The sequence below is a fragment of the Shewanella sp. SP1S1-7 genome (assembly GCF_031932105.1).
Classification (GTDB): Bacteria; Pseudomonadota; Gammaproteobacteria; order Enterobacterales; family Shewanellaceae; genus Shewanella; species Shewanella baltica.
Genome location: NZ_JAUOEU010000008.1, coordinates 57,672 through 115,342, shown reverse-complemented (window position 1 = coordinate 115,342; position 57,671 = coordinate 57,672). Strand labels below are relative to the sequence as shown.

Here is a 57,671-nt window from a genome sequence, read left to right as displayed (position 1 = left end):
ATAATGCCATCACGTTCAAAGGTGCATCAATACCAAGGGCCACTTGCTGGCACAGTGCTAAATCGATTAACCCGGGAATAAAAATCCCATCTGCACCAGCCGCAATATAAGCTTGAGCTCGGTTGATTAAGCTGTCGGCATCCTTGTTTCCGCCGCGAAGCAATACATCCATCCGGGCATTAATAAATAGCGGGTAGTCCAATGCTTTGCAGGCGTCACGCAATTGTTGAATGCGTTGTGCGCCGCTCACAAGATCGAGCATACTGCCGTCCTGTGTATCTTCCAGATTCACGCCGACGACCCCTGCAGCCAGTAGATCTTGCGCCAAGTCGTTCATGCTTTCGCCAGCGCTTAGCAAGCCGTTTTCAACGTCGATAGACACAGGCAGTTCGGTACTGGCAACAATTGCGGCCGCATGTTGCAGCACGCACTTGCGGGGGATGGTATGGCCATCGGCATATCCCATTGACCATGCAACGCCTGCGCTGGTTGTCGCAATTGCGGTCGCTCCAGCTTTTTCGGCAAGACGCACACTCATCACATCCCATACATTATTGAGTAGTAAACCGCCTTGACTGTGCAACTGGCGGAATGTCGTGATTTTGTTTATTAATTTAGTGCTTAGCATGATTTTCCTATATTTTTTAAGTGCCAGAGCTGTGGGTTGTTTGGGTATATCCATAATCTACTGCTTGGCCATTCAACACGATTCGGGTTTGCAACCATAAATTTATTGTCGGAACATTTGCATGCGCCAATTCACTTCCCAGGTTTTACCTTGATCTGCAGACATAGCTTGCTCCCAGCGCGGGGTTTCGGTAGAGGTGTCAAACCATTTGTAGCGAACCCGAATAGGTTTGCCATCCAGTTCATCATCACATTCGAAGATGCCAATACCATTTTCAAACTTACCTACGACCGGCGGCATTAAACTACCGGTGCCATCAAGACCAGCGTTGATATTGTCGAGCCAATAAATACTCCACAATTGCGTTTGCGGATTAAACAAACGCAGCGACATGCCGACAAAACCCGGGCGCCAGGAGGGTGCGAGGAAATCATCGTAGTTGCCGATGCCACCAGGCAGCAATCGCATCTCTTGGTTCGCTTCGAAATGCTCCCAGTCGTTGGAATGTTGCAAACGATGACGCAGCCGTTGGTTCTCTATCCGCCAGCGGCCAACGAAAAAATCAAAATCATGTTTAGGGTCATTCACACTGTGTTTTCCTTGACTGAGTGATGCTGTAGAAAGGGCAAGTGCCGAACGAGATCATAAGGCGCCAGGCGTTATCAGGACATAGACAAAACCAAGTAATTAGCCTGGGTGAACCACGGATTTCACAGATTTAAACCGGTTTTTCTTTGGATTTCGCACAAATGGCGAAAGCTGGCTAAATTGCCCCGTGAGCAAGGACTTGAAGGTCGAAAAAACACTGCGCATTGGTTGAGCATAGGCGTTACTGACGCTGCAAATTGCCGTTGGCAAGCGCCAGTTTTGAGGAGCGCATTAGGAGGATTTCGGCAATTGATCACCATGACAGCGTGGACGGTTTTCAAACTGAGACGACAGCACCATCGAGGTACTGGTTTTACCTATTTTACCCAACGACATTAACAAGCCTTGTAAATGTTCCGGCGAGGTGACACCTATGTGCATCAGCGCACAGTGGTTACCGGTGGTCGCATGCAGTGCTAACACCTCGGAATGCGCAGCAGCCCAAGCATCCAAGGCAGCATGTGAATCCACCACAATATTGATAAAAGCTTCAAAGCTATAACCCAAGGCGCGTAAATTAACTCGGGTTTGGTAGCCCGTAATCACACCAGCCTCTTCCAAACGTCGCACCCGCTCTGTTACCGCGGGCGCAGTGAGATGGACTTGCCGGCCAATTTCGGTGTAGCTGATGCGCGCATTACTTTGCAACAGGGCGATAATTTTGCGGTCGTAGTTATCAAGTTCAAAAGCCATAGTAAACCTAGTGAAATATCTTTAATTCAGTGGTTGTATCGCGGCAAATGCTTGGGATTTACACTGTGTCGACACGAGTTTTCCACTTACCATAGTGGCTTGTTATTGCCACTTTCGCAGATGCTCATCGATGCAAAATATCATTGAAATTCGGAGTTACCAATTAAAACCAGGTACTGGGTCACAGTTCCATCAATTGTTACATGAAAAATCCTTACCACTATTGGCCGCCGCAGGGATTGATGTGGTTCTCGCCTCAGCCTCTTTGCAAACCCCAGACGCCTACATGTTAGTGAGGGCTTATCACAGCTTAGCGGATTGTCAGCAAAGCCAGCAGGCGTTTTATGCCTGTGCCGCCTGGCAAAATGGGCCGCGGGTCGCTATTTTGGCTTGCATAGAAAGCTGCAACACCATGGTTTTAACTGCCGATGCTACTTTAATCGAGATTTTACGCCATCAGGCCGGACCGACCCCGTGATCAAAAACGGCTGGTTATGCATCCAGCCAATCATCATGAACCTGTTTGCAGTCGCGTCGGTTTTGTTACTTTTTCCATTGCAGATCGATTTGCCTAAAGAAGTTTATCGAGAAAACCATGGTTAAATTTTGCGGCAAAACAACAGAATCGCGGTAAAAGGCTGCGTGTCACTGGATTGACAGTGCTTAAATCGTTTCATCGGCATATACAAACATCTGGATTCCCGCTCAAAAACACTGCGGGAATGACGGAAATAAGACAGGACATGCGTATCTTTTTAAGCAAATCGCAGACAACACCAAAGCGACAGGGGTTCACCTCCCCTCGGAGTTGCCGCAGGGCGAATAGACAAATTGCGTGAGTCTCGCCATGGATGGCGAGCTAGCTTTCGCAGGTGCAGGGATGCGTCTTGGAGAATCCAAGGAGGATAGGACGAGCAGTCCTCCTTGGTCGGGTGTGGGGTGAAGCCCCACGACGTTGATTTAGCTTTTGCCTGAAAACAATAAGATCTGAATGATGTCAGAGTTCAGTGTCATCTGAGTACAGATTCGATCAACGCCAATTTCTGAGCACGACTCAGCTTTTTAACTGCAATTTCACGGCGCAGTGCATCGCCGTGACTGCCAACCTGCTCTTGATACATCAGCGTTAATGGACCTTTACCGCGCAGATACTTAGCGGATTTGATGCCACCCGACTGATGCTCGCTAAAGCGTCGCGCTACGTCGGTGGTGACGCCTGTGTATAAATGCCCGTTGGCGCAGCGGACTAGATACAAGTACCAAAGGGCAGATTCGGTCACTTACGAATGACCTACTTTGCCATACCTAACAGACTCAAGAAGAAGGCATATTCTTGGGCTGTGTCTTGGTACTGGCGATAACGACCACTCTTACCGCCGTGGCCGGCTTCCATATCCACGTTAAGTAACAAGACTTTATCGTCGCTCTTGTACCATTGGTTTTTAACATCACGCAGTTTAGCGACCCACTTGGCGGGTTCAAAATACTGCACTTGCGAGTCATGCAAACCCGTCGTCACTAACATGTGTGGGTATTCTTGCTCGGTGACATTGTCGTAGGGCGAGTAACTCAGCATGTAATCGAAATAGGTTTTCTCGTTCGGATTGCCCCACTCGTCGTACTCATTGGTCGTCAATGGAATCGACTCGTCCAGCATAGTCGTCACCACATCAACAAAAGGTACATGGGCGGCGATGGCAAAGTACTTATCCGGCGCTTGGTTAGCAATTGCGCCCATTAGCAAACCGCCCGCACTGCCGCCAGAGGCGACAACCTTGTTTTTATCGCCATAACCTTGTGCCGTTAATGCCGTTGTTACGTCGATAAAATCATTGAAGGTGTTTTGCTTATTCAATAGCTTACCGTCGTCATACCAAGGGCGGCCGAGCATTTCTGAACCGCGCACGTGGGCGATGGCATACACAAAACCGCGATCGAGCAGACTGATAACGGATGAAGAAAAATCGGGTTCAACTGTGTAACCGTAAGATCCATAACCGTATTGATACAGAGGGTTAGTACCATCTTTCTTGAATTTATCTTTACGATACACCAAAGAAACGGGCACTTTCACACCATCACGGGCGGTAATAAACACACGTTCGGCACGATATTGGCTGGCATCGAAGCCGCCTAAGACTTGATCTTGTTTTAATAAATCCCGTCTATCTGGATTCACTAGCGAATATTCGTATACGGCTTCTGGCGTTGTCAGACTAGAGTAGAAAATGCGTAACTTATTGCTGTCTTGCTGAGAATTAACATCTAAACCCATCACATAGGCAGGTTCATCAAAGCTCAGTTCGAAAGGCTTTTGACCATTGAACGGCATCACTTTAATTCGCGTCAGGCCATTTTCGCGGGTCTGAATAATCAGATAATCCTTGAGCACTAACTCGTCTTCGATACGGGCATTGGGGTTATGCGCTACCACTTCTTGCCACTTAGATTTGTCCGCCGCATCTTTGATGGCAACTTTCATCAAACGGAAGTTAGTCGCCTGCCAGTTGGTGAGAATGTAATAAGTATCACCCAACTTAGACACACTGTATTCGTGGCCTTCTTCCCGCGCTAACACTGGCTTGAATAAACCCAGAGGATCCTTGGCATCAAGCACTGACACTTCGCTCGTCGTGGTGCTCTCTTGGAACAACACAATTTGCGACTCATCTAAGGTTTTGCCGAGTGAAATATAAAAAGAATCGTCTTGTTCTTCATACACTAAAACATCGCTTGATTGCTTAGTGCCCAGCTCATGGCGATACACTTGGTAGCCAAGTAAGGTTTGCAAATCTTTGGCGATATAGAACACATGTTTGTTGTCGTTTGCCCACACTACGCGACCTTCGGTGTTTTCAAGCACGTCGACGATCATGTCACCCGAGGCCAAATCTTTAAAATAGATGTGATATACACGGCGGCTGAGGACGTCTTCACCAAAGGCCAACATGGTTTCATCTGAGCTGACACTCGCGCCGCCTAAGCCATAAAACTCATGGCCCTTTGCTCGCTCGTTCACATCCAGCATCACTTGCTCAACGCCATCGGCGCCCTTACGGCTGATTAGCGGATATTCGCCGCCTTCTTTATAACGACTGTAATAGCTGTGCTGGTGCCATTGGTACGGCACGCTCGACTCATCGGCGACTAAGCGCTCAGTTAACTCTTTAAAGAGGCCATCTTGCAGCGGCTTTAAGGGTTTGAAATAAGCCGCAGTGTAGCGATTCTCAGCTTCGAGATGGGCCAACACTTTAGGATCTTTGCGTTCATCGTCACGCAGCCAATAGTAATCATCGGTGCGCGTTACGCCATGCAAGGTCATCACATGGGGAATTTTTTCAGCAACTGGGGCGGGTACTTGCCCTTTTGAGGTCGAACAACCGGATAACAACATGGCAATACCTAAAGTTAGCAGCAGAGATCGCATTTATACGTCCTTGTGACGTCCATTAACGACCGTCGAAAAATGCGACGGCAAATAAATTAGTATGATAGTGGTCAGGTGTGCACTAGCGCAAACATTGAACGCGAGAAGTTGCCATTCGCGGTAAATAAGAGCAACATAACCGCGTTTTTGAGCGCAAACGGTTCAAAAGCAAATTCTCAGGGCGGGGTGAAACTCCCCACCGGCGGTAAATGGGTAACGCTAAGTGATTATTTAACTGAGCACCCCCAAAGCCCGCGAGCGCCCGAAATCACTTTCGGGGTCAGCAGATCTGGTGCCTTAGATTTTGCCTAGTGCAAAACTGACTATTCCAGAGCCGACGGTAATGGACTGTTTGCTTTAATGGCGACAGTGCTGAGTCCGGATGGAAGAGAATGTAAGACAACATTGTGGTATTTAAGTGCAACGCGCTTATGTATTGCAGTGTTAGCCTCATGTTTTGCAATAACTTCACCCCAAGTGAAGTGATATTGCTACAGCAAAATCGAGCCATTAGGTTTGATTAGGTTGTATTTCTGCACGCCCTGATTCTGGATATTCCAATGTCGTATTTTTTAAGGATATTAACCATGAATCAGTCTTTACTTGCTCCTTTTGGTACTGCTATCGAACGCGTTGAAGCGGGTCTTAATGCCCTGCGTCAAGGCCAAGGTGTGTTAGTTGTCGATGACGAAGATAGAGAAAACGAAGGCGATTTAATTTTCGCTGCCGAGACACTGACGAACGCCCAAATGGCCATGCTCATCCGTGAATGTAGCGGTATTGTTTGCCTGTGTTTACCCGATGAAAAAATCAAAGCCCTCGAACTGCCTGCTATGGTCGAGCACAACTCGAGCCAATACGGCACGGCATTTACTGTGAGCATTGAAGCGACTGTCGGTGTAACGACTGGGGTTTCTGCCGCTGACCGCGTGACCACCATTAAAGCCGCGATTGCCGACAACGCTAAGCCAAGCGATCTCGCTCGCCCTGGCCATGTGTATCCACTTCGCGCCCAACCGGGCGGCGTGTTAACTCGCCGCGGCCATACCGAAGGCACGATCGATTTAGTGCAACTCGCTGGCTTAAAACCCGCAGGTGTATTGTGTGAAGTCACTAACCCAGACGGTACTATGGCGCGTTTACCCGAAATTATCGCCTTCGGCGCACTGCACAATATGCCTGTGCTGACGATTGAAGACATAGTGGTCTACCGTAAATCGCTACTGGCGAAGGTCGGTTAAGTCAGACTTCAATGGCCTAAACTTAGGTCATTAGCTAAAAAATAAAGGACGTTTCGCTGCGGCAAACGTCCTTTTTATTGGGCGTTATTTGCAGCCCAACTTCGCCTATCCCACTTTTTATATCTTCCCTGAATCACTGCCCATGGAACATGAAATAAAGTCATTCTTTCGAATGGCAAAAACTGTCTCACATCACAGACAAATGAAATGTTTGTTTGATAGGCACAAAATATGCTAATAAAAATAGCTGTTTAGCTCGATATATAACAATTTGCTTAATTTCGTGACCTAGATTAGATATCCATAAACTAAAGGTCGCGGTGACTGGCCGCCTATGTTAAATATTCTCACCCTGTGCCTAGTTCCATTTTCAACTCAAGTTCAACGTGATGACGTTGAATTTCTTTTTTTGACTAGGCGAACGAGTGGAGTGATCTTTAATGCCGTCAGCGTTACACCACCTTAGTTTGAAGCAAAAGCTCATACTATTTTCGCTTGTCCCCTTGTTGATGATGAGTTTTTTTATCCTGACGCGCATGCATGGCTTAATAAATGAATCACACTCGGCCAAGCACAACCATCTTGCGGTGCAGGCGACGGTACACATCACCGAATTACTGTATCAGTTGCAGAACGAATATGGTCTGAGCACCAATCAACTGCCCGCCGATAACGCGCTAGTCACGCAACAACAGGCGACCTCCAAAGCTCTCGATACGTTACTTAACAGTGAACCTTTAGCCCACCTCAGTGAGTCGCTCGATCCTAAGAGTATTGAAGCCAGTCAGATGAACGCATTATTAGATGCCATCACACTCACAGGCCACAGACTCGCCAACGCACGTCAAACTCTTGCGAGCGAAACACAAGGCTCGTTTAGTGATCTCTATAGTCAACTGCACACTCAGCTATTACAGCTCATTCAACTATTGCAGTTACAAACCAACGAAATCAGCCAATCCCGCGCCTATACCGATTTAATAAACTTGCTGATGGTGCAAGAACTCGCCGTAAAAGAACGTAGCGCGATCAATCATTTGCTGCTCAGCGACTCACTCAATTTGAATGATTACCGCACCATAGGCTCCTTCATGTATGAATATGGCCGAGCTGTGATGCACGCGAGCAGTGCCGCGATTTCCGATAGAAAATCGTTACTGAAAAACCTGCAAGATTCGCCAGAGAATCAACGTATTCTGCAAATTAGCCAACAAATCGAGCAACAAACCCGCATTAGCGCACTGGCACAGAATATTAATGCCAACTTAGGTTACGGTGGCTTAATGGGGAGTTTTCAGGACTATCTGCTGAAGGGCGATGACGTTTCACTGCAAAAATTTAATGATGCGCTAGCGAACATTCACCTCAACTTAGATGAACTCAATCACGAAATTCGCTTTCTCCCCGAATTTAAGTCGGCGCTGAAAACCATTGAGAACAGCGTAGATCAATACCAGTTCAGCATGGTCAAGCTAAAGCAACTGCGGCAGCAAGGTTTGCCGATGGCGGAGATCAACGCCATCGCGCAAGTCCCAGCCAGTGAGGACAAGTTAAGCCAAGCGATGACACAGCTGTTAATGCCGCCACACCCGATTGACAGCCAAAAATGGTGGGGACTCACCACAAAGCGTATCGAACAACTGCATCAACTCGCCAAGGACATCACCCAGACCATGGCGCAGCAGAGCGAGTATCAACAAAACCAAGCCCTGACCTTCCTCGGCTTGTACTTGTTATCAGCCCTATTTACCGCAACCGTTACACTCTGGCTCGGACAGAAGATCATTCGCAACTTTATGGATAAAATCACTAAGATTGCCAATGATATGCAGCAAATGGCGGAAGATCCCAAGCTCAATATCAATATCCGCGTCTCAGGTACCGATGAACTGGCTCGCATGGCTCGCGCCATGAACCGCATGATCAGCGAACGGCAGAAGGCAAACCATGCTCTCACCCGCGCCGCTGCTGTATTTGACTATTCTGCCGAGGGCATAATGGTGACTGATGCCGACAACCATATCGAACTGGTCAATCCGGCTTTCTGCAATATTACTGGCTATACATTGGAAGAAGTGAAAGGCCGCAGTCCATCCCTTCTCAGTGCTAACCGTCACCCACAGCACTTTTACACCGCCATGTGGGAGTCGCTGCAAACAGAAGGAAAATGGGAGGGCGAGGTTTGGAATAAGCGCAAAAATGGCCAAGTGTATCCCGAGTATTTAGCCATTACTGTGGTGCGAAATGAGCAGGGGAAAATAATCCAACACATTGGTTTATTTATGGATATCAGTAAGCGTAAGCAATATGAGCAAGATCTTTGGTATCAAGCCAACTTCGATGCGTTAACGGGCCTGCCTAATCGTAAGTTGTTTAATGAGCGCCTGCAGCACGAAATCCATGTGGCGCAGCATGACTCACGCAAACTGGCGATTCTGCTGATTGACTTAGACCAATTCAAATACATCAACGATGTGCAAGGCCATGCCACGGGCGACTTATTACTTAAAGATGTGGCCAAGCGCTTAGAAAGCATTGCGGGTAAAACCGACTTTATCGCCCGCATCGGGGGGGATGAATTTGTGCTTATATTGCCGCGACTGACTAACGAACTCGCCATCGAACACATGGCAACGCGTATTATCGAAACCTTAGGCATACCATTTGACTTAAATGACCGCGAGATCCAGATTTCAGCCAGCTTTGGTATCGGCGTCTATCCCGAAGATGGCCTCGATGTCAGCTCACTCACCCGCAATACCGAAACCGCCATGTATCAAGCTAAAGATGCGGGACGGAACAATTTCAAATACTTTACCGCGGGCATGAATGAAGCCATGTTCGCTCGGATGGAGTTAGAGCAACGCCTGCGCCGCGCCGTGGCACAAAATGAATTTGCCCTGCATTATCAACCCATAGTGGATATGCAAACTGGAGTAGTCTGCAGCGTCGAAGCCCTTATCCGCTGGCAAGATCCTGACTTTGGCCTGATCCCACCGGATCAATTTATCCCGCTGGCCGAAGAAACCGGACTGATAGAACCTATGGGCGAATGGGTGCTCAACCAAGCCATGCATGATTTGAGACAGTGGCAGAAAAGTGGCTTAAAAATCAATGTTGCGATTAATGTTTCTGGCCGCCAATGTATCAACACCCGCGGCATGGGATTCGACCAAGTGCTGCAGGAATGCTTTAACCGCCACCATGTGAACCCGCGCAATGTGCATATTGAGATCACAGAAAGCATGCTGATGGGCGATGCCAGCCACTGCTTGAGCACACTCGAATCGATTCGCCATTTAGGCTCGCAAATCTATATCGATGACTTCGGTACGGGTTATTCTTCCCTGAGTTATTTGAAAAAATTCCCGATTTCAGTGATTAAAATCGATCGTAGCTTTGTGGAAAATGCCCTCGAAAGTAACGCTAATGCTAACTTAGTCAAAGCCATCGTCATGATGGGGCAAAGTCTCGAAATGGAATTAGTAGCCGAAGGCATAGAAACCGAGGCCCAGTGGCATTTCCTGCGTGATTTAGGTTGCCACTTCGCCCAAGGATATTTGATCTCTAAACCACTGCCCTTCGACGAGATCACCCCCTTGCTGCACATCAAGCACACAGCACTGCTCAACCACGATTACCAAGATAGATGCGTGAATATCTAAGATGCTGAAAGCTAGCAACTAATAGTAAAAAGAATTGAAGAATAAATAGCAAAAAAGCAGCCTAGGCTGCTTTTTTGTGGCGAATAAAACGCGCTTAAGCCTGTGGTTGGCCTTGACCGTTCATTATGCTTTCGCCGCCCTTAGAGGCTAACTTAGCTAAATCTTTATCAATAAAGAACAGTGCCTTACCATCTTCACCCACTAAACGTATCTTATCGACAATCGACTTAAACAGCTTTTCTTCTTCGTGCTGCTCGGCCACATACCATTGCAGGAAGTTGAAGGTTGAATAGTCTTGATTCGAAAAGGCAGCATGGGCCAAGGCATTGATCTGACTGGTGATCAACTGCTCATGCTCGTAGGTAAGTTCGAACAGAGCCAGTAAAGAACTAAACTGTGACTGCGGCGCTTCGATCGCCCCTAACAAAGGTAAGCCACCGGTTTCACTCACATAAGTGAATAGACGACGCATATGGCCCATTTCTTCGTCCGCGTGCTCACGCATAAACTTAGCTGCACCTTCAAATCCCTGATCTTCACACCATGCACTCATTTGCAGGTATAAATTTGAGGAGAAGAACTCCATATTAATTTGTTCATTCAACTTTTCGATCATAGTGGCTGACAGCATAGTAAATCCTCTTTTGCATTCGAACTGAATCATGGGGCACATTGTCATCAAGGGGGTCGACAAAAGCAACAAAATTTACCTTTAGATTTTTAGCTAAGTTAATGATTCATTGATAAAAATGATTTTCATTTGTCCAGCGACTCGCGTTCAGCCTTCGACTTAGCTGCGCAAATTGCGTTACTTATTGCTAGGTTATCATCCAAAGTGGCAGGAAAAACTGACTGGCCTATCACAGAAACTCACATGCAAATCATAGCCATCGCCGATCACCGTGGCATAATAGCCAATCATAGTCAGGTGGAAATTCATTCAGCGTCATCACGACCCATTGCATATAAGGCAGACCCTCATGTCCGTAACAGCCGATCCTTGTTCGCAACCTAGCTTAATGCATCCAGATCAAGCTATTCCCCTTTTGCTCGAACAAGTTAGCCCAGTGTCAGACACCGAAGTCGTATTGCTTCCCCATGCCCTTGGTCGCGTCCTTGCGGAAGATCTCGCTTCCTGTATAGACCTGCCCCCCTTCGACAACTCCTCAATGGACGGTTACGCCTTCCGTTTTGTCGACTTGAATACGCAAACCAATCACACCTCATTACGCCTTATCGGCAGTTCGTTCGCCGGCCATGGTTTTGAAGGTGAAGCTAAACCTAATACCTGCATACGGATCATGACGGGCGCGCCCGTGCCTGCGGGTTATGACACAGTGCAGATGCAGGAAGAAGCCGAAGTTGAAGGTGAGATTATTCATATTCGCCATCCTAAGGCGCAAGGTGCCAATGTGCGTTGCCGTGGCGAAGAGCTGACCCAAGGCACTAAGGTGCTCACTGCTGGTATTCAAATTGGCGCTGCCGAACTCGGCGTATTGGCCACTATTGGTATCAGCCAAGTGCGAGTCTATCGTCAACTTAAGGTGGCGTTTTTCTCCACGGGTGACGAACTGCGTCCTGTTGGCAGCGAACTCGCGCCGGGGCAAATTTACGATTCAAACCGTTACTCGATTCAAGGTTTACTCAGCCGCGCTAATGTGGAATGGCTTGATTTAGGCGTAATAGCCGATGATCCTGAAGCCATACGTCAGGCATTTCGCCAAGCCGCCAGCCAAGCAGATATGGTGCTAACCTCGGGCGGCGTGTCGGTAGGCGAAGCGGATTTCACGAAACAAATTCTCGATGAAGAAGGCAAAATCACCTTCTGGAAACTCGCCATCAAACCAGGCAAGCCCTTCGCCATGGGAAAAATTGGCAATGCGGTATTCTGTGGTTTACCGGGCAATCCCGTGTCTTCTATGGTGACGTTTTATAAGCTCGTTTGGCCTATCCTGAACAAGATGCAGGGTTTAACCCCAGTTGAACCTTTGATGTTAGACGCCATACTCACCACACCGGTGCGTAAACAACCGGGCCGCGTCGAATATCAACGGGGCATTTTAAGCCGTAATGCAGAGGGCAAACTCGAGGTTGCCATTACTGGTAGCCAAGGTTCTGGCATGTTGACTTCAATGAGCCTAGCGAACTGTTTCGTTTTATTGGAACAATTCCAAGGGGATACTGCCGCTGGCACGCAAGTGACGGTCGAGCCCTTTAACAGCGTGCTCTGCTAGGAAAATCTCTATGAATGTGCCTGACGATATTCTCAGCGACAGCGAACTCTTAAGATACAGCCGTCAGATCTCCATCAAAGCCATGGATATCGACGGCCAAGAACACCTAAAACAAGCGAAAGTGTTGATGATAGGTGCAGGCGGATTAGGCTGCGCCGCCAGCCAATACCTCACAGTTGCAGGGATTGGCGAGCTGACCTTGGTCGATTTTGATCACGTTGAACTCTCTAACCTGCAGCGCCAAGTGCTGCATCAAGATGCCAATGTCGGCCAGCCAAAAGTCGAATCGGCCAAACAGAGCCTGAGTCAGCTCAATCCCTTTATTAAGATCAACATTATCAATGCAGTATTAGATGATCATGAGATTGACGCCCTTGTCGCCAATCACAATCTAGTGCTCGACTGCACCGATAATGTCAGTGTGCGCGAACAACTCAATCTCAGCTGTTTTAAGCATAAAGTGCCCTTAGTGTCCGCGGCAGCCATTCGGATGGAAGGCATGGTCACAGTGTTTGATTATCACAGCGACACACCTTGTTATCACTGCTTTAGCGCCCTATTTGGCGAGCAACAACTCAGCTGCGTCGAGTCAGGCATACTCGCGCCTGTGGTCGGCATGATAGGTTGCTTGCAGGCAGTTGAAGCCATCAAGGTCATCACTGGTATGGGTAAAACCTTAGCGGGACGCATGTTGATGATCGATGCGATGACGATGGAGTTTCGTGAGATGAAACTACCGAAACACGCCAACTGCAGTGTCTGTGGTACTCAGGCTTAAGATATTCTCGCTTGAAAAACAGCTTTACTTGCCTTAAGTTAGCCCGATGCTGGTGAGGCTGAACGACCAGTTAACATACGGAAATAAAAAGGAAAATATATGGATTCGGAAAATAGTGTATTTGATCGCATGACCACAGACGATCCCATCGTTGGCGCTGGTATCTACAACCTCGTTATCGGCCTCACGCTGATTTGGGGTTTTGCCGTTAACTATTGGATGGTCACCAATATCGACCCAGAAGCGATTGCCAGCGTGAATCCTTGGATTTTCTTTATCGGCTATTTTGCCTCCTGTTTTTTCGGGATTTATCTGTTTCAAAAATCGAGCAATCCCGTGGTCAGCTTTATTGGCTACAACTTTGTAGTCGTCCCCTTCGGCTTAATTATCAATATGGTAGTCAGTCAATACGACCCTGAATTAGTGACGGAAGCCATTCGCATTACTGGCCTAGTAACCATTGCCATGATGTGTCTAGGCACACTCTTTCCCGCCTTTTTCCAGAAAATTGCCGGTGCACTCACGATTGCTTTGTTGCTGGTTATCGTAGTCGAGCTAATTGAAGTGTTTATCTTTAATACTCACCACGGCATTTTAGATTGGATAGTGGTGCTGATTTTCTGCGGGTATATAGGTTACGACTGGGGACGGGCGAATCAGATCCCTAAAACCATAGATAATGCCATCGATAGCGCTGCCGCTTTGTATATGGATATCATCAACTTATTCCTACGCATTCTGCGAATTTTAGGGCGTAAATAAGTCACCAAGGAGTGTCTATGAAAGGCCTATTACCGTTTACTGCAACTTTACTGCTGGCAACTGTGGCACTCGTGGGTTGCGGCGAAGCTGAAAAACCTGCTGCGCAAGTTAAGATTGCTAATCCGGCCTCTGAGTATTGCATCTCTCAGGGTGGTAGCTTAGTAATAGAGAAAACCGCCGAAGGTGAGCATGGTATCTGTACCTTGCCAAACGGTGAAGCCATAGAAGAGTGGGCGTTATTCCGCCGTGATCATCAGGAAGAAAAGCCGCAGTAACAGTGGTTATTTTTACCTTTAATCAAAACAGGCGCCATTGGCGCCTGTTTTGTTATTAAGTAAACTGAAAATCTTAATTGGCTAAGTGTTCAGCGCGCCAGATTTTGCGCTTAGCGGCCGACTGAAAGCTCCACGCTAAGACCCGCGTAATTTTATTGCCTTGCTGCATTTCAATCGTCTTCACTGTATCGACGTTCAACTGTGCTAAGGCTTGATAACAAGGTTTCAGGTTTTCTTGCTTCGACACTAGGCTAGTGAACCACAGGCATTGGTCTGCAAACATCTGACTCTCACGGATCATAGTCGCCAAGAACTGTCGCTCTCCGCCTTGGCACCAAAGCTCTGCCGCTTGGCCGCCGAAATTCAGCTTAGGTGCAGCCTTTACTGAGCTCCCACGATTAAGCTGTAGATTATTCACCTTACGCTTTGTACCTTCGCTCGCCTCGGCCATAGAGGCATGAAATGGAGGATTACACAGGGTTAACTCAAAACGCTCTTCGGCTTGGATTACTCCCTTGAAGACCGCCTTGTCATCTGGCTGTAATCGTAAGCTTATCCGCCCTTGCAGCGCTGGGTTTTGCTCGATAATACTCTGCACATTGGTGAGTGAATGGGCATTGATATCCGAGGCAACAAATTGCCAGCCATACACTTGGCTGCCCAATATGGGATAAATACCGTTCGCGCCTGTACCAATATCTAATACCCTCGCCTTACTTATGGCACATGACTTATCGCCTTCGGCTAACAGATCTGCCACGTAATGCACATAATCGACGCGACCGGGGATAGGAGGACATAACGCTCCTTGAGGAATATCCCAAGAACCAATCCCATAGTGATGTTTAAGTAGTGCCGCATTGAGGGTTTTGACTGCCAAGGGGTCGGCAAAATCTATCGACAACGCGCCATAGGGCGTGGGCCGCACAAAGGTTTTCAGCCGAGGGAATGCACTGATTAGCGCCGGAAAATCATAGCCATTCAAGTGGGCATTACGCGGATGCAGGGCTTTTTTGATTTCAGCCCTAGGTTTGTCTTTGCTGGGCTTTGACCTGCCTTCAGGTTTAACCTGCTTAGATGCGTTAGCTTTTTGGCGGGGGCTCGCTGCGCGGGTTGCGGTTTTCGCAGTCGCTGATGGAACGGATTTAACGGCAGGTTTTGACATAGCAGCTCTTGTAACGCAATGGGCCGACATAAGTCAGCCCATAGAATAAGACAATGAATTAATCGTACAGATAAGAGGTAAAGAGTAAGTTTACAATCAATGCTTTACCTGCTTCTTGAGTGATCAAGTTATTGACCATATCGAAGCACTCACGACGGATTTCTTCACGGCCAGTGAGTGACTTAATCTTTTCTTCCGATTGATTACCTAACACTTCCACAATCGCGGCGCGTAATAGCGGATCGTGACGCTCAATAGTGACCAGATCATCGGGGCTCTTCACCATTAACTCGACGCTGATCTTCACAAACCCTAATTTCTTACGGTTAGAAATGTAGTTAGTGACGATTTCGGGCTCAAAACCATAGTAGGCGTATTCACCCGTAGGTGTTGCCGCGGGTGCAGCTTCTTTTTCATCGGCCGCATAAACACTGAAAACACTGGTAAACAGGATCAGACAGACTGAGAGTAATTTTTTCATAGCGACTTGCGGCTCCCTAAAAACAATCATGGTGATGGAAAATACTTCCCAATCTATATAGCCAAACAACCTGAAAACGCCAGATCAGTATCAGGAGGTCGCTTGGGTATATATGCTAGTGTCGCGACATGTTAAACTGCCGACGTTTGCCTATATTGTAACGAGTATTTAATGAATGTGACTAGCTTAAGCTTCCCCTATGGTGAATCTATTCAGTGGTTTTCAGCCGAACTAGCCGACAAACTCCCAAAATCGCCCTTGAAAGAATGGTTGCTAGCTACAGGCAGCCTAACTCAAAAACTCAAAACTTGCTGCACTCAATTTGAAGTCAAAGTCCTTGGCGAAGGACTGCATGCGCCCTTAGATGGCGAATATCCCCAGCAAGGCTCAGTATGGATCCGCGAAGTGTTACTTTGCCTCGACTCAATCCCTTGGGTGTTTGCCAGAACCTTGATCCCCGAAAAGTTAATGGCCGAGCGCCAAGCGGATTTTTTAGGGCTGGGCACCCGCCCCTTAGGTGAACTACTGTTTAGCCAAGATCATTTTGTCCCTGGCAGAATCGAAGTCGCCAGTTTTGAGACCTGTAGCCGCCTCGCGCATTTAGCCGAAAGTTTAGATCAGAGTGTCGAACATGAACTCTGGGGACGCCGCCGCTATTTTCATCACGGTGAACACGAAATGATCGTCAGTGAAATCTTTCTGCCTGCGGCCGAGCAAGCTATCCGTAAGCTTGAATCCGAGCTTTAGCCAAAGCTGCACTAATGACTGATGACAAATAAAAATGCCTCTAAATTAGAGGCATTTTTGATCTGCTATTACGCGATTCACTTAGCGAATATTTAACTGACGACGCCAAGTCAATAAGCCAAGGAAAGCAAGGCTCAACCAACCTAGACTACCACCGCCAGAACTTTCATTCGCCGGCGGAGTCACCGGAGGTGTGACTGGCGGCGTAACTGGTGCAGTAACGGTCACTGTCAGACTACTAATATCTTTAGTATTTTGCGCATCAGTTACTGTAAGCGTCACATTATAAGAGCCTGCGCTTGCGTAGGTATGGGTTGGCGAAGCCGCTGCACTTGTGGTGCCATCACCAAAATCCCAAGCGTAGGTTAATGCCCCCATACCACCATTAATATTACTGGTGAAGTTTACAACTAATTGATTGACCGTATTAGTAAAACTGACTTTTAACGGCGCTACAGCATCAGAATTTGCATTTGCTAACCGAATAACCGCTGTGCTGTTATTACTGGCTTGCGATAGTACCTGCATCGTCAAACCTAACTGCTGCAATACCATACCAGACTGGGGTTGTAGCGGCGCACTGTAATCTAGACTGTCATCAAACAGGCTGACAGCATCGCGATTATTGTCACCTGCATAGAAGGTTTGTTTTACTGTGCTAAAGGCTGCATCGCGGATTTGTACCTCGGTAGAGCGAGTGCCAATCAGGTTTTGGTCAGCATCAATCACGCCAATCAAGCCATGGCCCGCATGATCGGAGACATTATTGTCACTGTAACCAAAATCTTCTAACCAGACTAATACACCAGGATCAAAACTTGCCACGTTTAAGCCAGCATCGACACCGTTATGGCTACGCAGTTGGATAAGATAGCGAGATGCCGCCCCAGGACGTGAGTCCTTAATCCGGCTATAACCATAAAACGTCACTTTATCCGCGACTTCGGCGTTATCACCATATAACTCAGTGGTATTTTGTTTAACGCTGATGTTATCGAGAGTGATCCCTGACCCTCCGGTATAGTCATCGGTGACATAATTGATCTCGACCGCAATCGTTTTCCCTGAATAGGCAGATAAATCATACTCTAACGTTACCCAAGCATCATTGCCTTCCGCCTGAGCAATCGCAGACGACTCGCCAGTAATAATATGACGAGCGCTATTTACCCCATTGTTAAACTTAGTATGATTACCCGCAATAGCCTCACCATCCACTTTCACTTGCATGTAGTCATAGTCACGTTCAATACTCCAACTGGCTTTCATACTAAGGATCAGTTTATCTGTCGTGACTGCGGGCAAAGTAACATTGAAATTCATGCTGTTATTCAGCATATCCCCTTGACCAGAATAATACTGATAACTGCCCTGATAAGGTGTTTTAAAGGGGATTGGCGTTGGAGGAAGTGGAATGGAGATCTGGTTAACCGCCTGATGATTAACCGCCTCATTCAAGGTCACATCCATGCCAGATTTTGGAATACTATCTAAACTGATTTCACGTTCATTCAACCACTTACCTTTATATCTTTCCTGTAGGTAAGAGCGCGCATAGGGACTAAAGCCACTCGGCTGGGCACCAGCGATAGCACCAGCCCAACTTCCACCAGACATCAAAGACCATAACCCTACAGGCGAGCCGTCTTTATTATCATTTTCAGTGGTATCGTATTCATCTGGCAGACCTAAATCATGGCCAAACTCATGGGTACACACGCCCGTGGCCGCATCGATAGGCTGAATGGTATAACCGAATACTTTTTTATCCGTACCAGGAAGCGCATAGCCATTGGTTGCTTGGTCAACAAAAAATCGATGCGACCAAATTGCACTCGCGCCTAAAGCTCCACCACCGGCTTCTTCACCTATGCTAGAGTGGAAAATCATCACATGGTCGATAATGCCATCGGGCTCGTTGTAATTACCGTTGTTGTTCAAATCATTTTGGTCTTCAACATCATAGCTAGCTAACTCTGCAGGAGACATATTCGCGACGGCTTGAGATACGGCTTCTTTTACCAATTGTTCGACCTGTGAATCACTACGAGTATCTGGATCATTAGCACCATAGTATTCGGCATTTTGTGAGGCGGTATACCAACCCTTTACATCCCCAGTAAAGGAGAAGGTTTGCCCTGAAACCGCTTGATAATATTGATAAGCCGAATCTAACGTCTGCCCCTGTGGACCATTAAAGCCAGTCGTCGAAAAAAGTAATGCCTTGTAGTGGGACGCAGGATAACTTGGGTAATACATGGCCGTATCACCCGCACTTAAGCCATTGTTATCATGTTTTAAATCAGGAAAATCCACTAATATAGAGAGTACTTTAACGGTTTTTTTTACATCCGCATCAACCAGTAAACGCTGTGCGGGTGAGCGCATCATTTGCGATGACTTAGCTCTTTGCAGACGCGCATGTTCGGCTTCAACTTCGATGCGCGGCGCCTTAGGTTGAGCCAAAGTGGCACGATGAATATATGCTTCTATCGCTTCCTGCTTGACGCTATCACTGGCATCCGCGGCCACTTCGCCACGTTTAATCAACCAATATAAAATTCGATCTTTATTAATCACACCCGCATCAGCAGGCGTATGATTCGGAGCCGCAATACTCGCGCCGCTAATCAATGCCAACATCAGTCCAAACGCTGTCACGCCTTTTGCACTTCGCATTTTTAACATCCTTACTGTAACAGCCAACGCCATTCTATTTATTAAGACTAGTGTCTCTTTGTATTAAGACAAATTTGCCTTTATGAGTCATCTACTCAGGGTTTATCTATCTCAAGATAGAGAGACAGAGTTTTTGACATTATCAGCACTGCGTTGAAGTAACAACTTGATACATTACTTCGCTGGCACGATTTACACTTTTGTCAGCGTTTATTCAGCAAACCTCTATGCTGAGGGCATTCCAGCCAAATCCCTGCCATAAAAAAACCGCATTAATAGCGTTAATGCGGTTTCGATTTAAGCGAGCGAGATAAATTTAGCCGGCGGTTTTTAGATAATTTGAAATACCGTCGAGGAACATTTGTACTGAGATCATGACCAATACCATGCCCATCAAACGCTCAACCGCAGTGAGGCCTTTTTCACCCAGCACACGGGTGAAGAGTTTATAAAACATTAAGATCACTGCGCTTGCCCCCCAAGCAGACACTAATGCTATGGTCCAATCGCCCATGCGTGAGCTATCGGTATGCGCCAGTAGAATCAAAGCGGCAAGAATCGATGGACCTGCCATCAAGGGAATGGCCATAGGTACGATAAATGGCTCTTCTCCCGCGGCTAATCCAACGACACCACCGGGTTGAGGGAAAATCATTTTAATCGCGATAAGAAACAGAATAATCCCGCCTGCAATACTCACAGACTCAGAGCGAAGATTTAAGAAACTTAAGATAGCCTCACCCGCATAAAGGAAAGACAGCATGATCACTAAGGCGAAGAGTAACTCGCGGATCAATACCTTACGGCGTTTCTTAGGATCGATATGCCGTAGAATCGACGCAAAAATCGGCAAATTCCCCAGAGGGTCCATGATCAAAAACAACATTACCGCAGCAGAAAATATATCCATTTAACGTATCAACACCCAAGCCAACATAAGCCCATATTATATACCCAAACAACCTGAAGATGCAGGATTCAGCGGGAATGTAACGCACTTTAGGCAAGGCGGTTATTTGCGGACCTAGTGGGCTAAGTTAAAAATAACCAACACGGCATAAAGTACGTTACAACCCGCCGGAACGGAGCGCCTAGGGAGCTCCACTTCCGTGTTGCAACAATTCAAAAGGTGGCCGACATTCTGTCATTGATGCGCCTTGAATTGAAGCACCCTAGGCGCTCTGAAACTCGTATCTTCAGGTAGCTTGGGTATAGTACCTTTTCTCGATGTTGATCTGAAAATTTCTCCGCTCAATGGCCAAAGTGAATAAAATTCGCCCCCGAAAACCCCAGCGCAAAATGTCAGTTTGGTAAATTGCCAGCAAGTCACTGCTCACTTTGACTTACAGCTGGTATACTATGGCGTTTTTTCAGCAAATTTCCGTGGAATCCATGCTCTATCTTCTTGCTAGTTGTATCGCACTCTTAATTGGGCCACTGTTTTATCGCTACTTTTCATCGGGCAGCGGATTACAGAAGGGGCTCGATGGCTTTATATTCGTCTCATTAGGCGGATTAGTGTTGATCCACATCTTGCCAGAGCTGCTGCAGCATGGTGGTTTGTTAGCCGTTGTTTTTGTATTCCTAGGTATCTGGGGACCGACCGCCAGCGAACGCCTATTCCACCGTTATTCAGAAATCACCCATAATCTCACCTTGTCCCTAGGGATCGGTGGCTTGCTACTGCACACCATCACAGACGGTGGCGCTATGGTATTGGCGCAGCAAGATGGCAATTCGATCTTACTTGCCCTCGGGGTCATTATGCATCGCCTCCCCGTCGGCCTCGCCATTTGGTGGTTACTCAAACCTCAAGTCGGCACCCGCTGGGCTAGCTTAGTGCTGGTCGCTATGATGCTACTTACGGGTGTAGGTTACTTCGCGGGCGAGCAATTAATCACTCAGCTCAGTTTAGAAAATACCGTTTATTTACAATCATTTGTTACCGGTTCGATTTTGCATGTGGTGCTGCATCAACCCCACGGTCAGCACGATACCGACAAGCAAGGCAAATATGAGTACCAAGCGGGTATCGGCAGTTTGCTCGGCATAGGCTTGCTCGTGATGCTGCTCTTGATGGATTCTGGCGGCCACGAACATGCCCACCATGATCACAGCACAGAACAATTAATGACGTGGCTACTGACACTCGCGCCCATATTACTGCTGAGCTATGGTGCGGCTGCGCTGCGCTTCAAATTCGGTTTAACACCGCAGGATAGCAGCTTAGCCCGCCGCTGGTTTCAACGCTTAGCGGGGCCAGAAGCTCTCGTCATCACCGCCCTGTTGCTCGGTCCTTGGTTAGCGTTATTCCAGTTACTTGTGGTCTTTATTCTCAGCGCTTATTTAAGCCACGCTAACGTCACTATTACCGATCCACATACTAAATTACCCAGTAATTCCCTACGTTTCGGCTTTGCACATTTAGTCGATCGCAGCGCACCGTGGATTTTACTCAGCCTAGTACTAGTGAATTTAATCGGCCATCCTTCAGTGCCATTAAGCAATCCACTGCTGCAGGTTATAGTGCTGTTGCTCGTGTTTTTACCTATGCGTTTCTGCAACTTAGGTGCTGCGGTACTGGCTCTTGCACTGGCCTACAGTGGCTGGAGCCCTATCGCGATTATGATGCCGCTGATTGCCGCACCTGTGCTTAACATAGCGCAGCTTAAGTTAATGACATGGCCGCAAAGGGCAATATTACTGAGTATTATTGCCCTAAGTTTAGTCGCAGCACTGCGTTTGCCACTGTGGTTTTCCCTATTCACTTTGCCAGAAGTGGTGAACTTAGTCGCGCTACTGATCCTGTCGGGATTATTTGCCGCCAGCTTACTGCGCTTAGGCCCACGTAAATTTCTACGCCGCTTAATGCTGAGCAAACCAGCAGCTCATGCGCATGGCCATTCCCACGAACATGCGCATAGCCATGAACCTAGCGCTTCGCACGCATCTGTTCAAAGCACGACTGAAATACCTAGTGCCCATGATCATTCCGATGAACATACACACGAAAAAGCAAAAGCGGATAAGCACTCGCACCACTAACACTGTTCATTTGTGAGCAGACAGGCTAAGTTAATCTACCTTTGGATTAATTTAGCCTGCTATGTGCATACTCTTTGTCGCCATTAATGCCCATCCTAAGTATCCCTTAATCATCTGTGCCAACCGTGATGAGTTTCACCATAGACCGACCGCACCAGCACACTTTTGGCCACCGGAAGAAAACATACTCGCAGGAAAAGATCTGCAGGCGGGCGGCACTTGGTTTGGGGTGAATAAGCAGGGACAAGTCGCCGCTGTGACGAATTTACGCGTACCGCAAAAGCCCCCAGAAGCCATGCGTAGTCGTGGTGAACTCATCACTATGACACTCAACTCTGGGTCGCTCGTGTGCCCAAATTGGCTCGTTGAGCACAGTGACAATTATCAACCATTCAATCTCATCTTCGGCCAAGGTACTGACTTATATTGTTTTAACAGCATCAATAAAGACACAGTTAAACTCGCCGATGGATTTCATGCCATTAGCAATGGCGCACTCGATGATATTTGGCCGAAAATGGCGAAGGGACAACAAGCGCTAGAAGCCGTGATCAATCAGTCAGACAACCTAGAAGTGCAAGCGCTGTTACAGCTGATGAAAGACGACTCTCAACCACAAGATAATGAATTGCCGAACACGGGAGTGGGGATAGAGTGGGAACGGCGCTTAGCCGCAATTTATATTCGTCACCCCGACTATGGTACGCGCTCCACCAGCATTCTACTTGAGGATACTGAGGGCGGCATGCATTTCACCGAAGTGAGATACGACGGTAAAGGTAGACAGCTCGGACAGCAGGATTTCCATTTAACCCTGCCCGCCGAGCCACCCGCTAAGCCAGACTGTTTACTATCGTAAAGCTCACCTTCTGTGCTGAGTTAAACGCGCACTTTAGTCAGCGCTGTTGTTCAATTAAAACTGCGACTTAGTCCGAACTGTGATCCATAGTGATCACCCAGCGGTCGTCAATTTTCTCAATCAACAGGGTAAACACGCCCGTTGGGGCATCTTTTATCCGCCGTAAATCCCAGCGCCCAACCACCATAGCGGCGTAATTGCTGAGCATTTTGATTTCTTTTATCGTGAACTTCAGCTCACCAAGCGCTTCTTTATTGGGGTAATTTTTCTTATAGGCAGCGAGCGTATCCTCCCAGCCGAAACGGAACTTACCGTTAGAAACAAAGCGCAATTGCTCACTCTTCCAGTAACCTTGCATATAAGCATCGAGATCGCCGCGATTCCAGGCGTCTTCTTGGCCTTTGAGCATCTGCGTAATTTCATCCGTCGGCACCGCACTCACATGGCAAGTCACTAAGAGTAAAAGTGCCGCAAAAACACGCTGCCAGCTAACCTTGTTTAATAGTCCATTTTTCAACATAGTATTGTTCCCCCACAATCAGGTTAGACTGTATTATACCCAAGCTACCCCAAGATACGAGTTTCAGAGCGTCTAGGGTACACCAATTCAAGGCGCTTCAATGAAGGAATGTCGACCACCTTTTGAATTGATACAACAATGAAGTGGGGTGCCCTAGGCGCTCCGTCCCGGCGGCTGATGTTGATAATGTGGCAACGCATTTTATGCCGTGCTGACTATTTAGAACCGCGAATAGTCTTGTCTAAAATGCGTTACCTTACTATGAACATCAGCCGCTGAATCCTGCATCTTGAGGTTGTTTGGGTATATCGCGAATTCAGCACAGACTATCTTGCTAAAGCCAATTTAAAATCTAAAAAAGCTGATGATATTATTAATTTTTCGACTCTGGGCACCGAACTATGTTTACACCACTTTGCCGTTGGCTACTTAAGCTTTCAGGCTGGCAGATAGAAGGCCAACTGCCCGACTGCGCTAAATACATCATCATAGTCGCACCGCATACCAGTAACTGGGACTTCATCGTGGGTATTTTAGCTCGTGGGGCGCTTGGCACTCGAATTCACTTTCTCGGTAAACACCAACTCTTTATCCCGCCTTGGGGATGGTTCTTCCGCGCGATTGGCGGCAGCCCTGTGGATAGACGCAAAAACAACAACTTGGTCGATGCCGCTGTGCAGCTGTTTGAGTCGAAAACCGATTATAAGCTAGCGTTGGCGCCCGAAGGTACTCGCAGCCCAGTAACACGCTGGAAGTGCGGCTTCTACCATATTGCCTGCAAGGCTCACGTACCTATCACTCCCGTTGGCTTAGACTTTAGCCGCCGCACTGTCGTTATCCGTACGCCATTACAGCCTAGTGGTGATATCGCGACCGACATGCACGAGATTTTAAGCTTCTATCGCACCATTAAAGGTCGCCATCCTAAGGTGATCCCTGATTTTATGGCGAGTGCGAAACATTAATATTTTCCCCATTTAGAGCGTCACACATGCAACCCGAAACTTGGTTACTCTATCTCTTGGCCATTGTATTGATTGGGATCTCACCCGGCCCCATCGCTATGTTGTCTATGTCCCACGGGATCCATTTCGGCAAGATGCGCAGCATAGCCACAGGCCTTGGCAGTGTGAGTGCCGCTTTAGTCTTGATGATGGCGTCAGCGGCGGGATTAGGCGCCATTATCAGCACCTCAGAATACGGTTTTACCTTGCTAAAATGGTGTGGTGCAGCCTATTTAGTGTTTTTAGGCATCAAGCTGTTGTTGACCAAGAACCAAGATCAGCCCCTTGAGATCAGCCAATCAAAAGGAAAAGGCACACCAAGGCAACTTTATCAGCAGGCGTTTCTAGTGGGGATCAGTAATCCCAAGGATTTACTGTTTTTTGCCGCGCTGTTTCCGCAATTTATCAATCTTGCCGCGCCGCAATTACCGCAACTTATGATACTGGCAGCCACTTGGGCAATAGTGGATTTTAGCTTTGTGATGATTTACGCCAGCATGGCCAATGTGCTTGCGCCCAGCCTAAAGGCGAGCAACAAGCTGCATTGGTTTGACAGAACCAGCGGCGGTGTATTTCTTACCTTAGCCGCGATTCTGATCAGTCGAGACTAACCCTCGACCTTCACCGATTTTAAGCTGCGAATATCGTTACCCGTTGGCGCTTGGAAAGCCTGCAGACCAAACTCAGGCAATATTGCAAAAACATGGTCGAAGATATCTGCTTGTATCGCTTCATAAAATGCCCAGCGAGTATCGTTAGTGAAGATATAAATCTCGATTGGTAGACCCTCTGTGGTTGGTGCGAGCTGACGCACCATTAGGGTCATGTCCTTGTGCACTTTATCGTGACGCTGTAGGTATTCCTGCAGGTAAGCGCGGAAGGTGCCGACGTTAGTCAAATGGCGACCATTCACTTTCATATCAAGATCAGAGACTCTGGCATTCGCCTCGCGGATTTCGTTGATTTTGGCAGGGAAATATTCTTTTAAGCAATTGATCTTACTGAGACGTTCGTGCTCTTCCTCGCTCAAAAACTTAATGCTGTTGATGTCGATATTAACAGCGCGTTTGATCCTACGCCCACCCGACTCAGACATACCACGCCAGTTGCGAAACGCATCCGACACTAAGGCATAGGCGGGGATCATAGTGATGGTTTTGTCCCAGTTACGCACTTTAACTGTGGTCAGCGAGACTTCTTCTACCGCACCGTCGGCGCCATATTTGTCCATCTGGATCCAGTCGCCCTTACTCACCATGCGGTTTGCTGCTAACTGAATACCCGCCACAAAACCTAAAATAGTGTCGCGGAACACTAACATCACAAAACCCGTCGCCACACCTAAGCCGCTAAGGAAGTACACAGGGGACTGATCGGCCAAGATGGAGATAGAAACGATAATGCCGACAAAAAATAAAAACAGCTTAGTTAACTGCACAAAGCTTTTAACGGGTAAACGTCGGCTCACCAGATTGACATCTGAAATTTCATCGACCGCATCTAAACCCGCATAAATAGCGCGGATCATCAGCACCACCAGCCAAATACTCAGCAACCGGTCGATTAAATTACTTAAGATTTGATGTTCGGTTAAGGCGATGGGCACTAATAGATTGAGCACGATTGCAGGCACTAGCATGGCCAGCTTTTCGAGCACTTTGTAACGCATGAACACATCGTCCCAGGTGACTTTGGAGCGCAGGATCACCATGTTGACCGCACGTATGACTACACGTCGAACAATGAGATAAGCGATACCCGCCAGCAGTAAGCAGGCAATGATCATTATGCTGGTTGATATGCCGTCCGAGGGTTGGCTATCAATCCCAAAGCCCGCTAACCATGCCGAAATTTCGAGTCTTATTTCCTGATCCACAATTCCACTCCAACCTAGGCGCTAGCGCAACAAACCCATACAAAGGTAACCGCCGAGTTGACCTCGGTTAATGCCACCCTAGAAAATACTCATGCTCAAACACAATAAATTTACAAATACTTATTTTAAAAGAGATTTTAGCATTTTGAATTGACCAAGCACAAAGGAAAATGAACAATATTTCCCCTATCTCTAAGGAAACCATTCTATGTGTCGTTATTCATCTAAGGTCGCTTGTCTTAGCTTTGGACTATTGAGCCTATACCAACCGCTTCAAGCGGCCGAATATAGCACTTCTAAGCCATTGGTGATGCCAGATAAATCAGAGAAAACCGCCAATCCTTCTTATATCGCCCTCATGCTGGATTACGTTCCCGCCGCAGACAATCTCTACGGCATTACATTAGCACCCTATCATTTCGATAATAATTACCAGCAATGGGGCTATTACCTCGGCTATGCCCGCAGCCGAGAAACCGATGTAGTAGTGCCAGAACCCGCGCTGTCATATCGCCAAGAAAGCCTCTTTCGCTTAGGGTTAAGCTACAGCCTCACTGCCGATTTAAGCTTTTATGCGGGCGGCAGCGGCTATATCAGCACTGTGTCTTACACGAATAATATTTCACCCAAAATTGTCGATGGCAAACCCACATGGGAAGAAGATAAAACTACCCGTTGGGGCGCAGAAGCTGGGTTAAGATATCGCATCACAGAACATTTCATCCTGAGCGCGGGCTATAACTCCAGCACAGAATCCACAGTTTTAAGCATAGGTTACGCGGGCTAAGCTCCTAGCGACTGGGCTTGAGCTATTTATTGCGTTAGCTCGGCTCGCGCCTTAGCAAGCTCCAATTCCACTTCGGCGACCTTATTGCGTTTCTTATTGATTTTATCCATAGAACGACCTTCTTCTATGGCTTTGGCCAACTCGTTTTGGCGCTCAGTCAGTTTTTCTTCTAAGGCCGCAACTTTAGCGATGCGCTCGGCATATAAACTGTCGTCATCACAATGGGTTGAGACTTCGTAATAGGCCTTTTCGAGCCCGTCGACTTTATGTTTATTACCTGCTGCTTTGGCTTGGGCAAGTTCGGCACTGATGGCTTCTAACTTAGCCGCGCAGCCCACTTTAGGGGCGTCATCGGCCCATGTTGCCGCGCTCAATACCAAGCTAATAACGACGCCACAAATTCCATGTTTAATCTGCATCTTAATCTCCTCTCGCTTAATTCATTGATCATTGCCGCTATCTGACTGTGTCCTGTCACCGCGCTATCAATATAGTGCCACACTCAGTGAACTCAATCTGTATTCGAGTCAGTATCTTCCAGCTAAATCCACTTTATTCGTCAAAACACGACTTAGACAGTGACTAATATGCGGCAAATTGTTTATGTTAGGGCAGAATATTGACTCAGACGGATATCGGAGCCAGAAAATTAATGCAAACTTCATTACGCCTTAGCGCACTTAGCTCATTGTTATTGCTAACATCATCGGCTATGGCCGCCGACGTAGCTCAAATCACCCTAGAAAATGGCGCCCAAGTCAGACTCAAAGACGACTTTACCTGGGAATATGTGATCACAGAAACCAAAGCTGCGCCCAATGCCTTAGCAGCGACGGCAGTGAGCACCTCAAGCAATATTGCCAGCGCCCCAAGTGTTGCACTTGCCACTCAAACTGTGGCTGCGCCAGTCACCACCTTGACTGCCACCGCAATTGCCCAACCTGAGCTACTAGGCTCAACCGGTAAAGATGGCATCAAAGTCAGCTTTGCCGAAGGTCAATGGAAAGGCGATAAACTTGGACTCAGTTTCGATCTTGCCAGTACCAGCAATGAACATGTGACCTTAGTCGAAGTGGAAGCCAGCTTCTTCGCCGATAATGGCACTTTGCTCAAAACCGAAAAACTCGAAGTATGGGAAGCCATTTTCCGCATGCCTGAAACCTATCTGCGTAAGGGCGAACAGCGCAAAAGCAGCGTGATTTGGGTCGAAGGCATAGATAAAGCTCAATGGCAGAAGCAGTTAATCAACCTCAAGATCACCGAAATTAACTCCCGCTAACACGGCGAATAAGTAAGGGATTGCGAGCCAGTTTTCAATCCCTTATCAGTACTTTTAGCGAATGTTATTGCTTTGTAGTGCTAGAGTTCAGGTAAAATAACCACACACTAACGCCCTTATTTTGAGCTCATAAGCAAGATGCATCATCTGATATCCAATCCAGCATTGTACCTTGCTGCTACGCTCTGTAGTCTCAGCCCCTTGTGCTTAGCCGATACGGTTTTCTTGCTCAATGGCGATAAAATTAGCGGTGAAATTAAAGAATTCAACGATCAAGATTTAATCATCAAAACCAGCTATGCCCCTAAGATTGCCATTCAGCGCAGTGCTATTCTCAGTTTTGAAGTCTCAACGCCTAAACCTTGGAGTGTCGGCCGCTCAATACAGGACATCAGTATTCAGGCTTCTGAACAACATGGCATGGTATTGATTAATCACCAACAAACTCCAGTGGATGAGCTGAGATTTTCCCAACGCTATGCGGACTCAGCTTGGAATTATAACGGCAGCGTAGAAAGCTCACTCGATGTCACTAAAAACAAGAAAAATAGCCAGAAGCTGCATGTCAAAGGGGATATCACGGCGGAAACCCTGCAATGGCGACACAATCTCAAGACCGAAGTGCGCTACGAGACCGAAGATAACGTGACAAAGCGCAACACCTTCGAAGGACATTATTCATTAGACTATCTGATCAATGAACATTGGCTATTACGTCAGGAAGATTTTTATCAACAAGATAAGCTCGGCATAGATAGCCATAGCTATTATGCAGCGCTCGGTCCTGGTTATCGTTTTTGGGGTGCTGGGCGCGATAAATTAGACTTCGTCGTAACCTACAACCATTTTTGGCTTGAACAACATTCCTTTAAACTAGAACTAAATGCTTGGGCTGCATCGCTTAACTATAAACAGTATTGGTTTGGTGGCATTTTAGAATCCTATGCCGATCTGCAAATTGCCTTTCCAGATATGCCTGCGATTAATTACATCTCAAACTCGACCGTTGGACTTAAATATCTGCTCACTCAGCGGATTTATTTGTCATTTAAATATGACTTCAACGACACTCAAACAGTGATAGGTAATACCAGAGATACCAGTTACACCTTAGGATTAGGGGTAAACTTCTAATCCTGAATCCTGATACGCTAACCTGTGCGCCATAGGATGCCCATCATTCAATTGCAGTAAATCCCATAAATTACCATAGAGATCTTTAAACACAGCGACTGTGCCGTAGTCTTGCTCTTGCGGCTCGCGCGCAAATTCGACGCCATCGGCGACCATGCGGCGATAATCACGCCAAAAGTCATCGGTATTCAAGAATAAGAACACCCGCCCACCCGCCTGATTACCAATAAAATCGAACTGCTCTGGCTTAGAAGCCCGGGCTAACAAAATAGACGCGCCCTTAGAACCCGGCGGGGCAACGACGACCCAGCGCTTATCTTGCTCGGCTTGATAAGTGTCCTCGACTAATTCGAATTTTAATTTATTCACATAAAAATCAATCGCCTCGTCGTAATCTCTTACGACTAAGGCGATATGCACTAGAGCTTGTTTCATGGCAACCTTAAATCAATCCTATTTGGTCACCAGTTTACACGTCATTTCTGGCGCTTCGAAGCCCCAAACCACTTTCGCTTCGCCTTGATGTTCCCAAAGACTTTCATTGCGGCCTTGATACTTAGCACCACTGCCGCTGGGTTGTACAAACATCAATGAAGTACTATCACCATGTTCAGCAATTAGAGTCGCGGGTTCGGTTTTAAAATAAGTCACCACGACTTCATTAGCAGGATTGCCGTCACAGGCATAAAACACTGGGCCGGTCATATCGACTAAACGGTATTGCGCCTGCAGTTCGGCAATACGGGTTTGATAGCTAGCTTCAATACACGCGTGTTTATCCTCGCTCTTCCAACACTCATTACGGCCTTTCACCCAACCACGCTGCATCGCTTTTAAAGTCGGTGGCTGTTCATTCTTTGCTTTTTCAATCGCTTGGCTGTAAACCTCAGCTAACTTACTATCGAGTTGGCTCAGTCCCGCATCCTTACAGACCATAGCTTCGATACTGCCTGCATCGACTTTTGTGCAGTCAAAGGACGGCACATCGGCCGCCATCGCTCCTGTACTTAACGAACTCACCATCACAACGGCGGCGCAATACCGAATGAAGCCCAGCCGATTATTCAACATCTTATTGATTAATTTTGCCATCTCAATTCCTTTATATTCTGTAGGTTACTTCAACGCTTGCCATAGCTAAGCCTATAGCGGCTTAACCTAACCTGACTCAAAGAGTCATGCCTTAAATTGCACTCAAAATAGTGTACAAATCGTGATTAAATTCACCTTTATCTCAACCTCACGAGCACTTCATTCTAGTGCTAACAATCAAATTCGGCGAAAGAAATGCATCGACTTAGCCACCTGTGTCTACCAGCCTGATCGGACACATTGCCGGACACTCTTGCGCCATCTCGGCAGCGGTCGGCGGACACTTAAATAGCCATTACATTGATAAGTAATATGAAATTTTTATGGCACAGATTCTGCTGTGGCAGGTTAATGCGACTCAGGCATAACCCGCCGATCCACACAGCCATACAAGGAAACACTATGAATACGCGCACTCAACTTATGGGCGGTCTGTTTATTCTCGCTCTGATCCCAACCGCCATTTGGGCGACTCAAACAAAGAGCCAAGCAACGAGCAGCAGTGCCGATGGAGGTATATCAGTCTTCAGCCAATCAGTGCTCAGCCAAAGTCAGCCAGATTTTTCATGGATTTATGTTAAACAGGATGGCGAGATGACTATCGGTGCTGGCCACAGTGACGATTGGGAACAGCTGGAACGCCAAGGTAATCCTTATCATGCCGATTACCTATGGGTGAAAAAAGCAGGCACGCCTTATGTCATCACAGATCCCGCCATAGTGGCGCAAATCAAAACCGCCATCATGCCAATGCAGCAACAGGGTGAGAAAATGAAAGTGTTAGGCGAACAAATGCAGCAAAAAGGCGACGCGATCAACAGCCAAACTCAGCAACTTCTACTCAATATTGCGGCCGATAGAGAAGATCCTCAGATACAGATGGAGATCGACAACCTGAGCACATCAATGGACATGCTTGGTCAACAAATGGATGAGCTAAGCAAAGTTCATGAAAGCCTTTCCAATACCGCAGAGAAGCAAATTGTCAGCCTCGCTCAAGCAGCCATTAAGGCGGGCACGGCGATAAAGGCACCTTAACCGCCTTTGGAAAACAGCCATCGGGATTTGCCAACAGGCTAAAAGCCGCAAGATCCTGACACAAGCTTCCTACCCCAGTTGCGCTTAATGCTGATTTAACCGAATCACAGAACGGTTAATTTTGGCATTACGCGTGATAGTGGTTGAATTTTCGAGCGAAATTGACTATTTTCACGCCGCTTGTCACTTCACTAGGAAAAGGATCAACATGGAACAAGTTATTACCCCAACCGCGGGGAAAGATAATCCCATCCAAATGACAGATATTGTCTATTCGAAGGAAAAATCGCTGTTCACTCTGTTAGCGATTATCTCAGGGATCGTCTGGGCAGCATTGATCATAGGTACTTTGGGCATGGCCCTGCTCTATGTGTTGATGTTTTTCATTATTTATCTTTTCAGCCACTCCGCTTTTATTAGCTACCTAAAAGGGACGGCTGTCGAAATCAATGCTGAGCAATTCCCTGAATTACATAAACAATATTTAGCATGCTGCGATCGTTTAGAAATGAAAGAGCTACCACGAGCTTACTTGTTGGCCGCCGATGGCATGCTCAACGCGCTGGCAACCCGCTTCCTCGGCCGTAACTATATAGTGCTATTTTCATCGATTGTGGATGCGCTTGAGTCCGATAAAGATGCACTTAACTTCTATATCGGCCACGAATTAGGCCATATTCGTCGCAATCATATTGGCAAGGCCCCCTTTTTAGTCTTCGCCACTTGGTTGCCTTTAGTGGGTGCGGCTTATTCTCGCGCCTGTGAATATACCTGCGATCTCCACGGGTTACGTTGCTGCAACAGCTTACGTTCTGCCACCAATGCCGTCGCCGTATTAGCCGCTGGCGTAGAGCAATGGAAACGTATGAATGTGGATCAATATATCCGCCAAGCTCGCGAATCGAGTGGTTTTTGGATGTCACTGCACGAGCTTAACGGCAGCTATCCTTGGCTGACTAAACGTATGGCAAGAGTCGACGCCAAAGCGCAGGGAACTGAATACACGCCGCCATCACGCAGTGCGTGGGCATTTGTATTTAGCCTCTTTATGCCACGCATGGGCACGGCAGGCGGTGGACTCATTATTTTTGCTGCGATTATTGGAGTTGCCGCCGCAGTTGCGTTGCCAGCATACAAGCAATATCAAGAAAAGATGAGTGCAGCCACGAGTTATGAAGCCCCGGCTGCAACCGAAGCGACACCAGCAGCCATGACTGTGCCTGACGCAACACTCGCCATTGCCAGTATCGATCAGCAGCACCAAGCATTAACGCCGATCACCGACATCTTAGTTGGCTATTATCAAACCAACCAAGCATGGCCAACTGAATTAGATGCCCTAAAGCTGACGGACGAGCAGATTGCGACATTTAATTTGTACACAGATGGCATAGTCGGCTTTGTCGGAGGCGAAGCCCTCGGTGATTATCAAGGCTACGAAGTCTATCTATCGCCACAAGTCGATGAGCAAAGCAATATCACTTGGGTATGCAGCAGTAGCGACATTCCTGACGAATATCTGCCAATAGATTGCCAAGGCTAAGCCTGAGTTAACTCGGTTAGATATCGACTACAGGAAACTTTTCCAAAGGAAGTTAATTGTATTTCCAAAGGAAATAGTAAAAAGGCACAAACTTATGTTTGTGCCTTTTTCAGTTTTACGCCTCAGTGAAAATCAGTCACTAACGCTGGATCAGATAACGAATCGTAGGTCCATTCTGCTCAATTTCCAGCACTTTATAACCATGATTTTTAGCATCGAGGGGAATGTTGTTAATAGACTGCGGGCAGTCACTAATTACCTCGAGAATTTCACCGGGCTTTAACTTAGGCATAGCCTCAAGGGTAGCCACTGCGGGATAAGGGCAAGGTTCACCCACCATATCGAGTTGATAATCTGGAATATATTGAGCCATTACGCCGCCTCCGCTAGCAATTGTTCATCACGCTTCGCCTTACGGGCAAAGAAACGTTTTTCCCACAGCAACATAGCGCCAAAGGAAAGCCCCAGCAGCACATAGGTCAGCAATAATCCGCCTTTATCGCCAAAGCTGGTCAGTAAATTAACTTTGTCCCAGTTCGTTGCTAATGGCTGAGCGATATCATCCCAGTAATACGCCAATAAGGTTGAACCCAACACGTTACCTAAGCCCACCCACCAGAAATGCACTTGGCCTTCGACTGCACGATACATCCAACCCGTTTCACAACCACCAGCCAGTACAATACCAAAACCAAACAGTAAGCCGCCGATCACCGCATTAGGGCCAGCCCACATGATCTTAGGCGGCACACCCAGTTGCACATAGCTGTAAATACCTATCGCACTGACCGCCATGCCTAAGATAATCGCCTTAGCCATGTGAGTACGACCAGTGATCCACATATCGCGGAACGCTGAGGTAAAGCAGATTTGCGCCCGTTCGATTAATAAACCAAAACCAACACCACAGAGCATAGCAATGCCGAGTTTTGGCGCATTGAACATAGTCAACAACCCCCAACCGACGATGCCAACAAACACCAGCATACCGATACGGAAACGACGTCTAGCTTGGTTTTCGTCCTGCTTGATTGAAGTCGCTTTATTTACCTTTTTCAGTTTTATCGGAATACGGAACATCGGCAGCAAGGTAAATCTTGCACCAAAGTAAGAGCCTGCCGCAGTCGCCAAAGCAAAGAACCAAGCATGTAAAGAGAACTGCGGAATACCCGTGAAGAAGGCGGCAAGGTTACAACCCATAGCTAAACGGGCACCAAAGCCAGCAATAATGCCGCCGATCAGTGCCTGAGCAATACGGATACGGCTCTGTGGCATACGCAGTTTGACGTTATTGGCCCAAAGCGCAGCGGCAATACAACCACCAAACATACCGATAATCATCATGCCGTCGATACGATCTAGAGGAGAGCCCTGCAGACCTATCACTTTGAAATAACCCCAGGTTTCAGGCTCTGCACCTAAAAACTGCAGTAAATGACCACCCCAACGAGTGAATTCCCCAGTAACAGCCCAGAAGGTTCCGGTCAAACCAAAATAGTAAGTAGAAAGGATACCCGCAGCGATAACCGCTGGCATAGGTGCCCAAAAACGGACTAAATATTCTTGTTTAAATTGTTGCCATGTCATGTCATTACCCTAATGAACGAGACTATAAAAAATAAGCGCAATGCGCTTATAACCTGTGTGCCAGAGTGATTGAAGTCGTTCGACAACTTCAATCTCAAGTGGCCTCACGCTTAAATGGCTTTAGCTAAGCTGACACACTGCTGCCCCAACAGGCGATAACCGTGGGTGTAAAGCGTTGCCCTGCCATTACGGCAAAATCCGATAAGCGTGATATTGCTTTTCTCTGCTAATTCCAACGCCAGTGAAGTCACGGCGGACATAGCAAACAGAATTTGGATATTGGCACTAGCGGCCTTTTGCACCATCTCAAAACTCGCGCGACTGGTGAGCAATACGGCCACTGGACGTTCCACATTGTGAGCGGAAAAGGCGCCAATTAGCTTGTCTAGTGCGATATGCCTGCCTATATCCTCATAGGCGGCGATGATCTGTCCTTGATGATTAAGCCCCATGGCCGCATGAGTGGCGCCCGTCAGCTTAAAATGTTGTTGATTATCTTGAATTTGCCCAAGTGCAACCTGTAAGTGTTCGATATCGAATCTGGCATCTGAGTCCACCCGCATCACAGGCTTGACGGCCTCTTCGAGCTGGGCGACGCCGCACAATCCACAACCTGTGCGCCCCGCCATATTGCGCCTTTGTTGCTTGAGTTCCATAAAGCATCGTTGGTTGATTTCCACTTGGATCAACACGCCTTCACTGGTGAACTCGAGCTCCACCCCTTTGATATCATTGATATGGGAAACGATACGTTCAGATAACGTAAAACCAATAGCGAAGGCTTCTAAATCTTGAGGACTCGCCAACATCACGGTATGCGCTATGCCGTTATAGACCAGTGCGACTCGCACTTCATTAGCTAAGTAGTCAGTCAGCTCAGATGCGTGCCCATGTTCTAACAAGATCACGTTTCTTTCTGTCACCACTTCATGTGAATGATATTCCATAGCGCCCCTTTAAAACTATAAAACCAAATAAAAACAATTAGTTTGATGACAATTTAAGACTTGTATCACAAACCCATAAACTAAATAAGAATCGCCTTGAATCATCCTTACGCATTTTCTACTATCCCTAAGTCTTCTATTGGAAGAACGTCGTCTCCGGTGAGGCGTCCGGATTTCAAATCCGGGTAGGGCTGCCAGCAGTCCTGGGTAGGTTCGACTCCTATGTTCTTCCGCCAATTCTCATGGGAAAAAAACAACTCCGCATCCCGAACTTCTCGGCTATTACTGCGATACTTCCTACGGGTAAAACCACTTCTGTCAAAGAACTCAAGCAGTTGAATACTCACCTTACGCCCAAGCCCAACCATGTCTTTAAATTCTGCCGTTTCGAGCTTACCGTGTTCTGCAATATGAGTACGTACTAAGCTGGCGTAGTAACAGATTTGCTCGCTGAGCAAATATCTGTCCTTCACCACAGCAGTAATAAATCCCTGCTGCACCAGCTGGAAACACAGCAGCCTTAATTTGGCAGGTTCGAGTTCAAGATATTCCCCCATCTCAGTCACCCACACAGGGGACGTTTGCTGCGCCAACCAAGGAGCCAAGCGTTGCCAGCACTGCTGCGCCTCGCTATCGAGGACAATTCTGTGGTCCGCCAACTGCAGCAGAGCGCCGCGCAGCACCATCTGTCCATCTTGGCAGAGGCTATCGAGCACCTTATTGGCAAGCTCGTTGGGTAATATGCTGTGGCTCATACGTTGTAGACGATTACGCCCCAGCCCTAATTGGTCGGGATGCTGTTGGTGATATTCACGTAACAGCTCGATAAACTGCTGTTTTTCTTGCTCAAGTAGCTGGGTCGATAGCCCATAGGCGCCGAGGCGAGTCAGCCCCGCCTGCGCCAGCATGGCTGCGAGCCCTTCATCGGTTAGCTGCCAGCGCCAACGGATTTCATCAATACTGAGCGCCTCACTCTGGCCGAGTAGCGCCAGCACATTCACCGGATTGGAGAGCTTGGCCAGCTGTTGCAACTTGCTGACACGCTCCGGTGTGCGCTTCTTACGATTGGGGACTTTTAATGCCAGCACTCGCCCTGCACCCAGGGTTTGCTTGCCACCAATATGCCTGAGCACTATCGGGTCGTCCTGACACAGCAGCAGCGGCTTATCGAGCACAATTTCGGCCAGATAGCACCCCTGCTCATCGGCTTCATCGAGTAGTGACACTCGACCCAAGGTATGGTCGGCGCCGTGGTGACAATGAACATTTTGCCAATGGCTGATGGGTTCGAAACTGCGAATTTGCACTACGGGTCTGGCGCACAGCTCAGCCTGAGGCAGGTTGCTTAACCAGTCGCCACGGGCGGGCGCCCTGTGGTTATCGACACCGGTAAGATTTAAGGCGACCCGAGTGCCACTTAGTGCTCGATGAACTTCCATCCCTTGGCAGTGAATGCCGCGCACCCGTAATTTTGCTTTTTGCCCAGAGCTGTAGAGGCTATCGCCGATACACACACTGCCGCTAATCACAGTGCCCGTGACCACACAACCGGCACCTTTAACGCTAAAGGCGCGATCGAGCGTCATCCTAAAGCTGCTGGCATCTTCCGCTTGGGTCGATTGCAGCTCGGCAATATCTAAAATATGTTGTTTAAGGGTTTCTCCCCCCGTATCGCCTGCATCATTCGCGCAAACCTCAAATACGCCACTGGCCTCGATACCGTATTCGGCAAGCAGCGCTTTTCCTTCTAGAGTCAACTTGGCGGCGGTTTGGTCATCGACCAGATCCCGCTTGGTCAGCACTAAGGTCAAACTGTTTAGCGGTAAAAGCGCGAGGATTTGCAGGTGCTCGCGGGTTTGTGGCATCACGCCGTCGTCACAGGCCAACACCAGCAGTGCGTGGCGCACATGGCTCACGCCCACCAGCATGTTATTGATAAATTTTTCGTGGCCGGGCACATCGATAAAGGCTAAGCGACTGCCATCTCGCAGTGGCATAAAGGCATAACCGAGATCGATAGTCATGCCACGGCGTTTTTCTTCGGGAAGCCTGTCGGTGTTCATCCCCGTTAAGGCACGGATCAACGTGCTCTTGCCGTGGTCGACATGGCCCGCAGTGACCATAATCATAGCTGTACACCTAATGTGCTAAGTTCGGCCAATAATTCGGCCTCATCATCGATACCCCGCAAGTCGAGGCGAAGTTGATCTTGGGCCATTCGACCAATCACAGGCCGCTGCGCCTGCTTAAAATGCTGCTCGAGCAGCGTTAAACTGCCACCCTCTTGCGCGTTAAAGCACAGGGCGATTGAGGGTAAAAAGGTATCGGGCTGCGATCCGCTACCGACTTGAGTTTGGCACTCCACTAATTCGATGCCATAGCTCGGGGCAAACAGCGGCGCTAAGGCGCGCTGCAGACGCTCACCGATTTGGCGCAACTCAGCTTGGCTACGGGCAAATTTGGCCATAATCGGCAGTTCCCGATCCAAGGTTTCGGGGTTGAGATAGTGGATCAGCGTTGCCTCGAGCGCCGCGAGAATCAACTTATCACAGCGCAATGCACGCTTTAGCGGATGACTTTGAAGCTTATTAATGAGCGCCTGCTTACCGACAATCAAACCCGATTGCGGGCCGCCGAGGAGTTTATCGCCGGAGAAGCTGACCAGATCGACCCCATCAGCCAACATGGCTTGGGGCGTCGGCTCTTGTTTAAGGCCAAAACGGCGTAAGTCAGTGAGTGAACCACTGCCAAGATCCGAGATCAGCGCAACCCCACGATCGCGGCAGAGTTGGCCTAATCTGGCCTCATCCACCGAAGCGGTAAAGCCACTGATATGGTAGTTGCTGGTATGCACCTTCATGATGGCAGCGGTATTCTCAGTGATCGCCTGCTCATAGTCCTTGAGGTGAGTACGATTAGTGCTGCCGACCTCCACTAAGGTGCAGCCCGCTTGGCGCATAATGTCAGGAATGCGAAAGGCGCCGCCAATTTCCACCAGCTCGCCGCGGGAGACAATCACTTCTTTGCCCGCGGCGACCGCCGACAACATCAGCAGCACAGCGGCGGCGTTGTTATTCACCACGCAGCAGGCTTCAGCCCCAGTTAGGCGCTGGATTAACCCACTAATGGCATTATCCCGATGGCCGCGCTCACCCGCTGCTAACTCAAATTCCAGCGGCGTGGGATAACGCATCACAGAGGTCACGGCACGAATGGCCGCCTCAGACTGCTGGGCGCGACCAAGATTGGTATGCAGAATGGTGCCCGTGAGGTTCCACACGGGTTTTAAGCTGTGGCTGTAATCGTTAAACAGTTGATCAACCAAACATCTGTGCAATTGCGCAAGCTCGCCACACCATGTCGGCAAACAGTGCTCGCGGCCGATTAAGCTGCGCGCCGCCTTTAACTGGGTATCCAGTGCGGCCTTTACTGCCGCTTTGCCGTAGGACTGCTGCAATACCACAAAACTAGGCTCTGCAAGTAGGCTATCCATTGAAGGCAAAGCTCGGTACAGAACTTGTAGTGTTTCAGGTACTTGGGTCATCATCGGTGTCATTTTGTTTATATTATTGCCATTGGTTTATAAAAAGCAGGAAGGGATCAGCAACCCGACTCCCTCCCGCATTTGTTTAAGCTATGTGGCTTACGTGGTTTCGTGGGCCAGTAGCAGTGGGTTCAGTGTTGTTGCACCAAAGCCCTTAGCATTTAGCTCACTATCTAACATCAAGGTTGCGAGATCGTCTGCCGCCACATCCATAGACGGCGAGTTTTCGACGAACATCATCTTGGTATAGCCATGACATTCATCGCAGCTTTCGATCCGCACTTGAGCCTTGGCATCATCTAGCGACCAAATCGTCATCTCTTTGTCCTGACCGCAACTGGTGCAATGGGCGCGAATGTAATGCCATTCGCTCTCGCACAGGCTGCAATGCAGATAGCGCAAACCAGCTCGAGGCTGATCGACAATCACACTCGCCACCGGATGACATCCACACACGGGACACATACTCTGCTGCGCCACCTTGCGCTGATCCATCCGCTTGATGACCATAGGTGCCCAATGCGACCAATAAACGCCCATCGCCGCCCAGATGAATAAGCTAAAACGGGCAGGCACTTCACTGACATGCCCTTGGCGTAGTGAACGCCCCCACGAACTCAGTTGCTCGGGTGATTGCTGCATCAACAAACGCACTACCCGAGCTATGGATTCATCCACCTGCGGCAACAAATCACTTAACAGTTGCTGTAGCAGTCCTTGCCAATAGCTATCTGCCTCTGAGCCCAAGCGGGAAAGCGGAGTCGCCTCATCTTTCCCCCAAGCGAGCAGTTGACCGAAGTCAGCCTCCGCCGCCAATCTGGCCTGAATCGCAACCACACGGCGGCATAGCTCAAAGTAGTCGGCCAGCGGCGAGTCCTTGGCCAACGACAACAAACGCTGCGCCCGTCTGTGATACACAGCGTTAGGATCCACCGCCTTTAAGGGTTTAAGCTCCAGCGGCGATTCGCTGCCGGGGACCATAGGAATCTCGGCTGTATGACTCATTAATGTTTCTCCACGTCCGAATGTTCATCCAACATCACAGGGTGATGTTTACGGCACCACGCCTTAGAGACTTTGCCGTAAAGCATGCCGGTGATAGAGCCTTCTACCCAGCTCGCCATCCAGAAATGCACCATCACAAATATCAACATGATGAGCGCACTAATGGCATGCAGCACAATCGCCCAGCCCACCACAGTGGCTGAGAAGTAAGGTGCAAAGTAAGGTTGCCACATGATGAATCCCGTCACGGTTAAGGTGACAGACGTCAGCACAAAAGCGCGGAACAATACCTTTTGCCCAGGGTTGTAATGGCCGATAGGCGGGATTTTCTCCTCGTTCTCGAACATCACATCCTTGATGGCGAGCATCCAAGCCAGATCGTGCTTTTCCCATTTGTTGTGGTGGTAATAACGCACCAACATCAACATCAAAGGTAAGCACATCATCAAGCCCGCAATAGGGTGAATAAACTTCGCCAATTGCGGTGTGCCCGCTATCGCCCCCAACCATTGAAACGACGGATAGAAGAAGGAGAAGCCAGTGAGAAAGGTCACTAGGCCAACTGCTACAATGAACCAATGACAGATGCGATCGAACAGCTTGTGACGCACTATCATTTCTTGCTTATCATGCTTGCTCATTTGTCGCCCTCCTCTTCCTGCTTAGCCTCTTCCTCTGGCGGTTGATAACCCGGTTGGTCTTCTTCGACTATGTTGCGACCGACGGTGATCTTATGCAGACAAGCGACGGCGGCAGTGGCAAGAATGCCCATAGTGCCTAAAGGTTTGACCCAGTCCTGCCACAGAGTGAGTGACAGCGGGATCTGCGGGTTATCAGGCATGTTGTAGCTTTCGGGCTGATTGATATCGTGCAATATCATCATCATACCCGTACCACCTACGCCCTCAGGGTTATAAAGTCCTGCCTTAGCAAAGCCCCTTTCCTTCAGTTCTTCGACCCGTTTTTGCGAGTAAAACAACATGTCCTCACGGGTGCCAAAACGCAGCGCCCCTGTGGTACAGGACTTAACACAGGAAGGTTCCAATCCCACGGCTAAACGGTCAGAGCACATAGTGCACTTGTAGGCCTTGTTATCCTTGGGATCGATTTTGGGCACATCGAAGGGACAAGCACTGGCGCAATAACCGCAGCCGATACACTTGTCCGAATCGAAGTCCACCACACCATTGGCGTGCTGGATAATCGCGCCCGAGGTCGAACAGGCAGTTAAGCAGGCAGGGTCGGCACAGTGCATACAGGCCGAGTGGGTAAATTGCCAACGCAGCTTGTTGCTTTCCATCACCTCATGGAACTCCATCAGGGTCCAACATTGGCCCGATAGCGACATAGGGTTTTGGTAACTACCTTGGAACGTGCCCACTTCTTCCCGTAAATCATTCCACTCAGAACACGCCACTTGGCAGGCTTTACAGCCATTACACTTAGTGGCGTCGAACAGCTTGGCGACCTTTTCTGACGAATTACGCCCCTTTGCCGCAGGCGTCACCGCTGAAGTACCGGAGCGGCGGATAATGTCTTGTGATGCCATAATCAGAGCCCCTTCGCTTTAGTGATGTTAACCAAAAATGCTTTGAACTCAGGCACCTGTGTATTTGCATCCCCCACTTCAGTGGTGAGCACGTTACAGGAGTAACTCTTACGAGTGAGCGCATTATGGCTGCCGTGACGGGGTAACCCGACGGTATGAACTAACTGACCATTCACCTTTAACGGCTGCAGACGTTTAGTCACTAAGGCTTTGGTTTCAATGCTGCCACGTTTAGAGCTGACAGTGACCCAATCCCCATTGGCGATACCTTTTTCTGCCGCCAACATTTCATCGATTTCGACGAAGGTTTCCGGCATAGAAATCGCTGCCAAACGGGCATGAGTAGACCAAAAATTAAAGTGTTCAGTCACACAGTAAGTGGTTGCCACATAAGGGAAGTCCTTATGGGAACCTAAGGTTTCCTTCACACCCGGTAGCATACGTACCGCAGGGTTACTGGTGACCTTGTGTAACGGGTTCACCCCAATAGGCGACTCCATAGGCTCGTAGTGCTCAGGGAACGGACCTTCGGCCAACAACTTAAGGGCGAAGAATCGACCCACACCTTCGGGCTGCATGATGAAGGGGCCAGCGGATTCCTGTGGTGTTAACTTCATGTTGAAGTCGCCCACATCGATACCGTGCCACTTACCGTCAACCCACTCGACGATAGTACGTTTTGGATCCCAAGGTTTACCGTTGATATCGCAAGAAGCGCGGTTATACAGCACACGACGGTTTGCTGGCCATGCGAATGCCCAGCCCGGAGTGACACCTTTACCCGAAGGATCATGGTTGTCGCGGCGAGCCATCAGGTTGCCTTCTTCGGTCCAAGAACCCGCATAAATCCAACAGGCGCTAGCAGTACTACCATCGGCTTTGAGTTCAGAGAAGCTACTGAGCTGACGCTGAGTGACGAGATCCTTACCGTTAAGCTCGCGAGCAACTTCTTCGGCATGCGGCGAGTAAGGATTGTGGTAATCCCAACTTATCGCTTGCACTGGCTCAGGCAATTTACCGCCCTCTTGTTTGTACAGTTCACGCATCGCCATTAAGACGCCGGAGAGGATCTCAGCATCTGGCTTGGCTTCACCCGGCGGGTTAGCGCCCTTCCAATGCCACTGCATCCAACGTCCAGAGTTGACAATGGAACCTTCTTCCTCGGCAAAACACGTCGTCGGTAAGCGGAACACTTCCGTCATGATTTCAGCAGGATTCACCTCGTTGAAGCCATCGGCGTTTTGCCAGAAGGTTGCGGTTTCCGTTGCCAAGGCATCCAGCACCACCATGTACTTAAGATTACTCAGAGCTTTGAGTACCTTATTGCGGTTCGGCATGGAATTAATGGCGTTAACCCCTTGGATAATATAGCCATTCACTTCACCGTGGAAAGCCATGTCTAAGTGCTTAGTAAAGTCGTACTGTTTATCCCACTTAGGCACCCAGTCATAACCAAAGTCGTTTTCAACCGTGGCGTTATCGCCCCAAAAGCTCTTCATTTGTGAAATAAAGAATTTAGGGTAATTTTGCCAATAGTTGGTTTGACCTGGGCGCAAGGCGACAGGCGTGTAACGATCGAGATAGGTCTTAAGATCAGTGTCTTTTTCACTCGGTAACTTCAAGTAACCAGGCAAGCTTTGGCACAATAAACCCATATCGGTCGCGCCTTGCACGTTAGAGTGACCACGCAGTGCGTTAACGCCACCGCCCAACACCCCAATGTTACCCAGCAGCAACTGCACCATAGCCATAGAGCGAATGTTCTGCGCCCCTTTAGTATGGTGAGTCCAACCTAAGGCATACATAAAAGTGGCGGCTCTATCGTGGGTATGAGTGCTGCCAATTTGCTGGCAAACCATCTCATAGTCCGGAATCGGCGTACCGGTAATATTGCTTACTGTTTCAAAGTCATAGCGATCTACATGTTGCTTCATTAAGTTCCACACGCAGCGTGGATGCTCGAAGCTAGGATCGACTTTCGCGTAACCCTGTTCGTCTAACTCGTAGTACCAAGACTCTTTATCGTAGCTATCTGTTTCTTCATCGAAACCACTGAACAGACCTTCACTAAAAGAGAAGTCTTCGCGCACTATGTAACTGGCATTGGTATAAGCCTTCACATAGTCGTAGTTCACTTGTTTGGTTTCAATAAGATAGCGGATCACCCCGAGCAGGAAGGCGATATCTGTGCCCGAACGGATCGGCGCATAATAATCGGCCACAGCGGCGCTACGGGTGAAGCGAGGATCGACCACCAAAAGTTTAGCGTTGTTATGTTGCATTGCTTCTGTAACCCAGCCGAATCCGACAGGGTGAGCCTCTGCAGCATTACCGCCCATGATAATGATCAAATTAGAATTTTTAATATCGATCCAGTGGTTGGTCATGGCACCACGTCCAAATGTCGGAGCAAGACTTGCTACCGTTGGAGAGTGTCAGTTACGCGCAATAGTATCGATTGCAACTAGGCCCAGTGCCCGTGCAAATTTCTGGGTGATATAGCCGCCTTCGTTCGGCATCGCCGACGAGGTCATCATCCCAGTGCTAAGCCAACGGTTAACCGTCGTCCCGGCAGAATTCTTTTCAATCAAGTTAGCATCACGATCATCTTTCATCAGGCGGGCGATGCGTTGGTAAGCTTCGCTCCAGCTGATACGTGTCCATTCATTGCTGCCTGGCGCACGGTACTCTGGGTATTTAAGCCGATTAGGGCTGTTTACATAATCTACTAAACCAGCGCCTTTAGGACACAAGGCCCCACGGTTGACTGGATGGTCTGCATCCCCTTCGATATGGAAAATACTCTGTTCGGCGTTCTTGCCATTACTCCCTTTGCTGTACATCAGCAATCCGCAACCCACTGAGCAATAGCAGCAGTTATTGCGGGTTTCTTTCGCGCTAATGAGTTTGAATTCCCGAACGGCCGCATAGGCCTTTTCGGACATCAATCCCAACGCAGAAATTGCTGAGGTGGCAGCTCCGGCAGCACACAGTCTAAAAAACTGGCGTCTGTTCATTGCGTCCTCTCACACTCTTGTCGTTATGAGTCTAGTGGTTGCTGTGGTGAAAATGGCAACCGATCGAGTGAGCCTACTTAAAGACCACACTTAATTTAAGATTATCCTTAAAGAGGAAATAGATAACAAATAATGACATGAGATCGAGATCGCAAATAACCAATCACAAAACTTAAATCTAAATAAATAAATAATATTGAAATTAAAAACTTTAAATAATGTAAAAAACACCTATTTAAAGAGTTAAAGCCCAATAATACCAAAAGGACAATTTGTCTAGCAATGCAGGTCCATATTGTCCCACAACCTAACCATATGGTTATTAAAAATAGTTTTAGATATTAAAATGTGTATAACGATGGCGGATAAAAACACAAAAGTGACGGTTTATTGAGGGGTAAGTAGCCACTGAATTTGACAATGTAAAGATCAGCGCAAAAAGTGCAGAGTCTGCGGTGTTAAACACACCAAAAGGGCAAAGATGAGGATCGAGCTAAAAAGGCAAAACACTCAAGAAAAAGGCATAAGCAATCCACTTATGCCTGCATTTAGTTTTATTTCAGCAGTTATGTTTAGCAAGTTGGGGAGTGAATCCTGAGTATTTCAGCAAAAGCGCCCCAATACACCCAACTCAACCGAGTCAACATCGGCTTAGTCGTTTACTCACTAGGAGCTAAAGCGCTTAAAAGCTCGCTAGCGTTCCTGCTGGCAGATAAGCGTTAAAACTCGCTGTATATAACAGGTCTGTCGCGGCTTCGATATCTGGTGCGAAGTACCTGTCTTTATCGTAATAGGCGACGACTTCACGCAATTCGGCTTTGGCCTTAGCCACCGCAGTACTTGGGGCTAAAGGTGCGCGAAAATCTAAACCCTGCGCCGCCGCTAACAATTCAATCGCCAATACGCCACGGGTGTTTTCACTCATATCGCGCAAACGGCGCGCCGCAAAAGTCGCCATAGAGACGTGATCTTCTTGGTTAGCCGATGTTGGTAAACTATCTACCGATGCTGGATGGGCGTAGGTTTTATTCTCAGACGCCAAAGCTGCCGCTGTTACTTGAGCGATCATAAAGCCTGAGTTCACGCCGCCGTTTTTCACCAGGAAAGGCGGCAGTTTCGACAGGCTAGAATCGATTAACAGTGCGATACGACGCTCAGCAATAGAGCCCAATTCGGCAATCGCAATCGCCAGATTATCCGCCGCCATCGCCACAGGTTCAGCGTGGAAGTTACCGCCCGAAATGATATCGCCAGTGTCTTGGAACACCAGTGGGTTATCGGTTACGCCATTGGCTTCAGTGCCTAACACATCGGCCGCGTGACGAATTTGCGTTAAACAAGCGCCAAGTACCTGTGGCTGACAGCGTAGTGAGTAAGGATCTTGCACCTTTTCACAGTTTGCATGGCTCACGCTGATCTCAGACTCTTCGCCCAATAGATGACGGAAAATCATGGCCGAATCGATTTGACCTTTCTGACCACGGGCCGCATGGATACGTGGATCGAACGGGCTACGACTGCCCATCGCCGCTTCGACGCTCATGGCGCCGATCACTGAACTTGCTGCGAACAAGTCTTCGGCGTGGAATAACCCTTCCAGCGCTAGCGCAGTCGAGGCTTGTGTGCCGTTAAGCAAAGCGAGCCCTTCTTTAGCCGCTAAATCGATTGGCTTAAGGCCGGCGATTTCTAAACCTTCGGCGGCGGAAATTAACTCACCTCGATAGCTCATCTCGCCTTCGCCCAGCATAGGCAGACACATGTGCGCCAGTGGCGCTAAATCGCCCGATGCGCCCACTGAGCCTTTTTCTGGCACGCAGGGATAGACTTCGGCGTTCACTAAACTGATTAAGAAGTTAATCACTTCTAAACGAATGCCCGAGAAGCCACGGCTTAATGAATTGATTTTTAACACCATCATCAAACGTACTGTGGCGTCTTGCATGTATTGGCCCGTACCTGCGGCGTGCGACAACACGATTGAGCGTTGCAGCAATTGCAGATCTTCGGGCGCTATCTTGGTATTGGCCAACAAGCCAAAACCCGTGTTGATGCCGTAAACGGTACGGCCTTCATCCAGCACTTTTTGCACGATTTGCGCACTGGTGTTGATGTCGGTAATGGCCTCTGGCGCGAGTTCGAGTGTCAGCTTATGGCGGCTGATTTCGCGTAATTGCGCTAGGCTCAAGCTACCCGGCGTTAACACTAAGTGATTCACAGATTTCATATTTTTAGCTCCAAGCTTTTAGTTATTATTGTTATTTTAAGAAGTGAGCATCGGCTACTCTTGCATAGGTAAGTCGAGGCCTTGCTCTTTGGCGCAGTTTTTCGCAATCTCGTAGCCCGCATCGGCATGGCGCATCACGCCTGTCGCTGGGTCATTCCACAGCACACGGCCAACACGTTTTGCCGCCGCATCAGTACCGTCACACACAATGACCACACCCGAATGTTGGCTAAAGCCCATGCCGACGCCGCCGCCGTGGTGTAATGACACCCAAGTTGCGCCACTGGCGGTGTTGAGTAATGCGTTCAATAATGGCCAATCGGATACCGCATCTGAGCCATCCAGCATAGATTCGGTTTCGCGGTTCGGGCTGGCCACTGAGCCAGAATCTAAGTGGTCGCGACCAATTACCACGGGCGCCGACAACTCACCATTTTTGACCATTTCGTTAAAAGCTAACGCTAAACGAGCGCGATCTTTCAAGCCGACCCAGCAGATACGCGCAGGCAGACCTTGGAAGGCGATGCGCTCGCGAGCCATGTCTAACCAATTGTGCAAGTGTGGATTATCAGGAATAAGCTCTTTCACTTTAGCGTCGGTTTTATAGATATCTTCTGGATCGCCAGAAAGCGCCACCCAGCGGAACGGGCCAATGCCCTCACAGAACAGCGGGCGAATGTATGCAGGCACAAAACCTGGGAAATCAAAGGCGTTTTCAACGCCCATCTCAAACGCCATTTGGCGAATGTTGTTACCGTAATCTAAGGTAGCTGCGCCGGCAGTTTGCAAATCGAGCATGGCTTGTACTTGCACCGCCATCGAGGCTTTTGCCGCTTTCACCACGCCCGCTTCGTCGGTTTTACGCATGGCTGCGGCCTCTGCCATAGTCCACCCCTGCGGCAGATAACCGTTTAATGGATCGTGGGCCGAGGTTTGGTCGGTCACCACATCAGGGGTAACGCCGCGCTTAACCAGTTCGGCAAACACATCGGCGGCGTTCGCCAGTAAGCCCACGGATACAGGTTTGCCAGCTTGGTTCGCCGCTTCAATCATCGCCAATGCTTCATCGAGCGAAGTGGCTTTCTTGTCGACATAGCGGGTGCGCAAACGGAAATCGATGCGGGTCTCGTCGACTTCACAGGCTAACACAGAGAAGCCCGCCATAGTGCCCGCCAGCGTTTGCGCGCCGCCCATGCCACCTAGCCCGCCAGTGAGGATCCATTTGCCTTTGGAGATACCCTCAAAGTGCTGTTTCGCTACAGACACAAAGGTCTCGTAGGTACCTTGAACTATGCCTTGAGTACCAATGTAGATCCAAGAACCCGCCGTCATCTGGCCATACATGGCCAAACCTAACTTATCTAACTCGTTGAAATGCTCCCAGTTCGCCCAATGCGGCACTAGATTGGAGTTAGCGATTAACACGCGCGGTGCATCGGCGTGGGTGCGAAATACGCCCACAGGTTTGCCCGATTGCACTAATAAGGTTTCGTCATCTTCGAGGCGTTGTAGCACTTCGATGATTTTGTCGTAGCAATCCCAATCGCGGGCGGCGCGGCCGATACCGCCATAGACGACTAAGTCTTCTGGGCGCTCGGCCACATCTGGGTGCAAGTTGTTCATTAACATGCGCATTGGCGCTTCGGTCAACCAGCTTTTGCAGCTTAATTGTGTGCCATGCGGTGCAATAATGCGGCGGCTTGGGTCGTGGCGCTTGTCCATTGAATTTTCCTCTTTCAACCTGTGGTGCTAACTCGTATTCGCTAAGTCGCTAATACGGGTTAGCACTATTGTTTTTATTGTGTTTTTATCTTTTAACTTATAAGGGTACAGCTATTGGAGTGACTGATTTACATCGGTAAATAACGCCACTGGCGCTACTTGCTAAAAGTTAAGTGGCCGCCGAGTTTAAAGCGGCTACCGGGGTGAACTAGCCTTGCAAAACTCACGACACCTTGGCGCGACCAAGTGCGGCGTAAAATCTGTAAACAGGGCTCAGTCGCGAGGATCTCGAGCCTTTGCTGTAATTCGGCGCTGGCGATAATCGCCTCAATCGTGTGATGCGCCTCGGTCAACGGTGCCACTTGTGATAAATATTCGTGGGGCGTCTGCAAGGTAAAATCCTGCAATAAATAGTCGGGCACCAACTCGGGGTTCACGTAACGCTCTTCGACTTGCAGCGGTAAACCCTGCTCGCAATGCACTAAGATCGAATGGAATACCGTCGCACCGCGCTCAAGCCCAAGGGAAATTGCAATAGTCGTGCTGGCAACTGTTTGTTCTAGCACCCATTGCTGTACGCTATAGCCGTGGCCGCGGTCTTTAATCTCATCGGCAATATTGCGAATCGCCAACATAGATGACTGGGATTTTCGCCCAGCCACAAAGGTGCCAAGCCCTTGGGAGCGTTCGAGTACGCCGCTATCCGTAAGCTCGGTTAACGCACGTCGCGCCGTCATTCGGCTGCAGGTAAACAAGTCGGCCAGCTGATTCTCGGAAGGCACGCGGGCGTTTTCTTCCCACTCGCCAGATTCGATAGAGGAGATAATGTATTGCTTAATTTCTGCAAACTTAGGTGTAGCCAAAAACATTTCCTCAATATAGAGCGCTAGAATCTAGGTACTATTCACTCTTTCAAACGTTCAAAATTACGGCTACAATCCTAACTTGTATATACAAGTAAATACAAGCCAGCTCACATAAATTTAATAAACCGTTAATCACTTGGTTAACATCTGCCAGCAAAGCGAGGGGAATACATGTCTTGGGATCAAGTTTGGATTGACGTTAACTTAGCCACAATGGACCCTTCCATATCAGCACCTTATGGCGCGATCACCAATGCGGCCATCGCAGTTAAAGATGGCAAAATTGCTTGGCTTGGCCCCCGCAGCGAACTGCCCGCCTTCGATGTGTTGTCCATTCCCGTTTACAGAGGCAAAGGCGGCTGGATCACTCCAGGATTGATTGATGCCCACACCCACTTAATCTTTGCCGGTAATCGCGCCAATGAATTTGAGTTACGCCTACAAGGCGCGAGTTACGAAGAAATTGCCCGCTCAGGTGGCGGCATTATTTCGACCGTTAAGGCCTGCCGCGAAGCGGATGAAGCAGAATTATTTGAACTCGGCCGCCAGCGCTTAAACGCCCTAGCCAAAGAAGGGGTGACTACGGTTGAGATCAAATCAGGTTACGGCTTAGATACTGAAACTGAATTGAAAATCCTGCGTGTCGCCCGCGAGCTCGGCAAGCATCACCATGTAGATGTGAAGACCACATTCCTTGGCGCCCATGCAATTCCGCCAGAATATAAAGACAATAGCGACGGCTATGTCGACTTAATTATCAATAAAATGCTACCCGCGGTGATCGCCGAAAATCTTGCCGATGCAGTGGATGTATTCTGCGAAAATATCGCCTTTAACCTTGAGCAAACTGAACGGGTACTCAGCGCAGCCAAAGCGGCGGGCTTAGAGATTAAGCTCCATGCAGAGCAGTTAACTAATATGGGTGGCAGCGCACTGGCCGCACGTCTTGGCGCTAAGTCTGTGGATCATATTGAATACTTAGATGAAGCAGGCGTTAAAGCCTTAAGTGAAAGTGGCACCTGCGCCGTACTGCTGCCAGGCGCGTTTTACTTTTTGCGGGAAACCCAAAAACCACCTATCGATTTACTGCGTCAATACGGCGTACCTATGGTGCTCGCCAGCGATTTCAACCCAGGTTCATCCCCTATTTGCTCTACCCTGTTGATGCTGAATATGGGCTGTACCTTGTTCCGCTTAACACCAGAGGAAGCCTTAAAAGGCCTCACCTTAAATGCCGCCAAAGCACTCGGGATTGAAGATAACGTCGGCAGTTTAGTCGTTGGCAAACAAGCCGATTTTTGTCTGTGGGATATCGCCACGCCTGCACAGTTAGCCTATTCCTACGGCGTCAATCCCTGCAAAGATGTGGTGAAGAATGGCAAGCTAGTGCATCAGTAAAATGCACGTACTCGCCGCAAATGTGGCATAAGTAGCGAATAAAATAAGGTCGCAAAATCAAACTTGGCGACCTTATTTTGTTTAATGGCTCGGTTTGTTTAAGAACAGGATTTAAGCTTAAGCACTGGCCCCATTTTCTAACTGTTCATCTTCTTGTTTTACCAACTTATGCTCGCCCTCGTTACAGCCTATTTTCCAATAGCTCGAGGTATAAAAATGGCTCTTGGGCAGTGAATGCGCTTGCTTAAAGTATCTTCTTAGCGCGCGCATGCTGTTAAATTCACAAGCAATCCACACGGCGGGCTCACCAGTAAGCCAAGGTAATTGGGCTATTCGCTCAACCAAAGGGCGACCTTCGGGATCGGCCTCAGGATTAATCACCCAATGCAGCTCAACATTTTCGGGATGCACCAGAGACTGAATGTCGGCTTCGCTCAATACTTCAATCACAGCGTAACCCACGGCATTGTTTGGTAATTGTGCCAGATTCACGCTGATAGCGGGCAAGGCGGTCATATCACCTGCGAGTAAAAACCAATCCGCCTCAAAGTTGATCAGTTTTTTAAGCCCGGGTCCGCCAATTTGAATGATATCGCCTACCTGCGCCGTTTTCGCCCAGCTCGATGCGGGGCCGTCGGTATCGTGCAGTACAAAATCCACATCAATTTCATCAGCACGTTGCTGGCGAATGGTGTAGGTTCGCATCAAGGGACGTTCACCCGTTTGTGGGAATAACAACTTGATATAGGCACTCTCTTGATCGATAGGAAAACCAGCGAATCCCGCACCGCCTAAGGTCATGCGTAACATATGCGGGGTGATATAAGTGGAGCGGATCACTTCCAGCTCACGTGGTGCAGGTTTATTCATTATGATTTTCTCCTATGGCGTGTTCTTCCATCAAGCATGCCTCAACGGTTCCTTTGCCAATCGGGTCTTTTGGCTTACTGGATGGTCTTTTTTGAGCAGGGCAATCCGCACCACTTTTAGCGGCAGCCGCCTCATCCACACTTTTGCTGATCCGATTGGCAAGTTTAATAAAGGTGTCGACTTCGGCTGAGCTCAGCGCCTGCGTCATACGCGCCACGGTTTTACGTTCTGAGGTACTGATCTGGGTCATGATCTTTTCCCCCTCAGCCGTGGGTCGCAGTAACTGGCTGCGGCCATCCTTTGGGTTATCGATTTTAGTGATCAACCCACCCTGCTGTAACTCATTTAGAACACGGGTAATTTGCGCTTTATCCCGCTGCATTCGCAGGGCGATAGACTGAGCTGTCGATTCAGGGTTGCGACACACGCCCTTCAAGGCACGGATATGAGTGACAGGTAAATCAATCTCTTGTGCAGCAATATCGCTACGCAATTGCTTTTTGTAGGCATGCACTAATCTGTGCAAAGTTTCACTGAGTGACAATGAAGGCATAGAAGACTCTCGATATAGTTGACTGTATCAACAATATCGATATTGGTTGACTGTGTCAACCATTCAGGTTGTCGACTATTATCACGACACTGAATACCAAGCATAGTGATGCTCTCGCTTGGTTTTTTACTCTAAAAACTCATTTTAAATAACCAGCGGCTTTGTGTTTCTCGCTTATTCCACTAATCAAACAAGACATAGAAAATGCATATTTACCCCTAAAAAAGCGCTTTATACTACGAACGAGTTATTTAGCTTATATCTTAGAAAATAGGACCAATTAAATAGTCAACATAACAAAATAATTAAACAACACTCCATGCAATTAATTGTTCTAATAGTTGTTACTCAAAATAAAAATATTCGTTATAGAACGCGAAACCGATTAATGACTGCATAAGCACTAAATATGTTCTAACTCGTGAAAAACTACTTATGTCGAATTAAGACGCCAAATATGGATAGGATAAGTCATTAAAATAGCGTTTTAAAGCCGAATCGAAACACAAAAAATTAACACAAAACACACTTCTCAGACATCTTAGTTGTGACATACTGCTGCGGCTTTTCTCGATTATCACTCTTTAATCGATTCAAACGGATTTGTTCGGGGTCCGGTATTGGCCGATATAAGGCCAAACTGATAATAAAATAATAATGATGAGTAATGTTGATGATAAATAAATCCAAAATCGCGATATCTTTGATCATGGCGGGCTTGGCATTGAATGCCAATGCCGAATTATTAATTAGTGAAGTGCTATACGACACACCAAATAATGACAGTGTCGAAGAATATATCGAACTGTTTAATCCGGGCTGTGACACTATCGATTTAAGTCAATACCAATTAAAAGATAATGGTGCCAGCTTAAACCTCACTGGCACTTTAACGGCGGGGCACTATTTCACTGTTGCAATCAATGCAGCGGGCTTTAACAACCTCTTTGGCTCAACACCCGATATCGCCCCTATGCCACTTAGCTTAGGTAACTCGGGTGACTATGTCCGCCTCACTAAGGGTACTGATGAAATTGATCTTGTCGCTTGGGAAGGCGGAGTTGCAGGTTGGAGTCTAAATGTTCGTGATGTTTCCCTTGTTCGTACAACCAGCATTAACAGTAAGTCACAAGCTGATTGGGCCGCCAGTAACAATGCCGGTACGCCAGGAAGCGGTAACTTAACGTCCCAATGTAATACCGGCGGTGATAATGGCAGCGGTTCCACGCCACCAGCAACGGCTGACAATGTGCTTGAACAGGGTGAGAGCCAGCTCAACCTAAGTGCAGCCCAAGGCCAAGTACTCCAATTTGTTGCTGATATTCCTGAAAACGCTACGGATCTCAGTTTTACGATGAAAGGTGGCAGCGGGGATGCCGATTTGTATGTTCGTTTCGGTAACGAGCCGACGACAAACCAACACGACTGCGCCCCTTACCTTTCTGGAAACAATGAATCCTGCCCTATAGCAAATGCCTCTGCAGGACGTTATTACGTTAATATCGTCGCTTATCAGAGCTTTAGTGGCACTAGCTTAACAGCTAATTATACAATCACAACAACACCCACAGATCCAGATAACGGTACTGGCGGAAATACTGGCGGCACAACACCTAATCCTGATGGCTATAGCTTTGATAGTTATTATGCGAATGCGATAGGTAAAAGCGGAACCACACTGAAAACGAGTTTGAATCTGATTATTCAAGATCAAACCCACTTCAGCTATGCGCAAGTCTGGGATGGGTTGAACTACACAGACGAAGATCCAAATAACAGCAACAACGTAATTCTACTTTATACCGGCCGCTCAGAGCCGAAAACCAATCGTGCAGGTATGAGCAGCTCACTCGATGCTTGGAATCGAGAACACGTCTGGGCAAAAAGCCATGGCTTCCCCAATAGCAGTCAACACGCTTATACCGACCTTAACCATTTACGTCCTGCGGATGTGACAGTCAACAGTACACGCGGTAACAAGGACTTCGCCTTAGGAGGAACGCCTCTGAGTGAAGCACCGGCAAACAAAACTGATAGCGATAGTTTTGAACCTGCCGACATGGTCAAAGGCGATGTCGCACGTATGGTCTTCTACATGGATGTACGTTATCAAGGTGGGGATAACAGTGGAACTCCAGACTTGAGCATAGCCAAAGGTATGACGGGTGAAGGTGAACCGCTACTCGGCGATCTCTGTACCTTGTTAGGCTGGCATATCCAAGATCCTGTGAGTGACTGGGAACGTCGCCGCAATAATCGCGTTTATGAGCTACAACACAACCGCAACCCGTTTATTGATAACCCACAATGGGCAGCTGATATTTATAGTGCCTCATGTAACTAATCTTTAGATCTCGTCCTCATGTATAAGCCCGATCTAATGTCGGGCTTATTACTTACGCCAAAAAACACATTGAGTGGTTAATTTATATAAAAACATCCAGTCAACCTTAAAGACAAACAATATCAATAAGTTAGAAAATTTAGCAATTGTATTAAACCTCACGCAGAATAGCCTCCAATCTAAAATACTGCAAAATAACATGACTACCGCGTCATAAGAATATTACTTATTAAACTCTAAAGAAAATTACCCTATATTTCAGAACCATAAATGGCATGACAGCTTTTTCTTATTCGTTCTGTAGCGAAATACCCATTCTTTGCTAAGCTTTTGTCGGCGTTTGTTAGATTCATTAATTTAAGGAGAGAAGACATGAGTAATAACTACGTTTACGCCTCTTACCAAGGTTCGCAACAAGGGGTAACTGTTCGTGACTTAGGACTGGATCAGCTTTCATTCATTAATACTGGATTCGATATTAATGGGATAGCCGCCGGTGCAGATAACGATTTTTATGTCACTGCAGCAAACAATATCTACCACTATAAGACAGATGGGACTCTGATTTCACAGATGACCTTCCCTGATAGTGGTGTCATCTACACTAGCTTGACTGTACGCGGTAATCTGCTGTTTGCAGCTTATAAGGGATCACAGGTGGGAGTAACACTTCGGGATCTCAACCTTAACCAGATTTCCTTCTTTGCCACCCCCTTCGTAAGTAGCGGGATTGCAACCAACTCCAGCCAAGATGTGTATCTAACCTCGGGTAATCATATCTACCGTTACAAAACCAACGGAACCCAATTGCAAGTGATGACCTTCCCAGACAGCAGTATCAATTACACCGACGTCAGTGTACTGGAAGACCGCGTGTATGCGTCTTATAAGGGTTCACAACTTGGGTTTACCGTGCGTGATTTAAATTTAAATCAGCTATCTTCTTGTAATACTGGGTTTGATATTAGCAGCATCGCTGCTGGTGCCAGTCACAATGTTTACCTGACATCTCATAACCATATTTATAACTATTCAACTAACGGTAACTTATTGGCCGATATGAATTTCCCTGATACTGGAATCAATTATACCAGTGCCTCAGTGGTATTCATAAGCCTGACTTAACACAGTTACTCAGCTTGAGCACAGGCCAGTCCTTTTCTGGGTTAACCTGTGCTTTTTTGTATTTAAATTTCGCACGCCCGACGACACCAAGTTCGCGCCATGGAATACAGCAGAAATTAACAAATAAGCATAAACCAAGAGTTCGGGAACGAACTAGCAAGCTCACTTCTGCCTGTGCTCTACTTACAAATCCACTCGACACCATTCTAATGCGTTTTCAACCACTGTTTACGACAGAATTTCAATGAACATGTTTCTTCGACTAGGATAGTATTCCTTGTAATATAATGCTTTCACTCATGTTGAAACCCAAGGACGATAATGTATACACCTAAGAATATGGCGATGACAGATCAGCAGGCCATCACAGGTTTTATCACGCAAAACAGCTTTGGTTTGCTGGTTTCGAGCTCACTGAATGCGACCCATATTCCCTTTGTACTCGATGCAACTGTGGGAGAGAAAGGCGTCTTGTATGGCCATGTTTCGCGAGCAAACGCACATTGGCAAGAGCTTGAAAGTCAGCGGGTATTAGTGGTTTTCAGCGGCGCACACGCTTACATTTCCCCAACTTGGTATGATGCTAAACCTGCGGTGCCTACATGGAATTATGCGGCGGTGCATTGTTATGGTGTCGCAAGTCTGTTGAGTGATACCGAAACCCAAGACATGTTGGACAAGTTAGTGGCGAAGTACGAACCCAAGCTATTGCAAGATAAACAAATTATGCCAGATGAGTATCAGCAGAAACTGCGCCAAGCTATCGTCGGCTTTAAAATTGTGATTGATGAGATTCAAGCAAAGGAAAAGCTCGGCCAGCATAGATCCATTAGCGATCAACAGGGTGTGTTCAGCGGCTTAAGTGCCAGCCCCCATGCCGATGCGACACAATTAGCCCACTATATGAATCAACGAGATATCGGCAAAGGCAATGGCTGAGCCCATGCAGCTAAACCAATACTTTGATTAGTCACTTATACGTCTTCTGTAAAATCATTGAAAAGAAGACTTTAACGGCCTGCCCATATCTAAAACATTGCACCAATGACTAACCGTCAACCTGAAACGCTGCTAAATTACAGTCCTAACTCGCACGAATAAGGAAGCTGCATGCTCAATCCTGAACACAGTTACTGGCATGACACGCTTAAAGCCATTCGTCGTTGCGGTAGAAAACTCATTGAATTTGAACTGCTATTTACCTTAGTGTCGGCGGGCATTATCGTCCCGTCTTTTGGCTGGCTACTGCGCCATCTGATTGCCAAAACGGGCAATGTCACCATAACCAATTACGACTTAATCGCCTTCGCCATGTCTCCC

At 48.0% G+C, this 57,671-nt stretch carries 49 protein-coding genes, 1 tRNA gene, 2 pseudogenes and 1 riboswitch (2 of these 53 cut by a window edge); of the genes and pseudogenes, 23 read left to right on the top strand and 29 right to left on the bottom strand.

What is annotated here, in order from left to right:
- The 3 genes from Q4Q49_RS08965 to Q4Q49_RS08955 form a co-directional block, all read right to left on the bottom strand.
- On the bottom strand, positions 1 to 628 hold the 5' portion of the coding sequence (locus Q4Q49_RS08965) for an isocitrate lyase/phosphoenolpyruvate mutase family protein (protein WP_311999174.1). It extends 203 nt beyond the left edge of the window; 628 of the gene's 831 nt are visible here — the first part of the coding sequence; the start codon lies at positions 626 to 628; its stop codon lies beyond the left edge, outside the window.
- 102 nt (positions 629 to 730) lie between these two features.
- Positions 731 to 1,216 (bottom strand): hypothetical protein, encoded by a 486-nt coding sequence (locus tag Q4Q49_RS08960; RefSeq protein WP_219251730.1) that lies wholly within the window; start codon positions 1,214 to 1,216, stop codon positions 731 to 733.
- Between the two features lie 291 nt (positions 1,217 to 1,507).
- Positions 1,508 to 1,969 carry an AsnC family transcriptional regulator gene (locus Q4Q49_RS08955; protein WP_311999173.1) on the bottom strand — a complete coding sequence of 154 codons (462 nt, stop codon included), beginning with the start codon at positions 1,967 to 1,969 and terminating at the stop codon, positions 1,508 to 1,510.
- Positions 1,970 to 2,099: 130 nt separating this feature from the next.
- On the opposite strand from Q4Q49_RS08955, the gene Q4Q49_RS08950 reads away from it, so the two are divergent.
- Positions 2,100 to 2,447 (top strand): hypothetical protein, encoded by a 348-nt coding sequence (locus Q4Q49_RS08950; RefSeq protein WP_311999172.1) that lies wholly within the window; start codon positions 2,100 to 2,102, stop codon positions 2,445 to 2,447.
- Between the two features lie 532 nt (positions 2,448 to 2,979).
- Here the strand turns inward: Q4Q49_RS08950 and Q4Q49_RS08945 are convergent.
- Positions 2,980 to 3,240 (bottom strand): annotated as a pseudogene (locus Q4Q49_RS08945) (GIY-YIG nuclease family protein); the annotation flags it as partial.
- A gap of 20 nt (positions 3,241 to 3,260) precedes the next feature.
- Entirely contained in the window at positions 3,261 to 5,396 is a 2,136-nt protein-coding gene (locus tag Q4Q49_RS08940) for a S9 family peptidase (RefSeq protein ID WP_311999171.1), read from the bottom strand.
- A gap of 168 nt (positions 5,397 to 5,564) precedes the next feature.
- A riboswitch (FMN riboswitch) is annotated at positions 5,565 to 5,794 on the top strand.
- A 189-nt stretch (positions 5,795 to 5,983) separates the two neighbouring features.
- Here Q4Q49_RS08940 and ribB point away from each other — a divergent pair.
- Both ribB and Q4Q49_RS08930 read left to right on the top strand, forming a co-directional pair.
- On the top strand, positions 5,984 to 6,637 hold the full coding sequence (gene ribB / locus Q4Q49_RS08935; RefSeq protein WP_011848186.1) for a 3,4-dihydroxy-2-butanone-4-phosphate synthase: 654 nt from the start codon (positions 5,984 to 5,986) through the stop codon (positions 6,635 to 6,637).
- Positions 6,638 to 7,077: 440 nt separating this feature from the next.
- Positions 7,078 to 10,302: an EAL domain-containing protein gene (locus Q4Q49_RS08930; protein ID WP_311999170.1), complete on the top strand. Its 3,225-nt coding sequence runs from the start codon at positions 7,078 to 7,080 to the stop codon at positions 10,300 to 10,302.
- 94 nt (positions 10,303 to 10,396) lie between these two features.
- Here Q4Q49_RS08930 and ftnA read toward each other — a convergent pair whose 3' ends face one another.
- On the bottom strand, positions 10,397 to 10,933 hold the full coding sequence (gene ftnA, locus Q4Q49_RS08925) for a non-heme ferritin (protein WP_006083664.1): 537 nt from the start codon (positions 10,931 to 10,933) through the stop codon (positions 10,397 to 10,399).
- 349 nt (positions 10,934 to 11,282) lie between these two features.
- On the opposite strand from ftnA, the gene moeA reads away from it, so the two are divergent.
- The 4 genes from moeA (at position 11,283) to Q4Q49_RS08905 (ending at position 14,351) form a co-directional block, all read left to right on the top strand.
- Entirely contained in the window at positions 11,283 to 12,536 is a 1,254-nt protein-coding gene (moeA, locus tag Q4Q49_RS08920) for a molybdopterin molybdotransferase MoeA (protein WP_311999169.1), read from the top strand.
- A 10-nt stretch (positions 12,537 to 12,546) separates the two neighbouring features.
- Positions 12,547 to 13,314, top strand: coding sequence for a molybdopterin-synthase adenylyltransferase MoeB (gene moeB, locus Q4Q49_RS08915; protein ID WP_011982076.1), 768 nt, complete (start codon positions 12,547 to 12,549; stop codon positions 13,312 to 13,314).
- Positions 13,315 to 13,413: 99 nt separating this feature from the next.
- Positions 13,414 to 14,076, top strand: coding sequence for a Bax inhibitor-1 family protein (locus tag Q4Q49_RS08910; protein WP_106648561.1), 663 nt, complete (start codon positions 13,414 to 13,416; stop codon positions 14,074 to 14,076).
- Between the two features lie 17 nt (positions 14,077 to 14,093).
- Entirely contained in the window at positions 14,094 to 14,351 is a 258-nt protein-coding gene (locus tag Q4Q49_RS08905; RefSeq protein WP_106648564.1) for a DUF333 domain-containing protein, read from the top strand.
- Between the two features lie 73 nt (positions 14,352 to 14,424).
- Here Q4Q49_RS08905 and rlmF read toward each other — a convergent pair whose 3' ends face one another.
- Both rlmF and Q4Q49_RS08895 read right to left on the bottom strand, forming a co-directional pair.
- Entirely contained in the window at positions 14,425 to 15,516 is a 1,092-nt protein-coding gene (rlmF, locus tag Q4Q49_RS08900) for a 23S rRNA (adenine(1618)-N(6))-methyltransferase RlmF (RefSeq protein ID WP_311990972.1), read from the bottom strand.
- Between the two features lie 58 nt (positions 15,517 to 15,574).
- On the bottom strand, positions 15,575 to 15,997 hold the full coding sequence (locus Q4Q49_RS08895) for a flagellar basal body-associated protein FliL (protein ID WP_107946212.1): 423 nt from the start codon (positions 15,995 to 15,997) through the stop codon (positions 15,575 to 15,577).
- 171 nt (positions 15,998 to 16,168) lie between these two features.
- On the opposite strand from Q4Q49_RS08895, the gene Q4Q49_RS08890 reads away from it, so the two are divergent.
- On the top strand, positions 16,169 to 16,744 hold the full coding sequence (locus Q4Q49_RS08890) for a chorismate lyase (RefSeq protein ID WP_107946211.1): 576 nt from the start codon (positions 16,169 to 16,171) through the stop codon (positions 16,742 to 16,744).
- Between the two features lie 81 nt (positions 16,745 to 16,825).
- Here Q4Q49_RS08890 and Q4Q49_RS08885 read toward each other — a convergent pair whose 3' ends face one another.
- Both Q4Q49_RS08885 and Q4Q49_RS08880 read right to left on the bottom strand, forming a co-directional pair.
- Positions 16,826 to 19,423 carry an immune inhibitor A domain-containing protein gene (locus tag Q4Q49_RS08885; protein WP_311999168.1) on the bottom strand — a complete coding sequence of 866 codons (2,598 nt, stop codon included), beginning with the start codon at positions 19,421 to 19,423 and terminating at the stop codon, positions 16,826 to 16,828.
- 316 nt (positions 19,424 to 19,739) lie between these two features.
- Positions 19,740 to 20,333 carry a YhgN family NAAT transporter gene (locus Q4Q49_RS08880; protein WP_011848195.1) on the bottom strand — a complete coding sequence of 198 codons (594 nt, stop codon included), beginning with the start codon at positions 20,331 to 20,333 and terminating at the stop codon, positions 19,740 to 19,742.
- Positions 20,334 to 20,815: 482 nt separating this feature from the next.
- Here Q4Q49_RS08880 and Q4Q49_RS08875 point away from each other — a divergent pair, with 482 nt between their 5' ends.
- A complete protein-coding gene (locus Q4Q49_RS08875) occupies positions 20,816 to 22,468 on the top strand; it encodes a metal transporter (protein WP_311999191.1) in 1,653 nt (550 codons plus the stop codon).
- A gap of 61 nt (positions 22,469 to 22,529) precedes the next feature.
- The gene (locus Q4Q49_RS08870; RefSeq protein WP_311890548.1) at positions 22,530 to 23,327 is read left to right on the top strand and encodes an NRDE family protein; all 798 of its coding nucleotides are present in this window, start codon (positions 22,530 to 22,532) and stop codon (positions 23,325 to 23,327) included.
- Between the two features lie 67 nt (positions 23,328 to 23,394).
- Here the strand turns inward: Q4Q49_RS08870 and Q4Q49_RS08865 are convergent, their stop codons facing one another.
- Positions 23,395 to 23,847 (bottom strand): DUF4440 domain-containing protein, encoded by a 453-nt coding sequence (locus Q4Q49_RS08865; RefSeq protein ID WP_006083706.1) that lies wholly within the window; start codon positions 23,845 to 23,847, stop codon positions 23,395 to 23,397.
- Positions 23,848 to 24,248: 401 nt separating this feature from the next.
- Here Q4Q49_RS08865 and Q4Q49_RS08860 point away from each other — a divergent pair, with 401 nt between their 5' ends.
- Positions 24,249 to 24,812, top strand: a complete 564-nt coding sequence (locus tag Q4Q49_RS08860; protein ID WP_311999167.1) for a lysophospholipid acyltransferase family protein — start codon at positions 24,249 to 24,251, stop codon at positions 24,810 to 24,812.
- Positions 24,813 to 24,838: 26 nt separating this feature from the next.
- Positions 24,839 to 25,462 (top strand): LysE family translocator, encoded by a 624-nt coding sequence (locus Q4Q49_RS08855; RefSeq protein ID WP_261271975.1) that lies wholly within the window; start codon positions 24,839 to 24,841, stop codon positions 25,460 to 25,462.
- On the opposite strand, the gene Q4Q49_RS08850 is transcribed toward Q4Q49_RS08855, so the two are convergent.
- Positions 25,459 to 26,727 carry a mechanosensitive ion channel family protein gene (locus tag Q4Q49_RS08850; protein ID WP_106648587.1) on the bottom strand — a complete coding sequence of 423 codons (1,269 nt, stop codon included), beginning with the start codon at positions 26,725 to 26,727 and terminating at the stop codon, positions 25,459 to 25,461. The two genes, Q4Q49_RS08855 and Q4Q49_RS08850, sit on opposite strands and share 4 nt — an antisense overlap.
- 208 nt (positions 26,728 to 26,935) lie before the next feature.
- Here Q4Q49_RS08850 and Q4Q49_RS08845 point away from each other — a divergent pair, with 208 nt between their 5' ends.
- A complete protein-coding gene (locus tag Q4Q49_RS08845) occupies positions 26,936 to 27,514 on the top strand; it encodes a TonB-dependent receptor (RefSeq protein ID WP_311999166.1) in 579 nt (192 codons plus the stop codon).
- 26 nt (positions 27,515 to 27,540) lie between these two features.
- On the opposite strand, the gene Q4Q49_RS08840 is transcribed toward Q4Q49_RS08845, so the two are convergent.
- On the bottom strand, positions 27,541 to 27,933 hold the full coding sequence (locus tag Q4Q49_RS08840) for a DUF1090 domain-containing protein (RefSeq protein WP_311999165.1): 393 nt from the start codon (positions 27,931 to 27,933) through the stop codon (positions 27,541 to 27,543).
- 233 nt (positions 27,934 to 28,166) lie between these two features.
- Between Q4Q49_RS08840 and Q4Q49_RS08835 the strand changes: the two genes are divergently transcribed.
- Positions 28,167 to 28,793, top strand: coding sequence for a DUF3157 family protein (locus tag Q4Q49_RS08835; RefSeq protein WP_311999164.1), 627 nt, complete (start codon positions 28,167 to 28,169; stop codon positions 28,791 to 28,793).
- A 138-nt stretch (positions 28,794 to 28,931) separates the two neighbouring features.
- A complete protein-coding gene (locus Q4Q49_RS08830) occupies positions 28,932 to 29,927 on the top strand; it encodes a DUF481 domain-containing protein (protein ID WP_063881927.1) in 996 nt (331 codons plus the stop codon).
- Here the strand turns inward: Q4Q49_RS08830 and Q4Q49_RS08825 are convergent.
- Together Q4Q49_RS08825 and Q4Q49_RS08820 are read right to left on the bottom strand one after the other, a co-directional pair.
- A complete protein-coding gene (locus Q4Q49_RS08825; RefSeq protein ID WP_006084890.1) occupies positions 29,910 to 30,362 on the bottom strand; it encodes a VOC family protein in 453 nt (150 codons plus the stop codon). The genes Q4Q49_RS08830 and Q4Q49_RS08825 overlap by 18 nt on opposite strands.
- Before the next feature lie 18 nt (positions 30,363 to 30,380).
- The gene (locus Q4Q49_RS08820) at positions 30,381 to 31,019 is read right to left on the bottom strand and encodes an MliC family protein (RefSeq protein WP_311999163.1); all 639 of its coding nucleotides are present in this window, start codon (positions 31,017 to 31,019) and stop codon (positions 30,381 to 30,383) included.
- Between the two features lie 402 nt (positions 31,020 to 31,421).
- On the opposite strand from Q4Q49_RS08820, the gene Q4Q49_RS08815 reads away from it, so the two are divergent.
- Together Q4Q49_RS08815 and Q4Q49_RS08810 are read left to right on the top strand one after the other, a co-directional pair.
- The gene (locus Q4Q49_RS08815) at positions 31,422 to 32,057 is read left to right on the top strand and encodes a hypothetical protein (protein ID WP_220777247.1); all 636 of its coding nucleotides are present in this window, start codon (positions 31,422 to 31,424) and stop codon (positions 32,055 to 32,057) included.
- A 208-nt stretch (positions 32,058 to 32,265) separates the two neighbouring features.
- A complete protein-coding gene (locus Q4Q49_RS08810; RefSeq protein ID WP_311999162.1) occupies positions 32,266 to 33,600 on the top strand; it encodes a M48 family metallopeptidase in 1,335 nt (444 codons plus the stop codon).
- Positions 33,601 to 33,739: 139 nt separating this feature from the next.
- On the opposite strand, the gene yedF is transcribed toward Q4Q49_RS08810, so the two are convergent.
- The 3 genes from yedF to fdhD all read right to left on the bottom strand — a co-directional run bounded on the left by yedF (position 33,740) and on the right by fdhD (position 36,134).
- Complete coding sequence (yedF, locus tag Q4Q49_RS08805) at positions 33,740 to 33,973, bottom strand: sulfurtransferase-like selenium metabolism protein YedF (protein ID WP_107946196.1); 234 nt, start codon at positions 33,971 to 33,973, stop codon at positions 33,740 to 33,742.
- A complete protein-coding gene (gene yedE / locus Q4Q49_RS08800) occupies positions 33,973 to 35,187 on the bottom strand; it encodes a selenium metabolism membrane protein YedE/FdhT (protein ID WP_107946195.1) in 1,215 nt (404 codons plus the stop codon). Before yedE ends, yedF begins: the two co-directional genes overlap by 1 nt.
- Positions 35,188 to 35,297: 110 nt before the next feature.
- Positions 35,298 to 36,134: a formate dehydrogenase accessory sulfurtransferase FdhD gene (fdhD, locus tag Q4Q49_RS08795; protein WP_113941247.1), complete on the bottom strand. Its 837-nt coding sequence runs from the start codon at positions 36,132 to 36,134 to the stop codon at positions 35,298 to 35,300.
- Between the two features lie 141 nt (positions 36,135 to 36,275).
- Here fdhD and Q4Q49_RS08790 point away from each other — a divergent pair.
- Positions 36,276 to 36,370: transfer RNA gene (locus tag Q4Q49_RS08790), tRNA-Sec, on the top strand.
- 69 nt (positions 36,371 to 36,439) lie between these two features.
- Here Q4Q49_RS08790 and selB read toward each other — a convergent pair.
- The 9 genes and pseudogenes from selB to hutC all read right to left on the bottom strand — a co-directional run.
- Positions 36,440 to 38,257, bottom strand: a pseudogene (gene selB, locus Q4Q49_RS22180) (selenocysteine-specific translation elongation factor); the annotation flags it as partial.
- Between the two features lie 2 nt (positions 38,258 to 38,259).
- Positions 38,260 to 39,681, bottom strand: coding sequence for an L-seryl-tRNA(Sec) selenium transferase (selA, locus tag Q4Q49_RS08780; protein WP_311999160.1), 1,422 nt, complete (start codon positions 39,679 to 39,681; stop codon positions 38,260 to 38,262).
- A 96-nt stretch (positions 39,682 to 39,777) separates the two neighbouring features.
- Entirely contained in the window at positions 39,778 to 40,683 is a 906-nt protein-coding gene (fdhE, locus tag Q4Q49_RS08775; RefSeq protein ID WP_311999159.1) for a formate dehydrogenase accessory protein FdhE, read from the bottom strand.
- Entirely contained in the window at positions 40,683 to 41,324 is a 642-nt protein-coding gene (locus Q4Q49_RS08770) for a formate dehydrogenase subunit gamma (RefSeq protein WP_311999158.1), read from the bottom strand. Before Q4Q49_RS08770 ends, fdhE begins: the two co-directional genes overlap by 1 nt.
- Complete coding sequence (gene fdxH, locus Q4Q49_RS08765; protein ID WP_011982053.1) at positions 41,321 to 42,232, bottom strand: formate dehydrogenase subunit beta; 912 nt, start codon at positions 42,230 to 42,232, stop codon at positions 41,321 to 41,323. The genes Q4Q49_RS08770 and fdxH overlap by 4 nt, the downstream gene beginning before the upstream one ends.
- A 2-nt stretch (positions 42,233 to 42,234) precedes the next feature.
- Positions 42,235 to 45,249 (bottom strand): formate dehydrogenase-N subunit alpha, encoded by a 3,015-nt coding sequence (gene fdnG, locus Q4Q49_RS08760; protein WP_012586399.1) that lies wholly within the window; start codon positions 45,247 to 45,249, stop codon positions 42,235 to 42,237.
- 682 nt (positions 45,250 to 45,931) lie between these two features.
- Positions 45,932 to 47,473, bottom strand: a complete 1,542-nt coding sequence (hutH, locus tag Q4Q49_RS08755; protein ID WP_311999157.1) for a histidine ammonia-lyase — start codon at positions 47,471 to 47,473, stop codon at positions 45,932 to 45,934.
- A gap of 54 nt (positions 47,474 to 47,527) precedes the next feature.
- The gene (gene hutU / locus Q4Q49_RS08750; protein ID WP_011982050.1) at positions 47,528 to 49,195 is read right to left on the bottom strand and encodes a urocanate hydratase; all 1,668 of its coding nucleotides are present in this window, start codon (positions 49,193 to 49,195) and stop codon (positions 47,528 to 47,530) included.
- A gap of 155 nt (positions 49,196 to 49,350) precedes the next feature.
- Positions 49,351 to 50,058, bottom strand: coding sequence for a histidine utilization repressor (hutC, locus tag Q4Q49_RS08745; RefSeq protein ID WP_311999156.1), 708 nt, complete (start codon positions 50,056 to 50,058; stop codon positions 49,351 to 49,353).
- Positions 50,059 to 50,232: 174 nt separating this feature from the next.
- Here hutC and hutI point away from each other — a divergent pair, with 174 nt between their 5' ends.
- Positions 50,233 to 51,459: an imidazolonepropionase gene (hutI, locus tag Q4Q49_RS08740; protein WP_071940560.1), complete on the top strand. Its 1,227-nt coding sequence runs from the start codon at positions 50,233 to 50,235 to the stop codon at positions 51,457 to 51,459.
- A 117-nt stretch (positions 51,460 to 51,576) separates the two neighbouring features.
- Here the strand turns inward: hutI and Q4Q49_RS08735 are convergent, their stop codons facing one another.
- Positions 51,577 to 52,329: a siderophore-interacting protein gene (locus Q4Q49_RS08735; protein WP_311999155.1), complete on the bottom strand. Its 753-nt coding sequence runs from the start codon at positions 52,327 to 52,329 to the stop codon at positions 51,577 to 51,579.
- The gene (locus tag Q4Q49_RS08730) at positions 52,322 to 52,882 is read right to left on the bottom strand and encodes a MarR family winged helix-turn-helix transcriptional regulator (RefSeq protein ID WP_311999154.1); all 561 of its coding nucleotides are present in this window, start codon (positions 52,880 to 52,882) and stop codon (positions 52,322 to 52,324) included. Before Q4Q49_RS08730 ends, Q4Q49_RS08735 begins: the two co-directional genes overlap by 8 nt.
- Positions 52,883 to 53,555: 673 nt before the next feature.
- Here Q4Q49_RS08730 and Q4Q49_RS08725 point away from each other — a divergent pair.
- The 4 genes from Q4Q49_RS08725 to Q4Q49_RS08710 all read left to right on the top strand — a co-directional run.
- The gene (locus Q4Q49_RS08725; RefSeq protein ID WP_311999153.1) at positions 53,556 to 55,226 is read left to right on the top strand and encodes an endonuclease; all 1,671 of its coding nucleotides are present in this window, start codon (positions 53,556 to 53,558) and stop codon (positions 55,224 to 55,226) included.
- A gap of 372 nt (positions 55,227 to 55,598) precedes the next feature.
- Positions 55,599 to 56,351: a hypothetical protein gene (locus Q4Q49_RS08720; protein ID WP_011848217.1), complete on the top strand. Its 753-nt coding sequence runs from the start codon at positions 55,599 to 55,601 to the stop codon at positions 56,349 to 56,351.
- Between the two features lie 321 nt (positions 56,352 to 56,672).
- Positions 56,673 to 57,290, top strand: a complete 618-nt coding sequence (locus Q4Q49_RS08715; protein WP_311905764.1) for an FMN-binding negative transcriptional regulator — start codon at positions 56,673 to 56,675, stop codon at positions 57,288 to 57,290.
- A gap of 171 nt (positions 57,291 to 57,461) precedes the next feature.
- A protein-coding gene (locus Q4Q49_RS08710; RefSeq protein WP_259529361.1) for a glycerophosphodiester phosphodiesterase crosses the window boundary here: on the top strand, positions 57,462 to 57,671 show its beginning. It continues 1,614 nt past the right edge of the window; the window shows 210 of its 1,824 coding nt (coding positions 1–210); the start codon lies at positions 57,462 to 57,464; its stop codon lies beyond the right edge, outside the window.

Excerpts from the sequence above, each read along its gene's own strand:
- Q4Q49_RS08955 (WP_311999173.1), bottom strand. The coding sequence starts at position 1,969 with ATGGCTTTTGAACTTGATAACTACGACCGCAAAATTATCGCCCTGTTG.
- Q4Q49_RS08950 (WP_311999172.1), top strand. The coding sequence starts at position 2,100 with ATGCAAAATATCATTGAAATTCGGAGTTACCAATTAAAACCAGGTACT.
- Q4Q49_RS08940 (WP_311999171.1), bottom strand. The coding sequence starts at position 5,396 with ATGCGATCTCTGCTGCTAACTTTAGGTATTGCCATGTTGTTATCCGGT.
- ribB (WP_011848186.1), top strand. The coding sequence starts at position 5,984 with ATGAATCAGTCTTTACTTGCTCCTTTTGGTACTGCTATCGAACGCGTT.
- Q4Q49_RS08930 (WP_311999170.1), top strand. The coding sequence starts at position 7,078 with ATGCCGTCAGCGTTACACCACCTTAGTTTGAAGCAAAAGCTCATACTA.
- ftnA (WP_006083664.1), bottom strand. The coding sequence starts at position 10,933 with ATGCTGTCAGCCACTATGATCGAAAAGTTGAATGAACAAATTAATATG.
- moeA (WP_311999169.1), top strand. The coding sequence starts at position 11,283 with ATGTCCGTAACAGCCGATCCTTGTTCGCAACCTAGCTTAATGCATCCA.
- moeB (WP_011982076.1), top strand. The coding sequence starts at position 12,547 with ATGAATGTGCCTGACGATATTCTCAGCGACAGCGAACTCTTAAGATAC.
- Q4Q49_RS08910 (WP_106648561.1), top strand. The coding sequence starts at position 13,414 with ATGGATTCGGAAAATAGTGTATTTGATCGCATGACCACAGACGATCCC.
- Q4Q49_RS08905 (WP_106648564.1), top strand. The coding sequence starts at position 14,094 with ATGAAAGGCCTATTACCGTTTACTGCAACTTTACTGCTGGCAACTGTG.
- rlmF (WP_311990972.1), bottom strand. The coding sequence starts at position 15,516 with ATGTCAAAACCTGCCGTTAAATCCGTTCCATCAGCGACTGCGAAAACC.
- Q4Q49_RS08895 (WP_107946212.1), bottom strand. The coding sequence starts at position 15,997 with ATGAAAAAATTACTCTCAGTCTGTCTGATCCTGTTTACCAGTGTTTTC.
- Q4Q49_RS08890 (WP_107946211.1), top strand. The coding sequence starts at position 16,169 with ATGAATGTGACTAGCTTAAGCTTCCCCTATGGTGAATCTATTCAGTGG.
- Q4Q49_RS08885 (WP_311999168.1), bottom strand. The coding sequence starts at position 19,423 with ATGCGAAGTGCAAAAGGCGTGACAGCGTTTGGACTGATGTTGGCATTG.
- Q4Q49_RS08880 (WP_011848195.1), bottom strand. The coding sequence starts at position 20,333 with ATGGATATATTTTCTGCTGCGGTAATGTTGTTTTTGATCATGGACCCT.
- Q4Q49_RS08875 (WP_311999191.1), top strand. The coding sequence starts at position 20,816 with ATGCTCTATCTTCTTGCTAGTTGTATCGCACTCTTAATTGGGCCACTG.
- Q4Q49_RS08870 (WP_311890548.1), top strand. The coding sequence starts at position 22,530 with ATGTGCATACTCTTTGTCGCCATTAATGCCCATCCTAAGTATCCCTTA.
- Q4Q49_RS08865 (WP_006083706.1), bottom strand. The coding sequence starts at position 23,847 with ATGTTGAAAAATGGACTATTAAACAAGGTTAGCTGGCAGCGTGTTTTT.
- Q4Q49_RS08860 (WP_311999167.1), top strand. The coding sequence starts at position 24,249 with ATGTTTACACCACTTTGCCGTTGGCTACTTAAGCTTTCAGGCTGGCAG.
- Q4Q49_RS08855 (WP_261271975.1), top strand. The coding sequence starts at position 24,839 with ATGCAACCCGAAACTTGGTTACTCTATCTCTTGGCCATTGTATTGATT.
- Q4Q49_RS08845 (WP_311999166.1), top strand. The coding sequence starts at position 26,936 with ATGTGTCGTTATTCATCTAAGGTCGCTTGTCTTAGCTTTGGACTATTG.
- Q4Q49_RS08840 (WP_311999165.1), bottom strand. The coding sequence starts at position 27,933 with ATGCAGATTAAACATGGAATTTGTGGCGTCGTTATTAGCTTGGTATTG.
- Q4Q49_RS08835 (WP_311999164.1), top strand. The coding sequence starts at position 28,167 with ATGCAAACTTCATTACGCCTTAGCGCACTTAGCTCATTGTTATTGCTA.
- Q4Q49_RS08830 (WP_063881927.1), top strand. The coding sequence starts at position 28,932 with ATGCATCATCTGATATCCAATCCAGCATTGTACCTTGCTGCTACGCTC.
- Q4Q49_RS08825 (WP_006084890.1), bottom strand. The coding sequence starts at position 30,362 with ATGAAACAAGCTCTAGTGCATATCGCCTTAGTCGTAAGAGATTACGAC.
- Q4Q49_RS08820 (WP_311999163.1), bottom strand. The coding sequence starts at position 31,019 with ATGGCAAAATTAATCAATAAGATGTTGAATAATCGGCTGGGCTTCATT.
- Q4Q49_RS08815 (WP_220777247.1), top strand. The coding sequence starts at position 31,422 with ATGAATACGCGCACTCAACTTATGGGCGGTCTGTTTATTCTCGCTCTG.
- Q4Q49_RS08810 (WP_311999162.1), top strand. The coding sequence starts at position 32,266 with ATGGAACAAGTTATTACCCCAACCGCGGGGAAAGATAATCCCATCCAA.
- yedF (WP_107946196.1), bottom strand. The coding sequence starts at position 33,973 with ATGGCTCAATATATTCCAGATTATCAACTCGATATGGTGGGTGAACCT.
- yedE (WP_107946195.1), bottom strand. The coding sequence starts at position 35,187 with ATGACATGGCAACAATTTAAACAAGAATATTTAGTCCGTTTTTGGGCA.
- fdhD (WP_113941247.1), bottom strand. The coding sequence starts at position 36,134 with ATGGAATATCATTCACATGAAGTGGTGACAGAAAGAAACGTGATCTTG.
- selA (WP_311999160.1), bottom strand. The coding sequence starts at position 39,681 with ATGATGACCCAAGTACCTGAAACACTACAAGTTCTGTACCGAGCTTTG.
- fdhE (WP_311999159.1), bottom strand. The coding sequence starts at position 40,683 with ATGAGTCATACAGCCGAGATTCCTATGGTCCCCGGCAGCGAATCGCCG.
- Q4Q49_RS08770 (WP_311999158.1), bottom strand. The coding sequence starts at position 41,324 with ATGAGCAAGCATGATAAGCAAGAAATGATAGTGCGTCACAAGCTGTTC.
- fdxH (WP_011982053.1), bottom strand. The coding sequence starts at position 42,232 with ATGGCATCACAAGACATTATCCGCCGCTCCGGTACTTCAGCGGTGACG.
- hutH (WP_311999157.1), bottom strand. The coding sequence starts at position 47,473 with ATGAAATCTGTGAATCACTTAGTGTTAACGCCGGGTAGCTTGAGCCTA.
- hutU (WP_011982050.1), bottom strand. The coding sequence starts at position 49,195 with ATGGACAAGCGCCACGACCCAAGCCGCCGCATTATTGCACCGCATGGC.
- hutI (WP_071940560.1), top strand. The coding sequence starts at position 50,233 with ATGTCTTGGGATCAAGTTTGGATTGACGTTAACTTAGCCACAATGGAC.
- Q4Q49_RS08735 (WP_311999155.1), bottom strand. The coding sequence starts at position 52,329 with ATGAATAAACCTGCACCACGTGAGCTGGAAGTGATCCGCTCCACTTAT.
- Q4Q49_RS08730 (WP_311999154.1), bottom strand. The coding sequence starts at position 52,882 with ATGCCTTCATTGTCACTCAGTGAAACTTTGCACAGATTAGTGCATGCC.
- Q4Q49_RS08725 (WP_311999153.1), top strand. The coding sequence starts at position 53,556 with ATGATAAATAAATCCAAAATCGCGATATCTTTGATCATGGCGGGCTTG.
- Q4Q49_RS08720 (WP_011848217.1), top strand. The coding sequence starts at position 55,599 with ATGAGTAATAACTACGTTTACGCCTCTTACCAAGGTTCGCAACAAGGG.
- Q4Q49_RS08715 (WP_311905764.1), top strand. The coding sequence starts at position 56,673 with ATGTATACACCTAAGAATATGGCGATGACAGATCAGCAGGCCATCACA.